Origin of the sequence: Streptomyces sp. NPDC000404 (genome assembly GCF_040300365.1) — a bacterium.
GTDB lineage: Bacteria > Actinomycetota > Actinomycetes > Streptomycetales > Streptomycetaceae > Streptomyces > Streptomyces ramulosus.
Genome location: NZ_JBEPDN010000008.1, coordinates 285,186 through 341,542, shown reverse-complemented (window position 1 = coordinate 341,542; position 56,357 = coordinate 285,186). Strand labels below are relative to the sequence as shown.

The 56,357-nt window shown below is 73.6% G+C and carries 48 protein-coding genes, 1 tRNA gene and 1 pseudogene (2 of these 50 cut by a window edge); 27 read left to right on the top strand and 23 right to left on the bottom strand.

The features are described from left to right. The 3 genes in view from ABT345_RS18135 to meaB are tightly spaced (at most 7 nt apart) and all read left to right on the top strand, a layout consistent with a single transcriptional unit that may run on beyond the window. Positions 1-1,487, top strand: the 3' portion of a protein-coding gene (locus ABT345_RS18135; RefSeq protein ID WP_345076658.1) for a methylmalonyl-CoA mutase family protein. 403 nt of this gene lie to the left of the window's left edge; the window shows 1,487 of its 1,890 coding nt (coding positions 404-1,890); its start codon lies off the left edge, out of view; its stop codon occupies positions 1,485-1,487. Further along, positions 1,487-3,703, top strand: a complete 2,217-nt coding sequence (gene scpA / locus ABT345_RS18130) for a methylmalonyl-CoA mutase (RefSeq protein WP_345076661.1) — start codon at positions 1,487-1,489, stop codon at positions 3,701-3,703. The genes ABT345_RS18135 and scpA overlap by 1 nt, the downstream gene beginning before the upstream one ends. 7 nt (positions 3,704-3,710) lie before the next feature. Further along, positions 3,711-4,709, top strand: a complete 999-nt coding sequence (gene meaB / locus ABT345_RS18125) for a methylmalonyl Co-A mutase-associated GTPase MeaB (protein ID WP_345076664.1) — start codon at positions 3,711-3,713, stop codon at positions 4,707-4,709. Positions 4,710-4,845: 136 nt separating this feature from the next. Here the strand turns inward: meaB and ABT345_RS18120 are convergent, their stop codons facing one another. Next, complete coding sequence (locus ABT345_RS18120) at positions 4,846-5,358, bottom strand: ATP-binding protein (protein ID WP_345076667.1); 513 nt, start codon at positions 5,356-5,358, stop codon at positions 4,846-4,848. A gap of 196 nt (positions 5,359-5,554) precedes the next feature. Between ABT345_RS18120 and ABT345_RS18115 the strand changes: the two genes are divergently transcribed. Next, positions 5,555-5,794: a DUF397 domain-containing protein gene (locus tag ABT345_RS18115; RefSeq protein ID WP_345076670.1), complete on the top strand. Its 240-nt coding sequence runs from the start codon at positions 5,555-5,557 to the stop codon at positions 5,792-5,794. Positions 5,795-5,888: 94 nt separating this feature from the next. After that, positions 5,889-6,797 carry a Sco1979 family transcriptional regulator gene (locus ABT345_RS18110; protein ID WP_345076673.1) on the top strand — a complete coding sequence of 303 codons (909 nt, stop codon included), beginning with the start codon at positions 5,889-5,891 and terminating at the stop codon, positions 6,795-6,797. 72 nt (positions 6,798-6,869) lie between these two features. Here ABT345_RS18110 and ABT345_RS18105 read toward each other — a convergent pair whose 3' ends face one another. Next, complete coding sequence (locus ABT345_RS18105; protein ID WP_345076675.1) at positions 6,870-7,685, bottom strand: SAM-dependent methyltransferase; 816 nt, start codon at positions 7,683-7,685, stop codon at positions 6,870-6,872. A 512-nt stretch (positions 7,686-8,197) separates the two neighbouring features. Continuing rightward, complete coding sequence (locus tag ABT345_RS18100; protein ID WP_345076678.1) at positions 8,198-8,659, bottom strand: SCP2 sterol-binding domain-containing protein; 462 nt, start codon at positions 8,657-8,659, stop codon at positions 8,198-8,200. Between the two features lie 187 nt (positions 8,660-8,846). Here ABT345_RS18100 and ABT345_RS18095 point away from each other — a divergent pair, with 187 nt between their 5' ends. After that, positions 8,847-9,713, top strand: coding sequence for a class I SAM-dependent methyltransferase (locus ABT345_RS18095; RefSeq protein WP_345077231.1), 867 nt, complete (start codon positions 8,847-8,849; stop codon positions 9,711-9,713). A gap of 58 nt (positions 9,714-9,771) precedes the next feature. Here the strand turns inward: ABT345_RS18095 and ABT345_RS18090 are convergent, their stop codons facing one another. Further along, on the bottom strand, positions 9,772-10,257 hold the full coding sequence (locus ABT345_RS18090; RefSeq protein WP_345076681.1) for a DUF6314 family protein: 486 nt from the start codon (positions 10,255-10,257) through the stop codon (positions 9,772-9,774). A 375-nt stretch (positions 10,258-10,632) separates the two neighbouring features. Between ABT345_RS18090 and ABT345_RS18085 the strand changes: the two genes are divergently transcribed. Beyond that, on the top strand, positions 10,633-12,102 hold the full coding sequence (locus tag ABT345_RS18085; RefSeq protein WP_345076684.1) for an aldehyde dehydrogenase family protein: 1,470 nt from the start codon (positions 10,633-10,635) through the stop codon (positions 12,100-12,102). Next, complete coding sequence (locus tag ABT345_RS18080) at positions 12,090-13,640, top strand: APC family permease (protein WP_386461223.1); 1,551 nt, start codon at positions 12,090-12,092, stop codon at positions 13,638-13,640. Before ABT345_RS18085 ends, ABT345_RS18080 begins: the two co-directional genes overlap by 13 nt. Positions 13,641-13,745: 105 nt before the next feature. Here the strand turns inward: ABT345_RS18080 and ABT345_RS18075 are convergent, their stop codons facing one another. The 5 genes from ABT345_RS18075 to ABT345_RS18055 form a co-directional block, all read right to left on the bottom strand. Beyond that, a complete protein-coding gene (locus ABT345_RS18075) occupies positions 13,746-14,510 on the bottom strand; it encodes an alpha/beta hydrolase family protein (RefSeq protein ID WP_345076690.1) in 765 nt (254 codons plus the stop codon). Between the two features lie 272 nt (positions 14,511-14,782). Next, on the bottom strand, positions 14,783-16,033 hold the full coding sequence (locus ABT345_RS18070) for a cysteine desulfurase (protein ID WP_345076693.1): 1,251 nt from the start codon (positions 16,031-16,033) through the stop codon (positions 14,783-14,785). 405 nt (positions 16,034-16,438) lie between these two features. Then, entirely contained in the window at positions 16,439-17,035 is a 597-nt protein-coding gene (locus ABT345_RS18065; protein ID WP_345076696.1) for a CGNR zinc finger domain-containing protein, read from the bottom strand. A 112-nt stretch (positions 17,036-17,147) separates the two neighbouring features. Next, complete coding sequence (locus ABT345_RS18060; RefSeq protein ID WP_345077234.1) at positions 17,148-18,032, bottom strand: aminoglycoside phosphotransferase family protein; 885 nt, start codon at positions 18,030-18,032, stop codon at positions 17,148-17,150. A gap of 101 nt (positions 18,033-18,133) precedes the next feature. Then, the gene (locus ABT345_RS18055; protein WP_345076699.1) at positions 18,134-19,306 is read right to left on the bottom strand and encodes an MFS transporter; all 1,173 of its coding nucleotides are present in this window, start codon (positions 19,304-19,306) and stop codon (positions 18,134-18,136) included. Between the two features lie 142 nt (positions 19,307-19,448). Here ABT345_RS18055 and ABT345_RS18050 point away from each other — a divergent pair, with 142 nt between their 5' ends. After that, complete coding sequence (locus ABT345_RS18050) at positions 19,449-19,781, top strand: ArsR/SmtB family transcription factor (RefSeq protein WP_345076702.1); 333 nt, start codon at positions 19,449-19,451, stop codon at positions 19,779-19,781. Between the two features lie 294 nt (positions 19,782-20,075). Further along, positions 20,076-20,327 carry a hypothetical protein gene (locus ABT345_RS18045; RefSeq protein ID WP_425584405.1) on the top strand — a complete coding sequence of 84 codons (252 nt, stop codon included), beginning with the start codon at positions 20,076-20,078 and terminating at the stop codon, positions 20,325-20,327. 213 nt (positions 20,328-20,540) lie between these two features. On the opposite strand, the gene ABT345_RS18040 is transcribed toward ABT345_RS18045, so the two are convergent. The 3 genes from ABT345_RS18040 to ABT345_RS18030 form a co-directional block, all read right to left on the bottom strand. Further along, on the bottom strand, positions 20,541-21,197 hold the full coding sequence (locus ABT345_RS18040) for a hypothetical protein (RefSeq protein ID WP_345076708.1): 657 nt from the start codon (positions 21,195-21,197) through the stop codon (positions 20,541-20,543). Beyond that, positions 21,197-21,742, bottom strand: a complete 546-nt coding sequence (locus ABT345_RS18035) for an RNA polymerase sigma factor (RefSeq protein WP_345076711.1) — start codon at positions 21,740-21,742, stop codon at positions 21,197-21,199. Before ABT345_RS18035 ends, ABT345_RS18040 begins: the two co-directional genes overlap by 1 nt. Positions 21,743-22,739: 997 nt before the next feature. Continuing rightward, positions 22,740-22,824: transfer RNA gene (locus ABT345_RS18030), tRNA-Leu, on the bottom strand. Positions 22,825-23,220: 396 nt separating this feature from the next. On the opposite strand from ABT345_RS18030, the gene ABT345_RS18025 reads away from it, so the two are divergent. From ABT345_RS18025 to ABT345_RS18010, 4 genes are all read left to right on the top strand, one after another. Further along, positions 23,221-24,903: a thiamine pyrophosphate-binding protein gene (locus ABT345_RS18025; protein ID WP_345076714.1), complete on the top strand. Its 1,683-nt coding sequence runs from the start codon at positions 23,221-23,223 to the stop codon at positions 24,901-24,903. A gap of 12 nt (positions 24,904-24,915) precedes the next feature. Beyond that, complete coding sequence (gene frc / locus ABT345_RS18020; RefSeq protein ID WP_345076717.1) at positions 24,916-26,145, top strand: formyl-CoA transferase; 1,230 nt, start codon at positions 24,916-24,918, stop codon at positions 26,143-26,145. Beyond that, positions 26,145-28,304 carry an acetate--CoA ligase family protein gene (locus ABT345_RS18015; RefSeq protein WP_345076720.1) on the top strand — a complete coding sequence of 720 codons (2,160 nt, stop codon included), beginning with the start codon at positions 26,145-26,147 and terminating at the stop codon, positions 28,302-28,304. The genes frc and ABT345_RS18015 overlap by 1 nt, the downstream gene beginning before the upstream one ends. Positions 28,305-28,379: 75 nt before the next feature. Continuing rightward, positions 28,380-29,840, top strand: a complete 1,461-nt coding sequence (locus tag ABT345_RS18010; protein ID WP_345076723.1) for an OFA family MFS transporter — start codon at positions 28,380-28,382, stop codon at positions 29,838-29,840. 54 nt (positions 29,841-29,894) lie between these two features. Here ABT345_RS18010 and ABT345_RS18005 read toward each other — a convergent pair whose 3' ends face one another. Further along, complete coding sequence (locus tag ABT345_RS18005) at positions 29,895-30,263, bottom strand: chorismate mutase (protein ID WP_345076726.1); 369 nt, start codon at positions 30,261-30,263, stop codon at positions 29,895-29,897. A 163-nt stretch (positions 30,264-30,426) separates the two neighbouring features. Further along, complete coding sequence (locus tag ABT345_RS18000; RefSeq protein ID WP_345076729.1) at positions 30,427-31,128, bottom strand: GntR family transcriptional regulator; 702 nt, start codon at positions 31,126-31,128, stop codon at positions 30,427-30,429. Positions 31,129-31,300: 172 nt separating this feature from the next. On the opposite strand from ABT345_RS18000, the gene fdhD reads away from it, so the two are divergent. Continuing rightward, on the top strand, positions 31,301-32,155 hold the full coding sequence (gene fdhD / locus ABT345_RS17995) for a formate dehydrogenase accessory sulfurtransferase FdhD (RefSeq protein ID WP_345076732.1): 855 nt from the start codon (positions 31,301-31,303) through the stop codon (positions 32,153-32,155). Positions 32,156-32,168: 13 nt separating this feature from the next. Here the strand turns inward: fdhD and ABT345_RS17990 are convergent, their stop codons facing one another. Beyond that, positions 32,169-32,639 (bottom strand): MarR family winged helix-turn-helix transcriptional regulator, encoded by a 471-nt coding sequence (locus ABT345_RS17990; protein ID WP_345076735.1) that lies wholly within the window; start codon positions 32,637-32,639, stop codon positions 32,169-32,171. Between the two features lie 108 nt (positions 32,640-32,747). Here ABT345_RS17990 and ABT345_RS17985 point away from each other — a divergent pair, with 108 nt between their 5' ends. Both ABT345_RS17985 and ABT345_RS17980 read left to right on the top strand, forming a co-directional pair. Next, positions 32,748-33,692, top strand: coding sequence for a quinone oxidoreductase family protein (locus tag ABT345_RS17985; RefSeq protein WP_345076738.1), 945 nt, complete (start codon positions 32,748-32,750; stop codon positions 33,690-33,692). A gap of 197 nt (positions 33,693-33,889) precedes the next feature. Further along, positions 33,890-35,821 (top strand): exo-alpha-sialidase, encoded by a 1,932-nt coding sequence (locus ABT345_RS17980; RefSeq protein ID WP_345076741.1) that lies wholly within the window; start codon positions 33,890-33,892, stop codon positions 35,819-35,821. Between the two features lie 27 nt (positions 35,822-35,848). Here ABT345_RS17980 and ABT345_RS17975 read toward each other — a convergent pair whose 3' ends face one another. Further along, on the bottom strand, positions 35,849-36,925 hold the full coding sequence (locus tag ABT345_RS17975; protein WP_345076744.1) for a bile acid:sodium symporter family protein: 1,077 nt from the start codon (positions 36,923-36,925) through the stop codon (positions 35,849-35,851). Between the two features lie 211 nt (positions 36,926-37,136). On the opposite strand from ABT345_RS17975, the gene ABT345_RS17970 reads away from it, so the two are divergent. From ABT345_RS17970 to ABT345_RS17960, 3 genes are all read left to right on the top strand, one after another. Continuing rightward, entirely contained in the window at positions 37,137-38,000 is an 864-nt protein-coding gene (locus ABT345_RS17970; protein ID WP_345076747.1) for a LysR family transcriptional regulator, read from the top strand. A gap of 271 nt (positions 38,001-38,271) precedes the next feature. Continuing rightward, positions 38,272-40,098, top strand: a complete 1,827-nt coding sequence (locus ABT345_RS17965) for an AMP-dependent synthetase/ligase (RefSeq protein WP_345076750.1) — start codon at positions 38,272-38,274, stop codon at positions 40,096-40,098. Between the two features lie 119 nt (positions 40,099-40,217). Beyond that, positions 40,218-41,051, top strand: a complete 834-nt coding sequence (locus ABT345_RS17960) for an aldo/keto reductase (RefSeq protein WP_345076752.1) — start codon at positions 40,218-40,220, stop codon at positions 41,049-41,051. A 66-nt stretch (positions 41,052-41,117) separates the two neighbouring features. On the opposite strand, the gene ABT345_RS17955 is transcribed toward ABT345_RS17960, so the two are convergent. The 3 genes from ABT345_RS17955 to ABT345_RS17945 all read right to left on the bottom strand — a co-directional run bounded on the left by ABT345_RS17955 (position 41,118) and on the right by ABT345_RS17945 (position 44,036). Further along, on the bottom strand, positions 41,118-41,882 hold the full coding sequence (locus tag ABT345_RS17955; protein ID WP_345076755.1) for a DUF2637 domain-containing protein: 765 nt from the start codon (positions 41,880-41,882) through the stop codon (positions 41,118-41,120). Positions 41,883-42,474: 592 nt separating this feature from the next. Further along, positions 42,475-42,924 (bottom strand): hypothetical protein, encoded by a 450-nt coding sequence (locus ABT345_RS17950; RefSeq protein WP_345076758.1) that lies wholly within the window; start codon positions 42,922-42,924, stop codon positions 42,475-42,477. A gap of 137 nt (positions 42,925-43,061) precedes the next feature. After that, the gene (locus tag ABT345_RS17945; RefSeq protein ID WP_345076761.1) at positions 43,062-44,036 is read right to left on the bottom strand and encodes a class I SAM-dependent methyltransferase; all 975 of its coding nucleotides are present in this window, start codon (positions 44,034-44,036) and stop codon (positions 43,062-43,064) included. Positions 44,037-44,193: 157 nt separating this feature from the next. Between ABT345_RS17945 and ABT345_RS17940 the strand changes: the two genes are divergently transcribed. From ABT345_RS17940 to ABT345_RS17925, 4 genes and pseudogenes are all read left to right on the top strand, one after another. Next, positions 44,194-45,243 (top strand): DUF1266 domain-containing protein, encoded by a 1,050-nt coding sequence (locus ABT345_RS17940; protein WP_345076764.1) that lies wholly within the window; start codon positions 44,194-44,196, stop codon positions 45,241-45,243. 281 nt (positions 45,244-45,524) lie between these two features. Then, the gene (locus ABT345_RS17935; protein ID WP_345076767.1) at positions 45,525-46,361 is read left to right on the top strand and encodes an endo alpha-1,4 polygalactosaminidase; all 837 of its coding nucleotides are present in this window, start codon (positions 45,525-45,527) and stop codon (positions 46,359-46,361) included. 313 nt (positions 46,362-46,674) lie between these two features. Next, a complete protein-coding gene (locus ABT345_RS17930; RefSeq protein ID WP_345076770.1) occupies positions 46,675-47,205 on the top strand; it encodes a DUF6286 domain-containing protein in 531 nt (176 codons plus the stop codon). 128 nt (positions 47,206-47,333) lie between these two features. Continuing rightward, positions 47,334-48,206 (top strand): annotated as a pseudogene (locus tag ABT345_RS17925) (YihY/virulence factor BrkB family protein); the annotation flags it as partial. 349 nt (positions 48,207-48,555) lie between these two features. Here the strand turns inward: ABT345_RS17925 and ABT345_RS17920 are convergent. Both ABT345_RS17920 and ABT345_RS17915 read right to left on the bottom strand, forming a co-directional pair. Beyond that, positions 48,556-48,864 carry a 4a-hydroxytetrahydrobiopterin dehydratase gene (locus tag ABT345_RS17920; RefSeq protein WP_345076776.1) on the bottom strand — a complete coding sequence of 103 codons (309 nt, stop codon included), beginning with the start codon at positions 48,862-48,864 and terminating at the stop codon, positions 48,556-48,558. 132 nt (positions 48,865-48,996) lie between these two features. Beyond that, positions 48,997-50,409 (bottom strand): amino acid permease, encoded by a 1,413-nt coding sequence (locus ABT345_RS17915; protein ID WP_386461186.1) that lies wholly within the window; start codon positions 50,407-50,409, stop codon positions 48,997-48,999. Positions 50,410-50,818: 409 nt separating this feature from the next. Between ABT345_RS17915 and ABT345_RS17910 the strand changes: the two genes are divergently transcribed. After that, entirely contained in the window at positions 50,819-51,589 is a 771-nt protein-coding gene (locus tag ABT345_RS17910) for a DUF1326 domain-containing protein (protein ID WP_345076779.1), read from the top strand. Between the two features lie 25 nt (positions 51,590-51,614). Here the strand turns inward: ABT345_RS17910 and ABT345_RS17905 are convergent, their stop codons facing one another. Next, on the bottom strand, positions 51,615-53,681 hold the full coding sequence (locus ABT345_RS17905; RefSeq protein WP_345076782.1) for a phage holin family protein: 2,067 nt from the start codon (positions 53,679-53,681) through the stop codon (positions 51,615-51,617). A gap of 235 nt (positions 53,682-53,916) precedes the next feature. On the opposite strand from ABT345_RS17905, the gene ABT345_RS17900 reads away from it, so the two are divergent. Together ABT345_RS17900 and ABT345_RS17895 are read left to right on the top strand one after the other, a co-directional pair. Then, positions 53,917-54,708 (top strand): MBL fold metallo-hydrolase, encoded by a 792-nt coding sequence (locus ABT345_RS17900; RefSeq protein WP_345076785.1) that lies wholly within the window; start codon positions 53,917-53,919, stop codon positions 54,706-54,708. Continuing rightward, positions 54,705-55,334, top strand: coding sequence for a DedA family protein (locus ABT345_RS17895; RefSeq protein WP_345076788.1), 630 nt, complete (start codon positions 54,705-54,707; stop codon positions 55,332-55,334). Before ABT345_RS17900 ends, ABT345_RS17895 begins: the two co-directional genes overlap by 4 nt. A 7-nt stretch (positions 55,335-55,341) precedes the next feature. Here ABT345_RS17895 and ABT345_RS17890 read toward each other — a convergent pair whose 3' ends face one another. Next, positions 55,342-56,357, bottom strand: the 3' portion of a protein-coding gene (locus ABT345_RS17890) for an MBL fold metallo-hydrolase (protein ID WP_345076791.1). Its footprint extends 88 nt past the window's final position; 1,016 of the gene's 1,104 nt are visible here — the last part of the coding sequence; the start codon falls outside the window, past its right edge — the gene reads right to left on this strand; it ends in the stop codon at positions 55,342-55,344.

Sequence of the window (56,357 nt, the reverse complement as noted above, 5' to 3'; positions counted from 1 at the left end):
GCGCGCTGCCGCGGGCCCTGGTCGGCGTCCATCTGGACCTCGCCGCCGTCGCGCTGGACGCGGGCGAGGAGTTCGCCGCGGCCGCCGAGGAGCTGTTCGCCCTGGCGGCCGACGGCGGCGTGGCCCCCGCCACCCTGACCGGCACGCTCGGCGCCGACCCGCTGGCGCTCCTCGCCCGCGGCGGCGACCGCGCCGCGCTCGACGGCCATCTGACGGCCGCCGCGACGCTGGCCGAGCGGTGCGCCGCGGAGGCACCCGGGCTGCGGGCGCTGACCGTCGACGCGCTGCCGTACCACGAGGCTGGCGGCTCGGCCGCCGAGGAGCTGGGGTGCTCCCTGGCCACCGGCGTCGCCTACCTGCGGGCGCTGACCGCCGCGGGCCTGGACATCGACACCGCCTGCGGCCAACTGGAGTTCCGCTACGCCGCCGGCGCCGACCAGTTCCTGACCATCGCCACGCTGCGCGCCGCGCGCCGCCTGTGGGCGCGGGTCGCCGAGGTGTGCGGCGCCTCGCCCGGGGCCCGGGCGCAGCGGCAGCACGCGGTGACGTCGCCGGTGATGATGACCCGCCGCGACCCGTGGGTGAACATGCTGCGCACCACCGTCGCCGGGCTGTCGGCCGGGGTCGGCGGCGCGGACGCGGTGACGGTGCTGCCGTTCGACGCGGCGCTCGGCCTGCCGGACGCGTTCGCCCGCCGGATCGCCCGCAACACCCAGGCGGTGCTGCTGGAGGAGTCGCATCTGTCGAAGGTGATCGACCCGGCCGGCGGCTCCTGGTACGTCGAGGAGCTGACGGACGAGCTGGCGCGCGCCGCCTGGGCGTGGTTCCAGGAGATCGAGGGCGCGGGCGGTCAGGCCGCGGCCCTCGGCTCCGGGCTGATCGCCGGCCGGCTCGCCGCCACCTGGGAGCGCCGCTCCCGTGATCTGGCGACCCGCCGCGAACCGATCACCGGCGTCAGCGAGTTCCCGTATCTGGCGGAGGCCCCGGTGCGCCGCGAGGCCGCGCCGGCCCGGTCCGGCGGCGGGCTGCCGCGGGTGCGGCGCGACGATGCGTACGAGGCGCTGCGGGCCAGGTCGGACGCGCATCTGGCGGCCACCGGCGCCCGTCCGAAGGTGTTCCTGGCGGCGCTGGGTCCGGCCGCCGCGCACACCGCGCGGGTGACGTTCGCCGCCAACCTCTTCCAGGCGGGCGGCGTCGAGACGGTGCACGAGCCCGCGTCGGTGAACGCGGGGACGGCGGCCGCGGCCTTCGCGGCGAGCGGCGCGCGGATCGCGTGCCTGTGCGGCAGCGACGCGCTCTACGCGGAGCAGGCGGCCGAGGTCGCGGCGGCGCTGAAGGCGGCCGGTGCGGTGCGGGTGTATCTGGCGGGCAAGCCCGGTGAAGGGCGCGAGGAGTTGGAGCAGGCCGGGGTGGACGCGTACGTCTTCACCGGCTGCGACGCGGCCGGGGTCCTCGCCTCGGCCCTTGATGTCATGGAGGTGGCGTGATGGCCGGGGCACAGCGGACGGGCATCCCGGATTTCAGCGGGGTGCCGCTGGACGGCGCGGCGGACGGCGCGGATCCGGCGCGGTGGGCCGAGGCCGTCGAGAAGGCCACCGGCGCGAGCGTCGCGGACCTGACGTGGGAGACGCCCGAGGGCATCGGCGTGAAGCCGCTCTACACGGACGCCGATCTCGACGGTGTGGACTTCCTGCGGACGTACCCGGGCATCACGCCGTATCTGCGCGGCCCGTACCCGACGATGTACGTCAACCAGCCGTGGACCATCCGGCAGTACGCCGGCTTTTCCACCGCCGAGGAGTCCAACGCCTTCTACCGGCGCAACCTCGCGGCCGGTCAGAAGGGCCTGTCGGTCGCCTTCGACCTGCCGACACACCGCGGCTATGACAGCGATCATCCGCGGGTGACGGGTGACGTCGGCATGGCGGGGGTGGCGATCGACTCGATCTACGACATGCGCCAGCTCTTCGAGGGCATTCCGCTCGACAAGATGACGGTGTCGATGACGATGAACGGCGCGGTGCTGCCCGTTCTCGCGCTCTACATCGTGGCCGCCGAGGAGCAGGGCGTACCGCCCGAGAAGCTGGCCGGGACCATTCAGAACGACATCCTCAAGGAGTTCATGGTCCGCAACACCTACATCTATCCGCCGCAGCCGTCGATGCGGATCATCTCCGACATCTTCGCGTACACCTCGCAGAAGATGCCGCGGTACAACTCCATCTCGATCTCCGGGTACCACATCCAGGAGGCGGGTGCGACGGCCGATCTGGAGCTGGCGTACACGCTCGCCGACGGCGTGGAGTATCTGCGGGCGGGCATGGCGGCGGGGATGGACGTGGACGCCTTCGCGCCGCGGCTCTCCTTCTTCTGGGCGATCGGCATGAACTTCTTCATGGAGATCGCCAAGCTGCGGGCCGCGCGGCTGCTGTGGGCCAAGCTGGTGCAGCAGTTCGAGCCGAAGAACCCCAAGTCGCTGTCGCTGCGCACCCATTCGCAGACGTCGGGCTGGTCGCTGACGGCGCAGGACGTCTTCAACAACGTGACGCGCACGTGTGTGGAGGCGATGGCGGCGACGCAGGGCCACACCCAGTCGCTGCACACCAACGCGCTGGACGAGGCGCTGGCGCTGCCCACCGACTTCTCCGCGCGCATCGCCCGCAACACCCAGCTCTTCCTCCAGCAGGAGTCGGGGACCTGCCGGGTCATCGACCCGTGGGGCGGCAGCGCGTACGTGGAGAAGCTGACGCAGGATCTGGCGCGGCGGGCGTGGCGGCACATCGAGGAGGTGGAGGCGGCCGGCGGGATGGCGAAGGCGATCGACGCGGGCATCCCCAAGCTCCGGGTGGAGGAGGCGGCGGCCCGTACGCAGGCGCGGATCGACTCCGGGCGGCAGGCGCTGATCGGCGTGAACAAGTACCGGGTGGAGACCGACGAGGAGATCGAGGTCCTCAAGGTCGACAACTCCGCGGTGCGGGCGCAGCAGATCGAGAAGCTGAAGCGGCTGCGGGCCGAGCGGGACGAGGACGCCTGCCGGGCGGCGCTGCGGGCGCTGACGGATGCGGCGCGGTCCGGCCCCGGCGAGGGCCTGGAGGGCAATCTCCTGGCGCTGGCCGTGGACGCGGCGCGCGCGATGGCGACGGTCGGGGAGATCTCCGACGCCCTGGAGGAGGTCTACGGCCGGCACTCCGGGCAGATCCGTACGATCTCCGGTGTGTACCGAGACGAAGCGGGCCCCTCCTCCGGTGTCGGCCGCACCCGGGATCTGGTGGCCGAGTTCGAGCGCGCCGAGGGGCGCCGGCCGCGCATCCTGGTGGCCAAGATGGGCCAGGACGGCCATGACCGCGGCCAGAAGGTGATCGCCACGGCCTTCGCCGACCTGGGCTTCGACGTCGACGTCGGCCCGCTGTTCCAGACCCCGGCCGAGGTGGCGCGGCAGGCGGTGGAGGCCGATGTGCACATCGTCGGCGTCTCGTCGCTGGCGGCCGGTCATCTGACGCTGGTGCCGGCGCTGCGCGAGGCGCTGGCGGCGGAGGGCCGGGAGGACATCACGGTCGTGGTGGGCGGGGTGATCCCCCCGCAGGACGTGCAGACGCTGCGGGACATGGGCGCGGCGGCGGTCTTCCCGCCCGGCACGGTCATCCCGGACGCCGCGTACGACCTGGTCCGGGACCTCGCGCGGGCCCTCGGCCACGAGCTGTGAGGCGCTGATGCCCGCGAGGATCGATGTCGAGCGGTACGCGGAGGGCGTCCGGGCGGGTTCCCGGGCCTGGATCGCGCGGGCCGTGACGCTGGTGGAGTCCAGCCGCGCCGACCACCGCGCGGCGGCCCAGCGGCTGCTCGTCGCGCTGCTGCCGCATGCCGGGGCGGCGCGGCGGGTGGGGATCAGCGGGGTGCCCGGGGTCGGCAAGTCGACGTTCATCGACGCGCTCGGCTCGCGGCTGACGGGCGCCGGGCACCGGGTCGCGGTGCTCGCCGTCGACCCGTCGTCGTCCCGTACCGGCGGTTCCATCCTGGGCGACAAGACCCGGATGGCGCGGCTGGCGACCGACCCGGCGGCGTTCGTGCGGCCCTCCCCCACGTCCGGGACGCTGGGCGGGGTGGCGCGGGCGACCCGGGAGTCGATCATCGTGATGGAGGCGGCGGGGTACGACGTCGTCCTGGTGGAGACGGTGGGTGTCGGGCAGTCCGAGACCACGGTCGCCGACATGGTCGACACGTTCGTCCTGCTGACGCTGGCGCGGACCGGCGATCAGCTGCAGGGCATCAAGAAGGGCGTCCTGGAGCTGGCGGATCTGGTCTCCGTCAACAAGGCCGACGGTCCGCACGAGCGGGACGCCCGTGCGGCGGCCCGGGAGCTGTCCGGCGCGCTGCGGCTGCTGCAGCCGCCGGACGCCGCGTGGACGCCGCCGGTGCTCACCTGCAGCGCCCGGGAGGGCACGGGCCTCGATGAGCTGTGGGAGCGCGTGGAGCAGCACCGCGCGCTGCTGGAGTCGACCGGCGCGCTCACCGAGCGGCGCCGGGCGCAGCAGGTGGAGTGGGTGTGGACGATGGTCCGCGACCAGCTGGTGGACCGGCTGCGCCACGATCCGGAGGTACGGCGGATCGCGCCGGACGTCGAGCGGGAGGTCCGGTCGGGCACGCTCACCGCGACGCTGGCCGCCGAACGCCTCCTGACGGCCTTCGGACTGCCTCCCGAGGAGCACTGAGGAGCACTGAGGAGCGCTGCGCGACGATGCCCGGACGGCCGGCGACCGGCCCGTCCGGGCATCGTCGCGTCCGGGCGGCGTACGGGTGCGCGTCGGGCGTGCCGCGGGAAAGGGGAGTTGCCCGCGCCGTCCGGGGTCAGGGGCGGGGCGAGAGGGTGGCCCAGACGGTCTTTCCGGAGCGGTCCGGCAGTGTCCATCCCCAGGCGTCACTGAGCTGTTCGACGATGCTCAGGCCGCGGCCTGACTCGGCGAGCGGGTCGGGGGTGCCGATGACCGGGGCGCCCTCGCCGCCGTCGGAGACCGCGCACATGACGCCGTCCTCGCGCCGGGTCAGGGCGAGCCAGGCGGGGGTGACGACGGGGCCCGCCACGCGGCCGCAGCCGGCCTCGCCGTGGGCGTTGCGGACGCCGTAGCGCAGGGCGTTGCTGACGAGTTCGGAGACGATGAGGGCGGCGTCGTCGGTGAGGGCGGCACATATCCGCCAGCCGCGGAGCGTGGCGAGGGTGAAGCGCCGGGCGTCGGCGACGGTGCGGGCGGAGGCGCTGAGCGCGCAGGCGGCGAACGAGTCGGGACCGGGCACCCACCAGCCGTCGTCGCGCGGCTCCTTGCGCGGTGTTGCGTACACGGGCACTGCCGGATGTGTCGTCATCACGTCTCCGCGAAGGGGCGCTTCTGGTCTGGGCTGCACTGCTCGGGACAGCTAATATCCTCGTCAGCCGCCCTCTGCTGCAAGTGCATCTGCAATTACATCGGTAAGGACGGCCACGCAGGGGCTTGTTCACGCCACCGTGAATCACGGCCCGGGAACGGTAGGAGGCCGCGCCTCCAGCAAGGGAGCGACAGTGATGGAGACGGTGCCCAACGGCATTCAGTCGACCCGTATCGAGCGGGCCCAGTGGCGCAAGAGCCGCCGCAGCAACCCCAGTGGCAACTGCGTTGAACTGGCGGTTCTTTCGGACGGCGGGGTCGCGGTGCGCAACTCCCGGCACATCGGCGGACCGGCCCTGGTCTATACCCGTGACGAGATCGCCGCGTTCGTCCAGGGCGCCAAGGACGGCGACTTCGACGACCTGATCGGCCGGTGACCGACGCATATGTCGTCCGGATAATCGGTCCGCTGTACGTATCCTTTTCGCAGTGGGACACTTGGCGCTCGCCCAACCACCCAGGGGAGTCAGCATGACCGCCGCGCAGCCGAGCCGCGAACCCTCACTGCGCCACTACCTCGACAATCCGCGCGGCGGCCCGACGGTGCTCCGCATCGTCCTCGGCACCCAGCTCAGACGGTTGCGGGAGGCCTCCGGCGTCTCCCGCGAGGCGGCGGGTGACGCGATCCGCGGCTCCCACGCCAAGATCAGCCGCCTGGAGCTGGGCCGGGTGAGCTGCAAGGAACGGGACATCTCCGATCTGCTGACGCTCTACGGCGTCACCGCCGAGTCGGAGCGCGCCGATTTCCTCGCACTCGCCCGCCGCACCAGCACCCCGGGCTGGTGGCACCGGTACAACGACGTGCTGCCCAGCTGGTTCGAGACGCACATCGGCCTCGAAGAGGCGGCGTCGGTGATCCGGACGTACGAGGTGCAGTTCGTCCCGGGTCTGCTGCAGACGCCGGACTACGCCCGCTCGGTGGCCCGGCTCGGTCATCCGCGGGCGTCGGAGGAGGACATCGAACGGCGGGTGGCGCTGCGCCTGGAGCGCCAGAAGCTGCTGACGGCGCCGCACGCTCCCCGGCTGTGGGCGGTGATAGACGAGGCGTCGCTGCGGCGTCCGCTGGGCAGCCCGCAGGTGATGGCCGATCAGCTGCGTCATCTGCTGGAGATGTCGAAGCTGCCCAACGTCACGCTGCAGATCGCACCGTTCAGCCTCGGCGGACTCGCGGCGGCCGGCGGGCCGATCACGATCCTGCGGTTCCTGGAGCCGGATCTGCCGGACATCGTCTATCTGGAGCAGCTGACCAGCGCGCTCTACCTGGACAAGCGCGACGACGTGGACCACTACCTCGCCGTCATGGACCGGCTGAGCGCCCAGGCCGAGTCGCCGCGCGGTTCGCTGACGCTCCTGGAGGAGCTGCTGCGCGAGATGGGTTGAGCCGCCGGACGGCTCCACACATGAGGGAGGCGGGGCCCGGCGGCCCCGCCTCCCTCATGCCTGCCGGGCAGTTCAGTTCCTGCGCGCCACGCCGCCGTACTCGATCCACTCCATGGTCGTCTGCTTCGGCCCCATGGTGCCGTCCGGCTTCCAGGTGGAGACCTCGACGAGACCGGGCTCCAGGACCTCCAGCCCCTCCAGGAACTCCTCCAGTTCGCTCGCCCGGCGCACCCGGCCCCAGTTCCCCTGGGTGGAGACCCGCATGAACTCCGTGACGAAGTCCCGGGTCGCCTTGTCCTCGCTGACCAGGTGGCAGACCACCAGGAAGCTGCCGGGGCAGAGCCGTTCGGCGACGCGCTCGACCAGCGCCTTGGGGTCGTCCTCGTCCGGTATGCAGTGCAGGACGGAGACGAAGAGGGCGGCGACGGGCTGGTCGAAGTCGATGAGCCGCTTGACCTCGGGCCTGTTGAAGATGCCGTCGGTGTCGCGCATGTCCGCCTGGATCACCGCGGTGCGGTGGTCCTCCTCCAGCAGCGCCCGGCCGTGCGCGAGGACGATCGGGTCGTTGTCGACGTAGACCACCCGGGACTCCGGGTCGACCGCCTGCGCGACCTGGTGGACGTTGTCCTGCGTCGGCAGGCCGGAGCCGTGGTCGATGAACTGGCGGATGCCCTGTTCCTGCGCGAGCCAGCGCACCGCCCGCTGCAGGAAGCGGCGGTTGTTGACGGCCAGCGCCTTGGTGCTGGGCGCGACCTTGTCCAGCTCGTCGCAGGCCTCACGGTCGACGGAGTAGTTGTCCTTGCCTCCCAGGTAATGGTCGTACATCCGGGCCACGCTCGGGATGCTGACATCGACGACAGTGGACAACGGCTGGGGCTCTTGGCTCATGACTAACGTTCCCGTCGTTCGGCACCACCGGCATGGTTCTGCGGCCGCCGTACGAACGGACGGCCGGGCCGGGCTCGCCCCCAACATACCTACGGATGCACGGTTGTTGCAGATGAGGCCAGGGTTTCCTCGCCCGGTACGCCTGCGGGGAGCGGTACTTGGCCTTCCGCCGGCACACCTCGGGGGAATCCGGGCGGAACGGGCGGGGCCGCGCGGGCAAGAGCCCCGCTCAGTGTGGCCGGGAATCGTCCCCCCGTTCGGGGGCGGGCCGCCGCCACGCCACTCGCAGGCGGCGGCCCGTTCCCTGTCCCGGCGTCACCCGTGCCGGGTGCGCCCCGCGGTACGGACCGGCCCCGCGCGGGGGCAACACCTGGTCCGCACCGGCTCGCGGCGCCGCCCGGTCACCCGAAGACCGGCCGCCGCACGAGGGAGCGCGCACCGGGCGCCTACCACTCCCGGCGCGTCCTACACCTGCCGTCCGCGGACGGACGGCGCCCGGCCGGCGCGGCGGGTCATGCCGCGGGGATGTCGAAGTAGCGGTGGAGCCCGGCGGCGAGGGTCAGATCGCCGCCGGCCACGATCTTGCGGGTGAGGAACATCGTCACCGGATTGCCGTTGCCGGACACCAGCTTGAGGAAGGCGGCGTCCCCCATCACCAGGGTCAGCCGGGCGTCGGCGGCCGAGCGGCCCTCGGTGACCGTGCAGCGCCCGTCGGCAATGACGGTCTCGTACACCACCTCGGACTCCCCGGTGATCCGCCAGCGGATCAGCGCCCGCAGCTCCCCGGCGGCCTCGGGGCGGAACTGCTCACCCATCCGCCCGAAGATCTCCCCCAGCACCCGCGAGCGCAGCTCCCCGGTGGCGAACTCGGTGATCTGGCGGGCGCTGAGTCCCTTGACGATCCCGGCGAACTCGGCGGGGGTGATCCCCGCGAAGTCCAGCCCCGCCAATCGGTCCCGGACGTCATCGGCCACGGAAAACTCCCTACCAATCGGTAAAATCCACTGATAAGCGAGGTTACGGGGCCAGAAGCGCGGCAGGCAACAACGTCCCTGGTCACAGCGGGTGGCGCGGGCGGCGGCCGCGGCATCGTCCGCCGTCCGGGAAGCCACTGTCATCCCATGCGCCACACCGGGTAGGCAGTCCCCCATGACCACACAGATGCGCGAGCCGGAGCAGCACGGAACACCGCCGCAGCACGGGCCGACCGTCGCGGACATGGTGCGGGCCAACGAGGCCAACTGGGACGCCCGCACCCCCGTCCACGTCGCCAGCGAGTTCTACGGACTGGACGGCTCCCGCACCGCCGAGGACTGGTTCGCCCCCTTCGAATGGCAGGACCTGGGCGACCTGCGCGGCCGCGACCTCCTCCACCTCCAGTGCCATCTCGGCACCGAAACCGCCGCCTTCGCCGACCGCGGCGCCCGCGCCACCGGCCTCGACTTCTCCGCCGCCGCCCTGACCGAGGCCCGCCGGCTCGCCGCCGCGGGCGGCCGGGACCTCACCTTCGTCCGGTCCGACGTCCACCGCGCGCCCGAGGCCCTCGGCGACCGCCGCTTCGACGTGATCTACACCGGCAAGGGCGCCCTGTGCTACCTCCCCGACCTCACCGCCTGGGCCCAGATCGTCGCCTCGCTGCTGCGCCCGGGCGGCATGCTCTACCTCGTCGAGTTCCACCCACTGCTCGACGCGCTCGGCCCCACCCCCACCCCCGACAACCAGGACCTGCTGCTGCGCCACGACTACCTCGCCGGGCGCGGCCCGCAGCGGAGCGACAGCCCGCACACGTACACCGACGGCCCGGCGCTCACGGAGGCGACGACGAGTTACGAATGGCGGCACGGCCTCGGCGAGGTCGTCACCGCGGTGTCCGCCGCCGGGCTCCGCGTCGATGTGCTGCGGGAGACGGAACAGGCCCCGTGGAAGCGGTTCGACACGATGGTCCCCGGTGACAACGGCTGGTGGCGGCTGCCGCCCGACGAGCCGATCGTCCCGCTGCTCTACGCCCTGCGCGCCACCAAGGGCTGACGCCGTGCCGGGTCCGCGCGGACGGCGTGCGTGCCGGGCATCCGGTGCCGCGCCCGGTCTACCGGCGGCGGTAGACCGAGCGCAGCACCGCCTCCTTGGCCGGTCCCTCGATCCGCCACTCCAGCTCCCAGGTGTCCGGCCCGGTCACGGTGAACGTCCCGGCGTAGCGGTCGGCGGCGCACGGATGGACGGTCTGCCAGCGTCCGGTCCGCAGATCGAGGTCGTGGAAGGGGCGGCCGTCGGCGAACTCCACCGCGGCCGTGCCGTTGGGCCGGGGCCGCAGCCACAGCGTCCGCCCGGCCGGATGCACCGCGTCCGCCCAGGTCAGCTCGCCCTCCTCGACATGCAGCAGCGCACCGTCCACGCCCTCGGGCCGGAACTCCGCGATCCCCCGGAAGCTGCCCTCGGCCCCGGCCCGTACGTCGAGGACGCGCCGTTCGATGCTCCAGCGGCCGGTGAGGTAGGCCGCCACATCGGGCACCGGGCGGCAGGGCAGGTCGGCACGGGGCGAGGCGGGCGGACGGCCGCCGGGTGCGGTGGGCATGGCCCGATTCTCCCCCGACCGCCGCGGCGCCGTTCCCGTACGGGCGGCCGGGTGGGTCCCTTACGGGGAGTGAGCGGCGCCGGGGCCCGGCGTTCCCGGGCGGGAGCGGCGGGCGCGGACGGCCCGCGGGCGGCGCGCCCCGGAATGGACCGGCCGGGTGGCCCGGCACCCTTACGGGCTGCCGTCGCGACGCTCAGGGGAAAGCCCGGGGTGCCGTGCCGTGCGGAGCGGCACCGCCGCGCCTACGCTCGGTACCGAGATCATCACCCGGGTGCGAATCGCCGGGCCGCGGTCCGCGGCGCCCGCACCCCGGCGGCAGGCGGCGCCCCGCCCGCCGCCGGCCTGGCGCGACAACCGGAGACCGGAGGCATCCCCATGCCGGACCTGTTCATCGGCGGCCGCTGGACCGCAGCGGCCGACGGCCGGCGGCGCGAGATCCGCTGCCCGGCGGACGGCACCCTGGTCGCGACCGTCGACGAAGGCGGCCCCAAGGACGCGGCCGCCGCCGTCGGCGCCGCCCGCAGCGCGTACGACGACGGGCCCTGGCCGCGCACGCCCGCCGCCGAGCGCGGCGCCCTGCTGCTGCGCGTCGCCGACCTGCTGGTGCGCGACACCGACGCGCTGGCCCGCGCCGAATCGCTGGACACCGGCAAGCGGCTGGTCGAGAGCGTCTACGACATGGGCGACATCGCGAACTGCTTCCGCTATTTCGGCAACCTCGCGGCGTCCGGCGGCACCGACCGCGTGGTGGACACCGGGCAGCCGGGGATCGAGAGCATCGTCCGCCATGAGCCGGTCGGCGTCTGCGCCCTGATCACCCCGTGGAACTACCCGCTGCTCCAGACGGCGTGGAAGGTCGCCCCCGCGCTCGCCGCCGGCAACGCCTTCGTCCTGAAGCCCAGCGAGCTGACCCCGCACACCGCGATCCATCTGATGCGGCTGCTGGCGGAGGCCGGGCTGCCGGACGGCGCGGCCAACCTCACCCTGGGCACCGGCCCGCTCGTCGGCGCCCCGCTGACCGAGGATCCCCGGGTCGACCTGGTGTCCTTCACCGGCGGGCTGCTCACCGGCCGCCGGATCATGGCCGCGGCCGCCCCGACCGTCAAGAAGATCGCCCTGGAGCTGGGCGGCAAGAACCCCAACATCGTCTTCTCCGACGCCGCGTTCGACACCGCCGTCGACCACGCCCTGACCGCGGTGTTCCTCCACTCCGGCCAGGTCTGCTCGGCGGGCGCCCGGCTGCTCGTCCAGAACGACCTGCACGACCGGTTCGTCGACGAACTGGTGGCCCGCGCCCGGCGGATCCCGCTCGGCGGCCCGTTCGACGAGCACGCCCGCACCGGCCCGCTGATCTCCGCGGCGCACCGCGACAAGGTCGCGGCGTATGTCGAGGCGGGCCTTGGCGAGGGCGCCGTCCTGCGCTGCGGCGGCGGGCCACCGCAGGACCCGGCGCTGCGCGACGGCTTCTACTACCTGCCGACGGTGCTGGACGAATGCACCCCGGACATGTCGGTGATCCACGACGAGTCCTTCGGCCCGGTGCTGACCGTCGAACGGTTCCGTGACGAGGACGAGGCGGTCCGGCTCGCCAACGACACGGTGTACGGCCTGGCCGGCGCGGTCTGGACGCAGGACGCCGAAAAGGCCCACCGGGTGGCGGCCCGGCTGCGGGCCGGCACCGTCTGGATCAACGACTTCCATCCGTACGTCCCGCAGGCCGAGTGGGGTGGCATGAAGCAGTCCGGTGTCGGACGGGAGCTGGGGCCCGCGGGCCTCGCCGAGTACCAGGAGGCCAAGCACGTGTGGCGGAACACCGCGCCCCGGCCGCAGAGGTGGTTCGAGTGAGCGAGGCGGGCTCGCCGCGCCCCGGCACCCGGGAGGACGGCACGCATGATGACGACGACGCTTCGCTGGCCGAGTTCGGCTACAAACCGGAGCTGAAGCGGACCCTCGGCAACTTCCACACCTTCGCCGCCGGGATCAGCTACATCTCCATCCTCACCGGCACCTTCCAGCTGTTCTACTTCGGCATCACCCACGGCGGACCGGCGTACTGGTGGTCCTGGCCGATGGTGTTCTGCGGCCAGCTGATGGTCGCGCTCTGCTTCTGCGAGCTGGCCGCCCGCTATCCGGTGGCCGGGTCGATCTACAACTGGGCGAAGCGGATGGGCGGCCCGCACGTCGGATGGCTCGGCGGCTGGATGATGCTCACCGCCACCATGGTGTCGCTGGCCGCGGTGGCCCTGGCCTATCAGGTGACGCTGCCGCAGATCTCGTCGTGGTTCCAGTTCATCGGCAACGGCAGCGGCCGGACGGATGCGGCGGCCAACGCCGTGCTGCTGGGCAGCATCCTCATCCTGTTCACCACGCTGGTGAACGCGTTCGGCGTCAAGCTGATGGCGCGCATCAACTCCGCGGGCGTCGCCATCGAGCTGATCGCCGCGATCGTGCTGATCATCCTGCTCGCCGCCCACATCACCCGCGGCCCGTCCGCGGTGACCAAGACCTTCGGTCTGGGCGCCGGCCAGAGCCTCGGCTACTTCGGCGCCTTCCTGACCGCGTCGCTCGCCTCGGCGTACGTCATGTACGGCTTCGACACCGCGTCCTCGCTGGGCGAGGAGTCCAAGGACCCGGGCCGCAACGCCCCGCGCGCCATCCTGCGGGCCCTGACCGCCTCGTTCCTCATCGGCGGTCTGATCCTCCTCTTCGCCCTCCTCGCGGTGCCCGATCTGCACGCCAAGGAACTCTCCGTGGACGGCCTGCAGTACGTGGTCCTCTCCACGCTGGGCTCGACGGTCGGCCAGATCGTGCTGTGGTGCGTGGTCATCGCGATCACCGTCTGCGAACTGGCGGTGCACACCGCGGGCATCCGCCTCGCCTTCGCCATGGCCCGGGACAACAACCTGCCCGCCGCGTCCCTGCTGGCGAAGGTCAGCCCGCGTTTCCAGACCCCGGTGCTGCCCGCGATCATCATCGGGCTGGTGGGCGTCGCGATCTTGCTGATCAACGTCAACCAACCGCAGATCTTCTCGGTGATCACCAGCATCGCGATCATCATGATCTACCTGGCCTATCTGATGGTCACCGTCCCGATGCTGGTCCAACGCCTGCGCGGCCGCTGGACCCCGGCCGAGGGCACCTTCTCCCTGGGCCGCTTCGGCCTTCCCGTCAACATCCTCGCGGTCCTCTGGGGCCTGGCGATGTCCCTCAACCTCGCCTGGCCCCGCGCCGCCGTCTACAACGCGACGGGCCCGCAGCACTGGTATCTGCGCTGGGGCGCCTTCCTCTTCATCGGCATCGTCGCCGGCGGCGGCTTCCTCTACTACTGGTGCGTCCAACGCAAGCGCACGGGGGTGCTGGAGGGACACGCCGCGGGGTCGTGACTCCTGGGGCCGGTCGGATGCGCGGCCGGGCGGGCCGGTTCCCGCATCCGGCCGGGGGCGGGGGCGCCGCCCGGTGGTCACACCGGACGCCGCCCCCGCTCACCGTCAGGCCGCCGGGGCGACCGCCCCGCCGAGATGCCGGACGAAGAACCGGACCGCGCTGTCGGCCTCGAACCGCGGCAGCTCCAGGTGCATGCCCGCGTTGGCGTGCAGCGTCTTCTCCTTCGAGGCGAAGGCGTCGAACAGCGCGAGAGAGGCCTCGCGCGGAATGCGCTCGTCGTCCCACTGGAGGTCGAACTCGATCGGCACGGTGATCCGCTGCGCCGCCTCGATCAGGACATCGGGCCAGGTGCAGACGTAGACCGCGGCCGTGATCCGGGGCTCGACCGCCACCAGCGGCACCCCGATCGCGGTGCCCAGACCGATGCCGACGTAGCCCACCGGGCCGTCGGCGCCGATCTCCGGCAGCCCCTGAAGGGCGTCCAGGGCCGCCCGCCACTCGGGCACGGCGGCCTGGGCCAGGCGGGCGTTGTAGCGGACGACGATCGGGCCTTCCGGCTCGCCCGCCGCCTGCGCCCCGCGCAGCGCGGCGATCTCCCGCTCGTCCTCGGCGCTGCGCGGCCGGTCGCCGTGACCGGGCGCGTCGAGGACGGCGACATGGAAGCCGCCTCCGGTCACGAGGCGCTGGGCGCGGCCCGCCATCGCCGGATGCTTCTTGTGGTGGCCGCCGCCGTGGCCCATCAGGACCAGGGGCGCGCGATCGGCGCCGGAAGCCGGCGACCAGAGGATGCCGGGGACGCCGCCCACGGTGAAGTCGCGTTCGCGTATGCCGTTCGACGACGCGTCGGTGGTGAAGTGCGGAGCATGCATGGTGTGGCCTTTCGGGAGTGCCTGGTGTCGAGGCGCTCCCGGCGACACCTACGTCAATCGCCGGCCGTGACGGAAAGGGGGAGCACCCACGTCGTTACAGCGTTCATGGGTCTCACCTCCTCGGGCGGTGTCACGGTCGGGGACAAGCTAACAGCCCGGCCGCGGCCCTCTCCATTCCTTTTCCCCGCCGCGGCTCGCCGGCTTCGGCAACGGGCGGGCCGTCGCGGCGCGGGTGACGGCCGGGGCGTGCTGCGGCAGGCCCCGGCCGGCCGTCAGCCGAAGAACTTCTGCGCGGCGCGCACCCCGTCGGCGAGCGCTTCGACCTCGTCGGTGGTGTTGTAGACGTAGAAGCTCGCGCGGGTGGTCGCGGGGATCTGGTACCGCTGGACGATGGGGCGGGCGCAGTGATGCCCCACCCGGACCGCCACGCCGTGCTCGTCCAGCACCTGCCCGACGTCGTGCGGATGGATGCCGTCGACCGTGAAGGCCACGGTGGCGCCGCGGTCCCGCAGCTCGGGGGGACCGACGATCCGCACGCCCGGGATCTGGCCCAGCAGCTCCAGCGCCTTGGCGGTCAGCTCGCTCTCGTGCTGCATCACCCGCTCCATGCCCAGCGCGTTGAGGTACTCCACGGCCGCGCCCAGACCGACGGCCTGCGCCGTCATGGGGACCCCGGCCTCGAAGCGCTGCGGCGGCGGCAGATAGGTCGAGTGTTCCATCGTGACGATCTCGATCATCGAGCCGCCGGTCAGGAAGGGCGGCAGGTCCGCCAGCAGCTCCTGCCGGCCCCACAGCACGCCGATCCCGCTGGGACCGAGCATCTTGTGACCGGAGAAGGCCAGGAAGTCGACGCCCAGCCGGGAGACGTCGACGGGCCGGTGCGGTACCGACTGCGCGGCGTCCACCAGCACCAACGCGCCGACCTGATGGGCGCGTTCGGCGATCAGCCCCACGGGGTTGAGCGTCCCGAGGACATTGGACTGGTGGGTGAGCGCGACCAGGGCGGTGTCGTCGGTGAGGAGGTCGTCGATCGTTTCGAGATCGAGCCGCCCGTCGTCCGTCAGCGGGAACCACTCCAGCTTCGCCCCCGTGCGCCGCGCCAGCTCCTGCCAGGGGACGAGGTTGGCGTGGTGCTCCATCTCGGTCACCACGATCTTGTCGCCGGCCTTGATCCGGCCGCCGTTGCCGAGCGCATACGCGACGAGGTTGATCCCCTCGGTGGCGTTCTTGGTGAAGACCACCTCGTCCTCGCGTGCGCCGATGAAGGCGGCGATGGACTCCCGGGCCGCCTCGTACGCCTCGGTCGCCTCCTCGGCCAGCTGATGGGCGCCCCGGTGGACCGCGGCGTTGTGCTGGAGGTAGAAGTCGCGTTCGGCGTCCAGCACCTGAAGCGGCTTCTGCGTCGTCGCCGCGGAATCGAGGTAGACCAGCTGCGAGCCGCTGCGCAGCACGCGCTGAAGGATCGGAAAGTCCAGCCGGATCTTCTCGGTGTCGAGGCGACCGGCGCTTGGCAAGGTACTCACTCACACATCCCTTCGTGGCACTTGTCTCACGATGGTAAGGGGAATTCTCCGTGAGAAATGACGCGGGCCGCGGTGCGCGGCGAGGGCAAGGGCGGCGAGGAGCGGCAGATACGGGTGCCCCAAAAACCCTTATGGGCATAGGGCGTTGACGCATCGAGGACAGACAGAGCCAGCTGCCTGGCACCGATGATGCGCCAGGAGAACGGGGGCACTCCCCCACGGGCTGTTCCCGTCAGAAGATCTACGCACTCACCGGGCCCGGACCACGTCCCGCACGGCCTCCGCATCGCCGCCCCCACGGCCGACGCGCCCCACGCACTCCGCCCCTCGATCCTCGCACACATGATCAACTGCTGCCGGTACAAGTCGAGATGGGCGACAGGAGGGACTCTCCGCAGGTCCCAGCTACCGGCCGCCGCCACCGCGCCCGGCGTAGTGGCGGGCGGCCCGGACACGGTTGCCGCACCGGTCCGAGCACCAGCGCCGGGCCGCATGCGACCGGATGAACAGCCGGACGCAACCGCGTGCACCGCAGCGGGAGAGCTTGCCCGCCTCGCCTCCGGTCAGCAGGTCGACGCCGTCCTCGGCCAGCCGCGACAGCGCGGCGCCGACGCCTCCCGCACCGGACCGGCGCTCCGCCGCCACCAGGCCGGCGCCCTCGACCCAGCGGACCGTACGCACCCCGGGAGCCCGGGCCAGCGCGGCATTGACCGACTCCAGCACCCGTGAGCCCGGGGTCGTCCCGTCGATGCGCGCCTCGAAGAGCGCGCGCAGCGTCTCCCGCAGGGCGTGCAGCTGTGTCATCTCCCGGGCGCCGACGGCGACTTCGGGAGCGATCAGCTCACGGCCGGTCAGCCAGGCATGCGCGGCGGCGGCGTCCGACAGCTCTTCGAAAGGGCCGCTCGGCAGCGCGAACGCCGTGTTGATCAGGGCCAGCGATACATGACTGCCCTCACCGGGGGCCACGGTCCGGGGCGAGGGGCGTCGTCGGGCAGCATCCACCGCCTAACGGTAGCACTCGCAGTTCTCCGTGATTCCGCCCCCGGCGCCCGCACCACGCGGCGCCCCGCTCACCCTTCCTCGACGCCCCGCTCACCGCTCCTCGGCGCCCGGCTCACCCCTCCTCAAGCACCGCCCGGATCACATGCCGGGCGTTGTGCGCCATCGCCGGGTTCGTCCGCCGGTAGTACGGCAGCGCGATCAGCGCCTGCGAGAGCGTCCGGCCCCGGCCGCGGATCCAGGTCGCGTCGTCCACGCCCAGCGCCGCGCGGAAGACGTCCCGCGCGCCGGGCGGCAGCAGATTCCAGGCCGGGAAGAGATCGCAGGCCGGATCGCCCGCCCCCAGGCAGCCGAAGTCGATGACCGAGGTGAGCCTGCCGCCGGTCACCAGCAGGTTCCCCGGCATGAGATCGGCGTGCAGCCACACCGGAGGACCGTCCCCCTCCGGGGCCCGCAGCGCCTCGTCCCACACGGCGAGGGCCGCGTCGCAGTCGACGCCCTCCTGCGGGAGCCCGCGCAACTCCTCGATCGCCCTGCGCGTCTCCGCGTCGAGAGAGGCGAGCGGGCCGCCGCGGTGGGCCGGCGGCGCGCCGGGCAGGGTGATGCCCCGCATCGCCGCCACGAACGCCGCCAGGTCCTCGGCCAGCAGATCCGGTGCGCTGAGCGCCCCCGCCTCGGGGTGCTCCCCCGCGAGCCACCGGTACACCGACCACGGCCACGGATATCCCTCGGCGGGCCGGCCGGCCGCGAGCACCTCGGGGATCGGCACGGGCAACCGGGGCGCGAGCCGCGGCAGCCAGGTCCGCTCCAGCGCCACGTCGCCGACCCCGCCCTGCACCAGCGGGAGCCGTACGACCAGGTCGCCACCCAGCCGGTACATCGCGTTGACCGTGCCGCCGGACGCGAGCCGTGCCACCGTCAGGCCCGCCCACTGCGGGAACTGCCCGGCGATCAGCCGCCGTACGAGGTCGTCGTCGATGGGGTGCATGCCGGGATGCATGGGCGCTGCGCTCATGTCCCCATCCGACCGGCGGACGCGGACGCGGGGCAACCGCTTTTCCGGCAGGCCGCGGCGCACAACGGGCCCGGGCCCGGCCGGGATCAGGTCTGCGGCGCGACGGCCCTCCCCGCACCCCGCCGGATGAGCCTGGTCGCGACGGCGGAGGAGAGCAGGCCGAGCACGAGAAAGCCCAGGCCGAAGAGGCTGAGCCGGTGCGCGCCCAGCAGCGCGATGCCCGCCGCGCCGGTGAGGCCGGACGCGGAGACCGCGAGGTAGGTGGCCGCCGCGTTCAGACCGATGGTCAAGGTGGCGTGCGCCGGGTTGACGGTGATGAGCCGGTGCTGGAGGGGGACGAGCGAGGCCCAGCCGCACACGCCCCACACGAAGACGGCTACCACGGCGGTGGCGAGATGACGGTTGGTCAGCGGCATCAGCGCGAAGTCCACGGCGGCGACGGTCACCGCGGTGGCGATGATCCACCGTGGGTCGGCCTTGTCGGTGAGGCGGCCCGCGCCGAGGTTGCCGACGGTGGCGCCGAGCCCCCAGACGAAGAGCAGCGCGGCCAGCACCGTTCCGCTGCCGCCGGTGGCGCGGTCGTAGGACTCGGCGACGAAGCTGTAGTTGGTGTAGAGGCCGGTGAACACCAGCACGGTGGTCAGCAGGGTGAAGCCGATCCGGGCGTCCTTGAGCGGCGCCATCCGCCGGCGCAGGCCGATCGCGGGCGCCGGGGGCACGGCGGGCAACAGGACGCCGATACCGACGGCCCCGAGCACCGCGAGCACCGCGACGAACCACAGTGTGGCCTGCCAGTTGACCTCGCTGCCGATGACCGTGCCGAGGGGCGCGCCCAGCGCGGTGGCCCCGCTGAGCCCCGCCATCACGACGGCCAGCGCCCGACCACGCTTCTCGGGCGGCACCAGCGAGGCGGCGGTGGCGCTGGCCGTCGGGGTGAACATGGCGGCCCCCAGCCCGGCGACCGCCCGGCTCGCCAGCACCGGCCCGTACGAGGGCAGCACGGCGGTGAGGACGTTGCCGATCGCCAGGACGACGAGGCCGCCCAGGAGCAGCCGCTTGCGCGGCCAGTGTGCGGTGGTCGCGGCCACGACGGGCGACAGCACCGCGTAGGACAGCGCGAAGACGGTGATCAGCAGCCCCGTGGCGGAAATGCTGACGCCGAGCGTCCGGGAGATCTCGGGAAGAATTCCCGCGATGACAAAACTGTCCGTCCCCACCGAAAACGTACCCAGGGTGAGGATCAACAGGCGGCTGTACATGGCCCCTCACTTCCCCTACGAGACCAACTGTTTGATGATCGTCATACTAGGGAGGCCGAACTCCACACTGTCAATACATTGTTTGATGAGAGCCAAACAATGACGCCCGATACAATCGCGCCGACCAGCGGAAGGAGGCCCCGTGGCGCGATACCTCACGGAACCGGACGCGGGCGACGTCAAGTTCACCGAAGTCATGCGCGCACTGGCGGACCCCGTACGGCTGCGCATGCTCGCGGTGCTGGCCGACGGCGAGTACCACCCCTGCTGGCCGGAGGAATTCCTGGTCGGCGTGCACAAGTCGACGCTCTCGCACCACTTCCGCGTACTGCGCGAGGCGGGCATCACCAGGACACGCCTGGAGGGACGCAACTACTTCATCCAACTCCGCAAGGAGGAGGTGGACGCCCGCTTCCCCGGACTGCTGGACGCGGTGCTCAACGGCGCCCGCGAACCGGAGCCGACGGACACCTGACCGCGCCGCCGGAGAACGACCGGCCGCGATCTGCGTGAACACCGCCCGGTAGGCGTCGGGCAGGACGTCTCCCCGGTCTGTCCAGCGGGTCAGTTGCTTCCAGCGATTGCGGTCGGCGAGCGTGTGCTCGACGCTGATGCGCTGCGATGAGTGCTCATGGCAGCCTCTTCAGCTGTTGGCTCGTGCGCTTGTCTGCGATGTCGACGTGCCCACCGACGGATTCCCGTTCGACCGAAGGGCTGAGCCGTGCCGGACCGACCTGAGATTGTCTGCATCTGCGGCTCCACCCGGTTCATGGACGAGATGCGTGCGGCGAACCGTGATCTGACCTTCGCCGGTGTCATCGTCGTCGCGCCGGGCGAAGCAGACGAGTTGATCACCAACGAGCAGAAGGCCGCACTGGGCGCCCTCCACCTGCGCAAGATCGACCTGGCTGACCGGGTTCTGGTCGTCAACCCCGGCGGGTATATCGGCGAGTCCACGAGCAGGGAGATCGCGTATGCCCACGCCACCGGCAAGCCGATCTCGTTCACCGATCCCGTCTGACCGGTAGACGCTTCCTGGTGCGCGCGGGCAACGAGCCTCGGCCGGCCCCGGAACGTGTTGCCAGAGGGGCTTCGAAGTCGTCGGGCACAGCCTTGCGCTTGTCCGCGTGACGCCAGGCCGAAGACGGACGAGCGCGAGCCAGCCGTTGCGGATGAGGGGTCGCCGCAGGACCACTGGCCGGCAAGGCGTCCCCGGCCGGCCAGTGGTCCTCAGTCAGTTCGCGACCAGTCCGTTCGGCAGGAAGTGCCGGTCGACGAACTCCTTGAACGCCTGCTCCAGCGAGCGGGTGTCGGGGTGGGACCGCTCACAGGGCCTGGTCACCGGGGTGGGCAGGTGCGTGGCCCGGTTGAAGCCCATCATCATGGCCGTGGCCCTCCACACCCTCGCTTCCGCCCAGGGGCCGACCGCGGCGTGGTGGACGAACAGCAGGTAGGCGGCGAGTTCGTCGCCGGCACCGGCTGCGAAGCGCCACCAGAAGAGGGCGGCCTCCCAGTTGCGTAGGTAGTACAGCAGACAGGCGAAGGTGCGGGCGCCGACCGGATCGTAGTCATCCCGGAAGGCGTGCAGCGAGGCCAGGGCGTCGCTGTTCAGTACGAGGTCGCAGATCGTGCGCACTTCGGCCAGAGTCTCCGCCGGGGTGACCGCGGACTCCAGAATGGGGGTTGGCCGCCGCCGGCGGCGGCGCGGTGGCGCGGGGCGCACCGGAATGGGGCGTGCCCCGTTGGCGGCCTGACGCCCCACCCGCTCGGGCGGCCGGCTGCCACTGTCGGTGATGCGGGCGACGAGGCGCTGGGTGAACGCCTCCGCATCATGGTCGGCGAACTCGTCGTCGAGGGCTGCGGCTTGCCGTCGGAGCGCTTCTTCGAGCATCACTCGTCCTCTCCGGAATCCTTGAGCATGATGTCCCTCAGGCGCTGCAGCCCCAGGCACGCACTGGCCTTCGCCGAGCCCTTGCTGGTGCCGAGGAATTCGGCAATCTGGTCGTACGACAGCCCGACGAGGTAGTAGAGGCGCACCGAGGCGGCTTGCTGCGGCGCGGCGGCCTCCAGTTCCTCCAAGGCCAGGTCGAGCGCTTCGTAGGCGCCGAGGTCCATGACCTGTGAGCTGTCGGGGCGGTCGGGCGGATCGGCGTAGGTGAGCATGCGGGAGTTGCGTACGGCGCGGCGGTAGAAGTCGATGATGACGCCGTGGAGGATCGTGTGGGCCATCGCCGGGGGGTTGGGGTGCGCCAGGATGCGTTCCCATTTTGCGTACATGCGGCGGCCGGCTTCGAGGACGGCGTCCTCGGCGTCTCGCCGGTCGCGCAGGCGCTGGGCGGCGTACTTCAAGAACGCCTTCTGTTCCTGCTGGAAGAACGCGGTGAAGTCGACCGGCAGTTCGGCGGTGGGAGAGGCCAACGGTGAGTTCTCGTTCATCGCACCTCCCCACAGCAGAAGCACGCCGGCGGTCGCGGCGCGGGCGACACGTCGGGGCGGTGGTGTTCGCAGGCTGAGGCGCAGTGGCAGATCGGCATCTCGAAGGTGCTCACGTAGTGGGGTCGGAGGGGGGTGGCCTGCGAGGTGGTGACGAGGAGTCGGACGAGGGAGTCGAGTCCTGTGGCGATCAACCGATAGGCGCCGACAACGACAAGCGCATACCAGGACCATGAGTGCCGCAAGTGCTCCACGAGTCAAGTCCTCCCTTCCTGAGGGGATGTCCACCCGACGACTGTGACGGGTGGGGCGGAACGGATGTTCCTGCCCTTCTCACCGAAGGGGGTGTCGTCAGGGTTAAGCCACCGTCAGCGGAATGTGATCGATCAAATCCGCAGGCGCTCGACCAGGGGTTTTATGCTATTGCGTGATGAACGCCACACCATTCAAGGGTTTAAAGTTTATTCAGGAGTAACTAGCGTTCGAATCTTCGGCAGTTGATCCGAGCCCCAGGGGACGCCCTGCTCCAACCCGACGCCGAAGACACTCCCGTCCGACCGCCCCCGGGAAACAGCCCGATGCGCACGCAGATCCCCTGCCGTGGCACGGGCACTCCACATCCGCAGCGGTCAACTCCGTCACGACGAAGGCGAGAGCGGGACAGACCGCATGTGGGCGTCAGCCGGAGCGGGAGCGGCCGGCATCGGCCGCGGAGTGGGATTCCGCGGCGTCCGCCCTGCGGCGCGTTCGATGAAGACGGCCTGACCCTCGGGCGGGATCTCACCCAGGATGCGGGCGAACCGGCGCACGATCCGCCACCGCGGCGGGCGTCTCGGAGAGGTGACCACCGGAGCGCACCGACCGACCGCCTCTCGCGCGGCCGACGCGGCCCGTCCCCCTGGCCCGCCCCGGAGATCCGCCGGCCCGCAGGTCACGCGATCGGTCACGCCTCAGCCCGGAAACCCAGAAAGACCCCAGATCAACTGGGGTCTTTCGCCGGTGTCCGAGGGGGGACTTGAACCCCCACGCCCGATAAAGGGCACTAGCACCTCAAGCTAGCGCGTCTGCCATTCCGCCACCCGGACCAGGTGTTGTCTTCGCGGGGTGTTCCCCGCGGCGACATGGACAACAATACCAAGGTTTCGGAGTGCCTTTCACCTGCGTATCTGCTGGACGGATCGGCACGCAGTTGGAGATAAAGGGCAAAGTGAACGCCTACGAGCGGTCGCCCCGTGCGCGCCCGTCGCCCCTGGCGTCCCGCTCACCCGCGGGGACCGGTCGCCGCCCCTGACCGCGGGCTTTCCGTGAGCGCGGTCCACGCATGACCAATCCTTGGCTCGATCGCCACCCCTTGCCCCCTGGACAGCGGACGGGCGATGCGGGATAACGGGTTCATACAGTATTCGTCGACTGTATGCAATCCACATCCGACCACGTCAGGGGTCGTCCGCGGGCGGTCCCACGAAGGGAAGCGATGCCCCATGCCCGAGGACGCGCAGAACCTCATCTCCGGCGGGCACCTGGTTGCGAAGGCGCTCAAGGCGGAGGGTGTGGACGTCGTCTACACGCTCTGCGGCGGGCACATCATCGATATCTACGACGGCTGCGTCGATGAAGGCATCGAGGTCGTCGACGTGCGGCACGAGCAGGTCGCCGCGCACGCCGCCGACGGGTACGCACGGATCACCGGGAAGCCGGGGTGCGCGGTGGTCACCGCGGGGCCCGGGACGACGGATGCGGTCACCGGGGTCGCCAACGCCTTCCGGGCGGAGTCGCCGATGCTGCTGATCGGCGGGCAGGGGGCGAGCACCCAGCACAAGATGGGGTCGCTCCAGGACCTGCCGCACGTCGACATGATGACGCCGATCACCAAGTTCGCCGCGACCGTGCCGGACACCGCGCGCGCCGCCGACATGGTCTCGATGGCGTTCCGCGAGTGCTACCACGGTGCGCCCGGGCCGTCGTTCCTGGAGATTCCGCGGGACGTGCTCGACGCCAAGGTGCCCCGGGAGACGGCGCGGGTGCCGCGGGCCGGGCACTACCGGGCCTCGACACGGTCGCCGGGCGACCCGGACGACGTGCAGAAGCTGGCCGATCTGCTGGTGCGGGCCGAGCGGCCGGCGATCTTGCTGGGCAGCCAGGTCTGGACGACGCGGGCGACCGAGGCTGCGACCTCGCTGGTGCGGGAGCTGAACGTCCCCGCGTACATGAACGGCGCCGGGCGCGGGACGCTGCCGCCCGGGGATCCGCACCACTTCCAGCTCTCGCGGCGGCACGCCTTCTCCCGGGCCGATCTCATCGTCATCGTCGGCACCCCGTTCGACTTCCGGATGGGATACGGCAAGCGGCTGTCGCCGGACGCCACCGTCGTGCAGATCGATCTGGACTACCGCACCGTCGGCAAGAACCGCGATGTGGATCTGGGGATCGTCGGCGATGCGGGGCTGGTGCTCGCCGCCGTCGCCGAGGCCGCGTCCGGGCAGCCGGCGGGCGGCTCCGTGCGGCGCAAGGAGTGGCTGGAGGAGCTGCGCGCGGTGGAGCGGGCCGCTCTGGAGAAGCGGCTGCCGCAGCTGCGGTCGGACGCGCACCCGATCCACCCGTACCGCCTGGTCAGCGAGATCAACGAGTTTCTGACCGAGGACTCGGTCTACATCGGGGACGGCGGCGACATCGTCACCTTCTCCGGGCAGGTGGTGCAGCCGAAGGCGCCCGGTCACTGGATGGATCCGGGGCCGCTGGGGACGCTCGGCGTCGGGGTGCCGTTCGTGATGGCGGCGAAGCAGGCGCGGCCGGAGAAGGAGGTCGTGGCGCTCTTCGGGGACGGCGCGTTCTCGCTGACCGGGTGGGACTTCGAGACGCTGGTCCGCTTCGATCTGCCGTTCGTCGGGATCGTCGGCAACAACTCCTCGATGAACCAGATCCGATACGGCCAGCGCGCCAAGTACGGCGACGAGCGGGAGCGGGTCGGCAACACCCTCGGCGATGTGCCGTACGACAAGTTCGCGCGGATGCTGGGCGGTTACGGCGAGGAGGTGCGCGATCCGGCGCAGATCCGGCCGGCGCTGGAGCGGGCGCGGGAGAGCGGCAAGCCGTCGCTGATCAATGTGTGGGTGGACCCGGACGCGTATGCCCCCGGAACGATGAACCAGACGATGTACAAGTGAGGTGAACCCGTCGTGACCAAGGCACTTGAGGGCGTTCGCGTCCTCGACATGACGCATGTGCAGTCCGGGCCCTCCGCCACGCAGTTGCTGGCCTGGCTCGGTGCGGACGTGGTCAAGCTGGAGGCGACCGGTGGGGACATCACGCGGCGGCAGCTGCGCGATGTGCCGGACGCCGACTCCCTGTACTTCACGATGCTCAACTGCAACAAGCGGAGCATCACCCTCAACACCAAGAGCCCGCGCGGCAAGGAGCTGCTCACCGAGCTGATCTCCCGCAGCGACGTCCTGGTGGAGAACTTCGGCCCCGGCGCCGTCGACCGGATGGGCTTCCCCTGGGAGCGCATCCAGGAGATCAACCCGCGGCTGGTCTACGCCTCCATCAAGGGCTTCGGCGACGGCCCGTACACCGCGTTCAAGGCGTACGAGGTGGTGGCGCAGGCGATGGGCGGGGCGATGGCGACGACCGGGTTCGAGGACGGGCCGCCGCTGGCGACCGGTGCGCAGATCGGCGACTCGGGGACCGGCGTGCACTGCGTCGCCGGCATCCTCGCCGCGCTCTACCAGCGCGAACGCACCGGCCGCGGCCAGCGCGTGAACGTCGCGATGCAGCACGCGGTGCTGAACCTGTGCCGGGTCAAGCTCCGCGACCAGCAGCGGCTGGCGCACGGCGCGCTGGCCGAGTACCCGAACGAGAGCTTCGGCGACACGGTGCCGCGCAGCGGGAACGCCAGCGGCGGCGGGCAGCCCGGCTGGGCGGTGCGGTGCGCGCCCGGCGGACCCAACGACTACGTGTACGTGATCGTGCAGCCGGTCGGCTGGCGGCCGCTGACCGAGCTGATCGGACGGCCGGAACTGGCGGACGATCCGGAGTGGGCGACCCCGGAGGCGCGGTTGCCGAAGCTGGCGAAGATGTTCCAGCTGATCGAGGAGTGGAGCGCCACGCTGCCCAAGTGGGAGGTGCTGGAGCGGCTCAACGCCCACAACGTCCCGTGCGGTCCGGTGCTCTCGCCGAAGGAGCTGATCGAGGACGCCTCGCTGGTCGCCGACGGGATGGTGGTGAGCGTCGACCACCCCGAGCGCGGCACGTTCACCACCGTCGGCTCGCCGCTGAAGCTGTCCGACTCCCCTGTCGAGATCGACCGTTCGCCACTGCTGGGCGAGCACAACCAGGAGGTGTACGGCGGCGAGTTGGGGCTCGCCGACGAGGAACTGCGGCTGCTCAAGGCGAACGGAGTGATCTGATGGCGGAGCACGAGGAGCACCGGCCGCTCGACGGCCGGGCGGAGATGGTGCGGGCGGTGCTGGCGGCGGCGCGGGCCGAGGGGCGCACCGCGCTGACCGCGCCCGAGGGCCGGCGGGTGGCCGAGGCATACGGCATCGCGACGCCGGCGGAGGGGCTGGCGGAGACCGTGGACGACGCGGTGGCGCTGGCGGACCGGATCGGGTTCCCGGTGGCGTTGAAGATCGTCTCGCCGGACATCGTGCACAAGACGGAGGCGGGCGGGGTGCGGACCGCGCTGGCGTCCGCCGCCGAGGTGCGCGCCGCCTTCTGCGACATCGTGCGGAGCGCGCGGGCACACTCCCCCGGGGCGCGGATCGACGGGGTGCTGGTCCAGGAGATGGTCTCCGGCGGGCAGGAGGTCATCGTCGGGGCGGTGAGCGATCCGACGTTCGGGAAGGTGGTGGCGTTCGGGCTCGGCGGGGTGCTGGTGGAGGCGCTGGGGGACGTCACGTTCCGGCTGGCGCCGGCGGGCGAGGCGGACGCCGCGTCGATGCTGGACTCGATCCGGGCGGCTGAGGTGCTGCGCGGGGTGCGGGGCGCGCCGCCGGTGGACCGTGCGGCGCTGACCGGGCTGATCGTGCGGACGTCCGAACTGGCCGCGGACTTCCCGGAGATCGCGGAGATCGATCTGAACCCGGTGTTCGCGGCGGCGGACGGGGTGCGCGCCGCGGATGTGCGGATCCTGCTGGCGCCGGGCGCGCCGGCCGAGCGGCGGCGGCGTTCGCGGGAGGAGATCCTGACCGCGATGCGGCGGCTGATGCGGCCGCGGTCGGTGGCGGTGATCGGGGCGTCGGCGGAGCCCGGCAAGATCGGGAACTCGGTGATGCGCAACCTCGTCGACGGCGGTTTCCCCGGCGAGATCCATCCGGTGAACCCGAAATCCGACGACATCCTGGGCCGCAAGGCGTACCGCTCGGTGCGGGAGGTGCCCGGTGAGGTCGATGTGGCGGTGTTCGCGATTCCGGCGCCGCTGGTGCCCGCGGCGCTGGAGGAGGCCGGGCGCAAGGGCATCCCGAACGCGGTGCTGATCCCGTCCGGCTTCGCCGAGACCGGGGAGCACGCCCTCCAGGAGCGGCTGGTGGCGATCGGCGAGGAGTACGGCATCCGGCTGCTGGGGCCGAACATCTACGGCTACTACTCCACCTGGCAGGACCTCTGCGCCACCTTCTGCACGCCGTACGACGTGCGCGGCGGCACGGCGCTGACCTCGCAGTCCGGCGGGATCGGGATGGCCATCCTCGGCTTCGCGCGGGCCACCGGCACGGGCGTCTCGGCGATCGTGGGACTCGGCAACAAGGCGGACGTCGACGAGGACGATCTGCTCACCTACTTCGCCGAGGACGAGCACACCGACTGCGTGGCGATGCATCTGGAGGACCTGAAGGACGGCCGGGCGTTCGTGGCGGCGGCGCGGGCGACGGTGCCGCACAAGCCGGTGGTGGTGCTGAAGGCGGGGCGGACCGGCGCGGGCGCGCGGGCCGCCGGTTCCCACACCGGAGCGCTGGCCGGCAACGACGCGGTCTACGACGACATCCTGCGGCAGGCGGGGGTGATCCGGGCGCCGGGTCTCGCGGAGATGCTGGAGTACGCGCGGGCGCTGCCGGTGCTGCCGGCGCCCGCCGGGGACAACGTCGTGGTGATCACCGGCGCGGGCGGCTCGGGCGTGCTGCTGTCGGACGCGATCGTCGACAACGGGCTGCGGCTGATGGACATCCCCGCCGATCTCGACGCGGCGTTCAGGCGGTTCATCCCGCCGTTCGGGGCGGCCGGGAACCCGGTGGACATCACGGGCGGGGAGCCGCCGTCGACGTACGAGGCGACGATCCGGCTGGGCCTGGAGGATCCCCGTATCCATGCGCTGGTGCTCGGCTACTGGCACACCCTCGTCACCCCGCCGATGGTCTTCGCGGAGCTGACGGCGCGCCTGGTGGCGGAGTTCCGGGCGCGCGGGATCGAGAAGCCGGTGGTGGCGTCGCTGGCCGGGGACACCGAGGTCGAGGAGGCGTGCGCGTACCTCTTCGAGCGGGGCGTGGTGGCGTATCCGTACACGACGGAGAAGCCGGTGGCGGTGCTCGGGGCGAAGTACCGCTGGGCGCGGGCCGCGGGGAAGCTGCCGTGAGAGGGGCCACGGGCGCGTGCCCGGAGCGGACAGGAGGGAACTGACGGCACTCATGCGAGGGGCAGGGGACGGACGATGAGCACGGAGACGGACCGGGACGAGGGCAAGAACGAGGACGGCAGGAACGGGGACGACGGCTGTGCGGCCCGGCGGGCCGGGTACCGCAACGTCACGGACGGCAAGGGGCGGGTCTACCGGATCGGCGAGAGCGACCGGGAGCTGCTGGGGCACTCCCGCAAGCTGATGGTGTATCTGCCGTGGATCGCGATGATGGCGATCAGCGTGTCGGAGTACGCGTACGGCTCCGCCGAGGACACGCTCTCGCGGGCGCACGGCTGGTCGCAGAGCGACACCTTCTGGATTCTGAGCGTCTGGGTGTTCTTCCAGGCGGGCATCGCCTTCCCGGCGGGGTGGTTACGGGAGCGGGGGCTGCTCACCGCGCGGTGGGCGATGTACCTCGGTTCGGTGCTGTGCCTGGTGGGCTTCGTGGCGCTGGCGCATCTGGACGACGTGGGGCCGGCGCTCTGCGGTTTCGGCGTGATCGGCGGCCTCGGGTCGGGGCTGATCTACGCGACCTGCATCAACATGGTCGGCAAGTGGTTCCCGGAGCGGCGGGGCGCGAAGACCGGCTTCGTCAACGGCGGCTTCGCCTACGGCGCGCTGCCGTTCATCTTCCTCTTCAACTACGCCTTCGACACCTCCGACTACGACGAGATGCTGGATCTCATCGGGGTGTACGTGCTGGTCGTGGTGGCGGCCTGTGCGTGGTTCTTCCGGGATCCGCCGCCCAACTGGTGGCCGCCGCACGTCGCGCCGCCGACCGCGACGCCGGCGGGCGCGGCGCCGGGGGCCGGCCGGCGCAGCGCGGCGGGTCTGGCGAAGAACCCGCCCGCGGTAGCGCAGTTCACGCCGAAGGAGGCGCTGCGCAGCGGGATGCTGCCGCTGATGTGGCTGTCGGTCGTGCTGACGGCCGGGGTGTCGATCTTCGGGATCTCGTTCCAGGTGGACTACGCGCGGGAGGTCGGCTTCGGGCCGCTGGTGGCGGCGTCGTCGATGGGCGTGATGTCCGTCGTCAACGGCGTCGGGCGGGCCTTCGTGGGATGGCTGTCGGACCTGTGGGGCCGCAGGACCACGCTGGTCGTCGTCATCGTCGTGCTGGGGCTGGCGCAGTTCGGGGTGATCTGGGCGGGGCACGTCCACAGCCAGTGGCTGTTCCTCTGCTTCGCGTTCCTCTCCGGCTTCGGCGGCGGCGCGTTCTACCCGCTGTTCGCGGCGCTGACCCCGGACTACTTCGGGGAGAACTACAACGCCACCAACTACGGCCTGGTCTACAGCGGCAAGCTGATCAGCGGGCTGTTCGGCGGCGGGCTCGGCTCGATGGTGGTGGGCGCCTGGGGGTACGACGGCGCCTACGCGCTGGCCGGCGGGGTCTCGCTGCTGGCGGCGGGGTGCGCGCTGCTGCTGCGGCAGCCGGGCCGGGAGCGGCCGCGGGCGGCGGTGGCCGGGGAGCGGACGGTCAGCCGTGAGCTGATCTGAGGCGCACCGGGTGTGCCGAGGCGGGCGGTGCCGGTCGGGCGCCGCCCGCTTCGGTCATCCGCCGGTGGGGGTGCCCGGTGCCTCGTGGGTGCCCTCGGCGATGGCGCGGTGGTGGCGGACCACCTCGCTGATGATGAAGTTGAGGAACTTCTCGGCGAACGCCGGGTCGAGCCGGGCGTCGGTGGCGAGCTTGCGCAGCCGCTCGATCTGGGCGGCCTCGCGGGCCGGGTCGGCGGGCGGCAGGCTGTGCCGGGCCTTCAACTCGCCGACCTGCTGGGTGCACTTGAACCGTTCGGCGAGCAGGTGCACCAGCGCGGCGTCGAGGTTGTCGATGCTGCTGCGCAGATAGAGCAGCCGCTCCCGGGCCGCCCGGTCGGAGACGGCCGCCGCCTCGCCGGCCTCGGGTGCGCTCTCCTGGCTCATACGTGTCTCGCCATTCGTCATCGGTGGTGCGTGATCGGGTGCAGGTTACCGGTCCGCCGCGGCGCCGGTCAGGGGTGTCTCGGGGAACGGAACGGCCGAGGTGGCCGGAACGGCGCGGCGTGACGGGGTGGATCCGGACGTCCCGGGCCCGGCGGTCCGCCGCTCAGCCGCGCCGTTCGCCCGGTCCGCTCTCCCGGGCCCGCTCGTGGTAGGTCCGGCGGGTGTGTTCGGTGTGGGCGCGCATCACGGCGGTGGCGCGGGCCTCGTCGCGGTCGGCGATGGCGGCGATCAGCTCGCGGTGCTCGATCCAGGACTGCGCGCCGCGCTGCCGGGCGACCGGTGTGTAGTACCAGCGCACCCGGCGGCCGACCTGTGCGGCCAGCTCGGCGAGGACGGCGTTGCCCGCCAGCTCCATCACCTTGGCGTGGAACGCGGCGTTGGCCGCCACCGCGCCGTCCACGTCGTCCTCGCGCACCGCCCGCTCGCCGGTGACGCACAGCTCCTCCAGGGCGGCGATGCCCGGCGTTCCGGTGTGTGCGGCGGCCAGCCGGGCGGCCTCCGCCTCCAGCAGCGTACGGACCGTCAGCAGCTGGTCGGCCTCCTCCTCGGTCGGCTCGTGGACGAACGCGCCCTGGGCGGGCCGCAGATCGACCCAGCCGTCGGTGTTCAGCCGCTGGAGCGCCTCGCGGACCGGCTGCCGGGAGACGCCGAGGTGTCCGGCGAGTTCGCTCTCCACCAGGTGGGCCCCGGGGCGCAGGGCGCGGGTGGTGATGAGTTCGAGCAGCGCCTCGTAGACGCGCTCGCGCAGCGGGCCGGGCCGTTCGAGCTTCGGGACGGCTCCGTGCGGAAGTCCGCTGGACAGCATCGGGTCCCCCTTGGTCTGGTGGCCGGGCGCGGCCCTCGGGGGCGGCGCCGGACGGCCCGCCCATTGGCTATCGTCTACAGTTTACCGAGTACGTTGTCCCGTTGTCCCCGTTCCGTCGCGCCCACCGCCGGCCGGAGCGGGCCGGGGCGCCGCGCGAGGGGTGGAGGCAGACATGGGACGGGTCACCGAACGGCGCCGCGTCATCCGCGTGCGGGACGGCTCCGCGGGGGCCCGGCCGGACACCCTGGTCGTCGAGGAGCCGCTGGAGATCCGGCTGAACGGCAAGGCGCTGGCGATCACCATGCGCACCCCGGGCGACGACTTCGCGCTCGCGGCCGGCTTCCTCGTCAGCGAGGGCGTGCTGGCGTCCGCCGCGGAGCTGGCGAACATCGTCTACTGCGCCGGCGCCACCGACGACGGCGCGAACACCTACAACGTCGTCGACGTCCGCCTCGCCCCCGGCGTCCCGGTGCCGGACATCGGCCTGGAGCGGAACGTCTACACCTCGTCGTCGTGCGGGCTGTGCGGCAAGGCGAGCCTGGAGGCGGTGCGCACCACCGCACGCTGGGCGCCGGACGCCGCCCCCGATCCCGCGGTCCGCCTCACGCCGGAGCTGCTGAGCACCTTCCCGGACCGGCTGCGCGCCGCCCAGCGGGTCTTCGACCGGACGGGCGGGCTGCACGCGGCCGCGCTGTTCCGCCCGGACGGTGAACTGCTGGACGTTCGCGAGGACGTCGGGCGGCACAACGCCGTCGACAAGGTCGTCGGGCGGGCGCTCCAGGACGACCGGCTGCCGCTGTCGTCGTGCGTGCTGATGGTCTCCGGCCGGGCCTCCTTCGAGCTGGCGCAGAAGGCGGTGATGGCGGGCATCCCGGTGCTGGCCGCTGTCTCCGCCCCGTCGTCGCTGGCCGTGGACCTCGCCGCCGAGACGGGCCTGACGCTGGTCGGCTTCCTGCGCGGCAGCTCGATGAACGTCTACGCGGGCGCGCACCGCCTCGGTCTCGACGAGGCGGACGCCGGGAGCTGAGGCCGGGCGCCGGTCAGCCGCCCGCGGCCGCCTCGCCGGCGCTGCCGGCCGGGCGCACGATCCGGGTGAGCAGCGCGATCAACTGCTCGCGCTCGGCGGGGGTCAGTGCGGCGGTCAGCTCGTCGTTGGCGCGGTCGCCGAGCCGCTGCGTGCGGCGCAGGACGCGCCGCCCCTGCGCGGAGAGCGCGACGGCGTTCTTCCGCCGGTCCGCGGGGTCGGGGGTCCGGGTGACCAGTCCGTCGCGCTGCAGGTCGGTGACGACGGTGACCATGTCCTTCGGGTCGATGCCGACGGTGCGCCCCAACTCCGCCTGGGAGACCGGACCGCTCTCGGCGACGGCCGAGAGCACGGCGTGGTGCACCATCCGCATGCCCTCGGTGGCGAGCGCCTCGGCGACCAGCCGGTGCCCGCGGGCCGCGGCCCGGCCCAGCAGCCAACTCGGCAACACACGGATGCGGCGGGGGGCGTACGGGGCGTCGGCCATGGGTCCACGGTAGCGCCGTCCCATGGGATTCCCCAACGAAATACCGTTGGCCGGCCCAACGAATCCGGGCTACCGTCGGGCGCTCCAACGATCCTTTCGGAGGTGCCCGTGCGCCGCGTTCGCCACGACATCCACGGCGGTCCCGAGGTCCTGCGCATCGAGGAGGCCGAACCACCGGTGCCCGGCCCCGGTGATCTGCTGGTGCGCACGGAGGCGATCGGCGTCACGCTGCCGACGGTGCGCCGGGTGCGCGGCGGCGGTCCGCTGCCCGGGCTCCCCGGTGACGAGGTCGCCGGGGAGGTGGTCGCGCTCGGCCCGGACGCCGGCGACTTCGCCGTCGGCGACCGCATCGTCTCGTTCGGCCACCCGGGCGCGTACGCCGAACTCGCCCTCACCCCGGCCCGGTTCGCCTCCCGCATCCCCGGCGGGGTGGACGCCGCGCAGGCCGTCGCGCTGATCCGGGGCGGGCATGTGGCGCTGGCCGCGCTCGACACCGCGGCGCCCCGGGGCGCGGAGTCGGTGCTGATCACCGCGGCGGCGGGCGCCACCGGGCATCTCGCCGTCCAACTCGCCAAGGCGCGGGGCGTACCGCGGGTGGTGGCCGTCGTCGGGACCGGGCAGAAGGCGGAGTTCGTCCGGGCGCTCGGCGCCGACGAGGCCGTCCTCCACCGTCAGGAGTCCTGGGGCGCGCCGGTCGATGTCGCCCTGGACGGCGCCGGAGGCGACCTGCTGCCGCGGGCGCTCGGCGCGCTGACGCCGGGCGGGCGGCTGATCTTCTTCAGCTCCGGCGGCGGCACGCTCCCGGCGCATGACCTGCTGGCCGGGGCGAAGACCGTCACCGGGATGACGATGCGACACTTCGCCGCCACCCGGCCCGAGCGGTACGCGCAGCACCGCGCACAGCTGTGGGAGTGGGCGTCGTCCGGGCGGCTGCGGGCCGCGATCCACGCCGAACTGCCGCTCTCCGACGCCGCGGCGGCCCACCGCCTGATGGAGGCGCGGGCGAACCTGGGGAAGATCGTGCTCCGGCCGGACGCCGGCGCGGCGCGGTAGCCGGGGGACGGCGCGGTAGCCGGGGGGGGCGGCGCCGGAGCGGACGCGGGCCGGACGGGTGAATTCTGCGGGGTCGCGGGCGAACGGCCGCACACTCCTTGTCGGGGTGTAGCGACGGCAGTACGTTCCGTCACACACGACATGGGACGTGGGATGTCCTGTGGATGACGCCGATGCCTCGAAGGGCAGGCCGGACCATGACGTCACTTCTCCGTGCACCCTCCCGCCCCCTCCGCAGACCCCGGCGGCGCCGCGCCGTCGCCGCCCTCACCGCCCTCGCCGCCCTGGCGCTCACCCTGCTCCCCGCCGCCCCCGCGGGCGCCGCGGGGAGCGGCGCCGCACCGCCCGGCGGATTCGACCAACGGGTCCTGTTCAGCGCGGCCCAGGACCCGGGCTACGCCTGCTTCCGCATCCCCGCGATCGTCCGCTCCGTCCGGGGCACCCTGCTCGCCTTCGCCGAGGGCCGGGCGCACGACTGCGGCGACGCCGGGGACATCGACCTCGTCCTCAAACGCTCCACCGACGGCGGCCGCACATGGGGCCCGCTCCAGATCGTCAACGAGGGCGGCGGCGACACCCACGGCAATCCGGCGCCGGTCGTGGACCGCCGCACCGGCCGCATCGTCCTCGCCGAGACGTACAACAAGGGCCGCACCGACGGCCTCAGTTGCGCGACGCCCTGCGAGCGCACCCCGCACCTCCAGTACAGCGACGACGACGGCGCCACCTGGTCGGCGCCACGCGATCTGACCCGCGCGCTGCGGCCCGCCGGCTGGAACTCCTGGTACGCGACGGGCCCGGTGCACGGCATCCAGCTCGCCCGGGGCCGCCACGCCGGACGGCTCGTCCTGTCGGTCAACGCCGAGAGCTACGCCGGCGGCCGGGTCACCGCCAACCACGCCGCGCTGGTCCACAGCGACGACGGCGGCACCACCTGGCGCGTCGGCGCCGTCGACACCTGGCCGGTCGCCCCCGACGGCACGTTCCGCCAGAAGCCGTCCGAGATGACGCTGCTGGAGCGCGCCGACGGCTCCCTCTACGTCAACGCCCGCGAACAGGACGGCACCGACCTCGGCAACCGCACCGCGGCGGTCAGCCGCGACGGCGGCGCGTCCTTCACCCACCCGTTCCGCACCCTGCCCGGCTTCCTCTCCCCGATGGTGCAGGCGTCGGTGCTGCGGCTGCCCACCGCCGGGGGCGGCAGCCGCACCCTCCTCGCCGCCCCCGCCGACCCGGACCGCCGCCGCACCATGACGATCCGCTCCTCGTACGACGAGGGCCGCACCTGGGAGGAGGCCGACCGGGGCGCCCGCGTCACCGGCGACTGGTCCGGCTACTCCGACCTGGTCGCCCTCTCCCCCGGCCTGACCGGGCTGCTCTACGAGGCGGGCGCCGACGACGCCCGGGACGAGATGCGGTTCGCCCGCTTCACCGACGCCTGGCTCGGACCGCGCCGCGGCCCCGACCCCACCACCCCCGACCGCGCACCCGGCGCCCGCCCGGCCACCGTCCTCGGCGGGGCCCGCACCACCACCGGCGTCTTGGGACAGGCCCTGTCCTTCGACGGCGCCGACGACGCCGTCCAACTCCCCTTCCGCACCTCGCTGCCACTGGGCGACGCGGCGTTCACCTGCGCCCTGTGGTTCCGCTACGACGCGAGCGGCGGTGAGCAGCCGATGCTGTGGCTGGGCGGCTCGGGCAGCAGATCCCCGCAGGTCACGCTGGTCGGGGACCCGGCGCGCGGCCGGATCACGGCGACCTTGACCACCGTTGCGGGCGCCGCGCCGCCGGTCACCACGACGTTGTCGACGGCGGGCGCGTACAACGACGGCCGCTGGCATCTGCTGGCGCTGCGCCGCGGCGGCGGCCGGTTGCTGCTGACGGTGGACGGCGCCGCGGCCACGACCGCACCGGACACCCCGGGGTCGGTCAGCCGCGGCTCGGCCTTCGGCGTCCGCCTCGGCGAACGCCTCGACGGCCGCGCCCACTTCACCGGCGCCCTGGACGAGGCCGTCGTCTACCGCCGGGCGCTGTCCGACGCCGACCTGACCGCCCTGCGCACCCGGGGCCGCCCCCCGGCCGGGCCCGTCGTGCTCCGCCTCGGGCTGGACCGGGTGACGGCGCCCTGACGCCGGCGGCCCCGGCACAAGGGGCCGCTACCGGGACTCCCCGGCGCCCACCGGCTCGCCGCCGCGGGCCGGTGCCGGGGAGTCCGCCGGGCCGCCCTCCCCGGGGACGTCCGCCTCGGGGGCATCCGCCTCGGCCGCCGCCGCGAACCGCTTCGCCAGCACCGCGCAGACCATCAGCTGCATCTGGTGGAAGAGCATCAGCGGCAGCACCGCGAGCCCCGCCTGGGCGCCGAAGAGGACGCTGGCCATGGGCAACCCGGCGGCCAGGCTCTTCTTCGAACCGGCGAAGGTGATGGCGATCCGGTCGGCCCGCCCGAAGCCCAGCTTGCGGGAGCCGTACCAGGTCACGGTCAGCATCACCGCGAGCAGCAGCCCGAGGACGCCCAGCAGGATCAGCAGGCGCAGCGGCGAGACCTGGTGCCAGATCCCGGCGGTCACCCCGGCGCTGAAGGCGCTGTAGACGACCAGCAGGATCGAGCCGCGGTCCACCAGGCCGAGAACCTTCTTGTGCCGGGTGAGGAATCCGCCGATCCAGCGGCGCAGCACCTGGCCGGCCAGGAACGGCAGCAGCAGCTGGCAGACGATCGAGACCAGCGCGCCGCCCGAGACGCCGGGCCCCTCGCCGTCCAGCACGAGCGCGGCGAGCAGCGGGGTGACGACGATGCCGACGAGGCTGGAGAACGATCCGGCGCAGATCGCCGCCGCGACGTTGCCGCGCGCGATGGAGGTGAACGCGATGGACGACTGGATCGTCGACGGCACCAGGCACAGGAACAGCACGCCGGTGTACAGCCCGCCCGGCAGGACGTACGGCACCAGGCCGCGGGCGGCCAGGCCGAGCAGCGGGAAGAGCGCGAACGTGCAGGCCAGGACGGTCAGATGGAGTCGCCAGTGACGGAGTCCGGCCATCGCCTCGGCGGTCGAGAGGCGGGCTCCGTAGAGGAAGAAGAGGAAGGAGACGGCACCGGTGGCGGCGCCGTCGGCGACGGTGGCGGCGGAGCCGGTGGCCGGGAGGAGCGCGGCCAGTCCGACGGTGGCGAGGAGCGCCAGGATGTATCCGTCCACGGGGAGCCAGGAGGGGAGGGCGAGGGCAGGGCGGCGCATGATCTCACTTCGGTCGACGGTGTGCGGATGGCGGCATGGACGGTGCCCTCTCCAGAGTGCCGGTCCCCACGGATATCGGGAACCCCGTTCGCCGCGCTCACTGTGATGCCGGAACGTGATTACCATGGCCGCACACCGGCCCGTTTTGGCCACGCCGCTTCCCCGGCCGCGGTCCCTCGGTGGCCGGACCGCCGCCCACCCGAGGTGCCCCGTGTTCGATCCCGCGCAGCTGCGTACGTTCCTCACCGTCGCGCAGACCCTGAGCTTCACCCAGGCCGCGCACCGTCTGGGGCTGCGGCAGTCGACCGTCAGCCAGCACGTGCGGAAGCTGGAGGAGGCGGCCGGGCGGCGGCTGTTCGCGCGGGACACCCACGGCGTGGAGCTGACCGAGGACGGCGAGGCGATGCTCGGCTTCGCCCGCACGATCTGGGAGGCGAACGAGCGGGCCGCCGGGTTCTTCACCGGCACCCGGCTGCGCGGGCGGCTGCGGTTCGGCGCGTCCGAGGACTTCGTTTTGACGCGGCTGCCGGAGATCTTGGAGGGCTTCCGGCACGCCCACCCCGAGGTCGATCTGGAGCTGACCGTCGAACTCTCCGGAACCCTCCATGAACTGCTGGCGGCCGGCCGGCTCGACCTCGTCCTGGCCAAGCGGCGACCGGAGGGGCCCGCGGGCCGTCTGGTGTGGCGGGACCGGCTGGTGTGGGTGGGCAGCGACCGGCTGCGGCTCGATCCGCACCGCCCGGTGCCGCTGGTGGTCTTCCCGCCGCCCGCGGTCACCCGCGCCCGGGCGCTGGAGCGCCTGGAGGAGGACGGCCGGGCCTGGCGCATCACCTGTACCAGCGGGAGCCTCAACGGGCTGGTCGCCGCCGCCCGCGCCGGGCTCGGGGTGATGGCGCACACCCTCGGCATGATCCCGCCGGGCCTGGTGCGGATGGCGCCGCGGACCGGGCTGCCGGAGCTGGGCGGGGTGGACTTCGTCCTGCTGCACGGGCGGCGCGCCACCGCCGCCCGCGGTCCCGCGGAGGCGCTGGCCGACGCGGTCCTGGCCGGCGGCGACCGGCTCCAGCTGCCGTGACGACCTGCGGTTCCCGGCGCGGGACGCCGTCCGGGACGACCCGCCGGTTCACCCTTCCGGTGCAGAGATTTGGTGCAGATACGGTCCCCAGGTCGTGATCGTTCCGTCGGTGGATGACCGGTGCATGTCCACTCTTCCGAGGAGTGGTCCGTTTCCTCCGGATGACCCGCGGGCGCCGGGCACCGTCCGGAACCCGGGAAGGCCCTCCCGCAGAGCGAAACCGTGGGGTACGGTCGCGGCCGTGTGAGGAGTACCACAAGGAGCTGGGTCATTGCGCGAGTTCACCGTGGAGCCGCTGGCTACCGGGCCCCGGGTCGGTGGGCTGGCGGACACCGTTTTCGACCGTGCCGCACGCGAACCGGACCGGGCCGCGCTCGCCCGTAAGGACGCCGAGGGGCGCTGGAGCGACATCAGTGCCGGGCAGTTCCGGGACGAGGTCATGGCGCTGGCCAAGGGCCTGCTCGCCCAGGGCGTCCGCTTCGGTGACCGGGTCGGGATCATGTCCCGCACCCGCTACGAGTGGACCGTCTTCGACTTCGCCGTCTGGTCGATCGGCGGCCAGTCCGTGCCGCTGTACCCGACCTCCTCCGCCGAGCAGGTCTTCTGGATGCTGCACAACGCGGGCGTGACGGCGTGTCTGGTGGAGCACGAGGACCATGCGATGACCGTCGGCTCGGTCATCGGCCGGCTGCCGCAGCTGCGCCGCCTGTGGCAGCTCGACCGGGACCCGGTGGCCGAACTGACCGCGGCGGGCGCGCATCTCGACGACGACGTGGTGCACCGGCACCGGATGGCGGTCACCCCCGACGCCATCGCCACCGTCATCTACACCTCGGGCACCACCGGCCGTCCCAAGGGCTGCGTCCTGACCCACGCCAACTTCATGGCCGAGGCGGACAACGTCCTGGAGCGCTACGACGCGGCGTTCCACTCCCGCCCCGGCGACGAGGCGTCCACCCTGCTCTTCCTGCCGCTGTCGCACGTCTTCGGCCGGATGGTCGAGGTCGCCGCGCTGCGCGGCAAGGTCAAACTGGCCCACCAGCCGGAGCTGAGCGCCCGCGCCCTCCTGCCCGACCTGCGCAGCTTCCGGCCGACCTTCGTCCTCGCGGTGCCGTACGTCTTCGAGAAGGTCTTCGCGGCGGCGCGGCGGCAGGCGGAGGCCGAGGGGCGGGAGGGGCCGTTCGACAAGGCCGTCGACGTCGCGGTCCGGTACGCCGAGGCCATGGAGCACAAGGCGTTCGGCACCGGCCCCGGCCCCGGCGCGGCCCTGCGGATGCAGCACCAGTTCTTCGACAAGGTGGTCTACAGCAAGGTCCGCGAGGCGCTGGGCGGCCGGGTGCGGCACGCGATGTCCGGCGGCTCCCGGATGGAGCGCCGCCTCGGCCTCTTCTTCGCCGGCGCGGGGGTGCGGATCTTCGAGGGGTACGGCCTGACGGAGTCCACCGCCGCCGCGACCGCCAACCCGCCCGAGCGGACCCGCTTCGGCACGGTCGGCACGCCCATCCCCGGCACCACCGTCCATGTCGCGGACGACGGCGAGATCTGGCTGCGCGGCGGTCAGGTCTTCCAGGGGTACCTGGACGATCCGCAGGGCTCCGGCGCCGTGCTGCACAACGGCTGGTTCGCCACCGGCGACCTCGGCGCCTTCGACGAGGACGGCTATCTGACGATCACCGGCCGCAAGAAGGAGGTGCTCGTCACCTCCGGCGGCAAGACGCTCTCGCCGGTGGTCCTGGAGGACCGGGTCCGGGCGCATCCGCTGGTCGCGCAGTGCCTCGTCGTCGGCAACGACCGGCCGTTCGTCGCCGCGCTGGTGACGCTGGACCCGGAGGCCGTCACCCACTGGCTGACGATGCGCGGCAAACCGGACATGCGCCCCACGGAGCTGGTGCGCGACCCGGATCTGGAGTCGGAGATCCGGCGGGCCGTGGTCGCCGCGAACACCCTGGTGTCACAGGCCGAGTCGATCCGTACGTTCCGGATACTGGCCCATCAGTTCAGCGAGGACCAGGGGCTGCTGACGCCGTCGCTGAAGCTGAAGCGGAAGGCGATCGAGGCGGCGTACGCGACCGAGGTGGAGGCGCTGTACCGGAGCTGAGCGGGTGCGTGCGCCGGCCGGGTGGACCAGGGTGTTTTCTCCTCGTGCACGGGAATGCGGAGCGGCCGGTGAGCGTTGTCGTCGGTGGACATGCACGACGACGTAAGGATCGATTCCCCGTGAGCCAGGTCCCGACCATCACGCTCAACAACGGCGTCACGATGCCGCAGCTCGGCTTCGGCGTCTGGCAGGTGCCGGACGACGAGGCGACCGCCGCCGTCGGCCACGCCCTGGAGGCCGGCTACCGCAGCATCGACACCGCCGCGATCTACGGCAACGAAGAGGGCACCGGCCGGGCGCTCGCCGCCTCCGGCATCCCCCGCGGCGAACTCTTCGTCACCACCAAGCTCTGGAACGCCGAGCAGGGCTACGACTCCACCCTGCGCGCCTTCGACGCCTCCCTGGACAAGCTCGGCCTGGAGTACGTCGACCTCTACCTGATCCACTGGCCGCTGCCGGCCAGGGACACCTACGTCGACACCTACCGCGCCTTCGAGAAGATCCACGCGGAGGGCCGCGCCCGCGCCATCGGCGTCTCCAACTTCCTCCCCGCGCACCTGGAGCGGCTGATCGGCGAGACCTCGATCGTCCCGGCGGTCAACCAGATCGAGCTGCACCCGTACTTCCCGCAGGACGCCTCGCGCGCGGCGCACGCCCGGCACTCCATCGCGACCGAGGCGTGGTCGCCGCTGGGCCAGGGCAAGGACCTGCTGGCGGAGCCGGTGCTCGCCGAGATCGCGGCCAAGCACGGGGTGACGCCCGCCCAGGTGGTGCTGCGCTGGCACCTCCAGCTCGGCAACGTCGTCATCCCGAAGTCGGTGACGCCGGCGCGGATCGCCGCCAACATCGACGTCTTCGGCTTCGCGCTGGACGACGCCGACCTCAAGGCCGTCGCCGCGCTCGACAACGGCACCCGGCTCGGCCCGGACCCGGCGACGTTCGACGTCGTCTGAGTCCGGCACGCAGCGCGCCGCCGCCCCGTTCGGCCGGGGCGGCGGCGCGCTGCCGTGAGGGCGGGCCTACGGCCGGGGGCTCGGCGGTTTGCGGTGATGGCCGCTGCCGGGTTCCTCCGCCGGGGCGGGGCGCGGCGGCGCGGGAGGTTCGATCTGGCGCACCAGTTGGTGCAGCGAGAGCAGCGCGGTGATCGGCGGCAGCCCGGCGACGCTGATCGCGGAGAGCGTCAGCGGGGCGTGCGCCACGCACAGCACGACGGCGAGCCCGGAGAAGAGAATCACCACGCACCACGAGTGCGCGACCCGGCGGCCGTTGGCCGAGGCGCGCAGGATGGCGATCGACGCCACCGTCCAGGGGCCGTAGATCAGCAGCGGCCACAGGTCGGCGAGGCCGCCGGAGGCGCCCTGGGAGGCGAGAGCGCGCAGCGGTGCGTAGCAGACCATGGCACCCAGCACGCTGATCATCACCGCGGTGAGCGCGGCGACGGCGGAGCTGATCCGCCGCGCCCAGCGGCGCAGCCGGACGGCGCCGGCGCGGTGGACGCCGGGCCGGTGCTGCCGGGTGCGGGCATGGCTGACGACGGGTCCGGTGGGTGGTGGCGCCGGATATCCGTCCCCCGCGTGCGGGTCCTGGGGCGCCGGGCCGTCGGTCTCCCACACCGGGACGTTCGCCCACGCGACCGCGTCGAACCCGTAGGGGTCCGGCTGCGGCGCGAACAGCGGGACGCCCACCTGGGGGTCGGTGTCCCGGACCGCACGGGTGAAGGTGCCCTGGCTCGGCACGAATTCGTCGGTCTGCTGCGCCGGGATGTAGGTCTGGGTCTCGTGCACGTCATGTCTTTCGGGAGAAGGCCCGGCCGGGAAGCGCGTGCGCCGCGGGCCCGCCCGCGGCGCAGCCGCCGGGGCGGGCCCGCGGTCGCGGGGCCCGGTCGGGTGAGGGACGTGGTCGCAGGGGGACGTTCACGCGCGGTGTGCGGCGCCGGGCCGCCCGGGGGCCGCGGCGGCGGACACCGGAGGGCGGGCCGGGGCCGCGGGGCGGCGCTCGCGTATGCGCCGGGCCCGGACGGGCGTACGGCGGGCGGGCGGTGGCCCCGCGCAGGCACCGCGGCGGCCGGCGGGACGGTGTCCGGGCGGCCCGCCCGGTCCCTCGGCTCGGCGCACGGCGGGGCCACCCGGCCGCGCACGGTCACTGGCGCGTGCTGACGTCACGCCCGGTCCAACGAACAAACCGGCCAGTCGTACATGCTGCATTCGAGTGATGCGGAGACACCCGGAATCGCGAACGGGTTCGGCCGGTCGGCCCAGGGTCCGCCGTGTCGCACGCCGTTCGCCGGGAGGGCGGGGCGGGCATCCGGGCGGACGGCACCGGCCCGCCCCACCGGCCGGGCGGCCGGTGGGGCTCCGCGCCGCGGTGCCGGGTGGTTCAGCGGCGGCAGCGGCGGCGTCTGCGGCAGCAGCCCCAGCGTGCGCCGGAGCCGAGCAGGCCCAGGCCGATGCCGAGCATCCAGGTGTCCTTGGCGAGCGGGATGCCGTTCTGGGTGGGGCGCAGGCTGCCCGGCTCGCGCATCCCGGGGGTGCGGAGGTAGAGGCCGACGAGCCCGGCGGAGAACCCGGTCAGCGCGGCGCCGGCGAGGCGGCTCGGCACGACCGGGGCGAGCAGGGCGCTGCCGATGGCCACCTCCGACCAGGCCAGCAGCCGGACGAAGACGCGTGGTTCGAGCTTGTCCAGGAACGGGTACGCGGTGCAGGCCATGCCGTGGATCCCGGCGGCGGTCTCCTCGTCCGCCTTCAGCTTGCCCAGGCCGGAGTTGAGGATGAACGCGCCGGTGGCGAGGCGCGGGGCGACGTCACGCGGTTCGGGCGCCAGATGCATCGGAGCCTCCCTGGCTCGGGTCGTCGGCCCCCCGACCGAGCTTAACCAGGGGCCCCCGGCGCTGCCATGTCACCGGCGGCGGGCCCCGGCGGGCCGGGACGGCGCGGACCCGCCGGGCGGGGCGCCCGGGCCGGTGGCTACCGGGCGCGGGCCGCGTGCACGGTCTGGGCGGCGAGCAGGAAGACATCGGGGCGGCGGGCGAGACCGGCCGGGTCGTCCGGGTCGAGGAGGCGGGTGACGGCGGCCAGGTCGTCGGGGGCGATCTCGTCGCCGAACGCCTCGACGGCGCGGGTCAGCCCGGCGGCGACGTACGCCCGGCCGCCGGCGGGGAGCGGGGCGGGCAGGTCGACGAGGAAGGTGCGGCTGCGCGGGGTGTCCAGGCCCGCTTCGGTGAGGAAGGCGGGCCAGTCCTCGACGGTGTCCTCGGCGCCGGGCAGCCCGGCCCGCATCCGCGCGAACCACTCCTCGTTCAGCGCGTCCAGCCGCGCCTGGAGGCCGGGACGGCCGAAACCGATGTCGCGGGGCAGGAAACGCTGCGGCAGGCCGCCCTCGGAGAGGGCCAGGACGCCGCCGGGGCGCAGGTGGCGGGCGAGCGTGGCGACGGCGCGCCGCTGGTCGCCGACGTGGTGCAGGGTCCGGCTGGACCAGATGAGGTCGGCGTCGCCGACCGGCCCGGTCGGGTGGGCGCCGCCGTCGGGGGCCGCTTCGCCGTCGAGACCGTCGGGGAGTTCGGCGCGGTGGGTGGTGACGCGGTCGGCGAGGCCGCGGGCGGCGGCGCGGGCGCGGGTGCGGTCCAGCAGCGCGGGCGTCGGGTCGACCGCGACGACCTCCGCCTCCGGGAAGGCGGCGGCCAGCAGGCAGGTGGCGACGCCGGGACCGCTGCCGACGTCCAGGATGCGGCGGACGGGGGCGGCGGTGCGGCCCTGCGGGGCGAGGAGGGTGCGCAGCCAGGCGGCGGCCTGCTCGAAGACGGCCGAGTGCAGTTCGGCGCCGCTCTCCAGGAGCGGGCCCATCACCTCCCAGTCCATGTCGGCGCCGCCGTGGTGGTGTCCGGGGGCGTGCCCGCCGTGGCCGTGCGCGGGGGTGTGCGGGCGGGCGTCGTCATGGCTCATGGGGTGAGCCTGGACCGCTCACCGGCCGGTGGGCAAGCTTCCTTGCCGGTTCGGCAAGGCGGCGGTGTTCCGTAAGAGCGGTGATCCGTAAGAGCGGTGATCCGTAAGAGACGCCCTGGTGACGGCGGGTCGGGGCGGGCGCCGTAGGGTCGGGCGGATGGGTACTCCGGTGTGGATGCCGCCGACGGAAACCGAGCGGCGGCTGTGTGAGGCGACGGCGCGTGGTGACGGGGCGGGGCAGGTCGCGGCCCTGGCGGGCGAGGATCTCTATCTGGTGGCGCCGCAGCCGGGGCAGGATCCGCTGCCGGTCTACGACGACCCGGTGGCCGGCGGGAAGTGCCTGCCGGTGCTGACCCGGGGGATGCTGCCGCCGTGGCAGCCGCAGCAGTTCTTCGACCGGGTCTCGGTCGAGGAGTTGGCGCAGGACTGGCCGAACGACCGGTGGCGGCTGGCGGTCAACCCGGGGACGCCGGCGGCCGCGTATCTCGTGGCGACGCCCGCGCACCGGGCATCCTGGCTGCAGGCCCGCACCCATTTCGGCGTCCGCCCCGGCGGGCTGCTCAGCACGCTCGCGACGGGGCCGCTGCACGGGCCGCTGGCGCAGGGGCTGGCTTGCGGGGCGCCGCTGGCGGTGCATCACAGCGTGCCGTGGAACGAGTTGGGCACCGTCTTCCTCGACCACGCGTCGGACGCGCAGACGCTGCGTGAGCAGTGGTCGGTGACGGATCCGGCGTCCTGGGCCGAGCGGCTGGAGCAGCTGCTCGGCGGCGGTTTCCTGCCCGCGGAGACCGAGGCGGCGCTCCGCGCCCGCCAAGGCGGCGACACGGCGGAGCAGGACGCCGCCGCGGTACCGGAGTTGGTGACGCGGTACGAGGAGCGGTTCCGCACCGACGGGCTGCTGCCGGCGGACGGGCGCGTGGCGTCGGTGCTGGCGCTGGATCTCGCCCATGCGGTGAACCTCGTCCGCTGGGGCCTGGGGGCGCGGCTGTGCGCCCCGCCGCAGGCCGAGCAGGCGGTGCAGCGGGCCGGTGCGCTGGCCCGGGAGGCGTACGACTCGTGGGAGGGGTACGCGGCCGGGTACGCGCTGGGCCGGATGCTCGCCTTCGACAACGGCTGGTTCGGCGCCCCGTACGCGGAGGCGCTGCATGTGCACCGGGTGCTCACCCAGGATCCGGCGTCGCCGTGGCGGGGGCTGGCCTTCGCCTGAACCGGACGCCGGGTGCGGGACGGCGGACCGTGCCGCGCTCCCGGCTGCGGCCGGTCCGGACGGCCGACCGCGCGCCCGGGGCGGGCGGTTGGCGGCGGGCGCGCCGGGGCCGTGAGCCGCCGGACGGCAGGGGGCGCGCGGGAGGCGGGCACACTCCGGTGCGTACGCTTTCGGGAGCCCTTCCGAGCGCACAGACCGCGCGCGCTCCCGGTCCCCGGACCGGTTCCGGGGCGAACCGACCGAAAGCTGATGCCGTCGTGCGCCGCCCGTTCCGCCGATCCGTGCCGCTCCTCGCCCTGTGGTGCGCGGTGACCGCCGTCGCCGGCTGCTCCCCCGCCGCCGGCGGCCCGCCCGACGCCCGGCCCCCGGCCGCGTCCGCCGCGCCGGGAAAGGTGCGGCTGCCGCCCGCCGACGCCGTCTTCGACTACCAGTTGGGCGGCGCGTACCCGCCGCGGGACGACGTACGGGTCGTCTCCCGCGACCGCACCGCGAAGCCGGTGAGGGGCCGTTACACCATCTGCTACGTCAACGCGTTCCAGACGCAGCCCGGTGCGGCGGTCGGCTGGTGGCGGCGTCACCACCCGGACCTGCTGCTGCACGAGGACGGCGACGACGGTCCGCTGGTGATCGACGAGGACTGGGACGAACCGCTGCTGGACGTGGCCACACCGGCGAAGCGCACGGCCGCCGCCGAGGTCGTCGGCGGCTGGATCGACGGCTGCGCCGCGGCGGGCTTCGACGCAGTGGAGGCGGACAACCTCGACTCGTACGAACGCTCCGGCGGGCGGCTCGACGCCGACGACGCGGCGGCGTTCGCCCGGCTGCTGGCGCAGCGGGCCCACGCACGGGGCCTGGCCTTCGCGCAGAAGAACACCGCCGATCTGCTGGGCGAGCGGTCCCGGATCGGCTTCGACTTCGCGGTGACCGAGGAGTGCGCCCGCTACCGGGAGTGCGATCGTTATCTGTCCGCCTACGACGGCCGGGTCTTCGACATCGAGTACCGCACCCGGGACTTCACCACCGGCTGCCGCCGCTGGGGCGACGCCCTCTCCCTCACCCTGCGCGACCGCGACGTACGGCCCGCGGGGGAGCACGGTCATGTGTACCGGCACTGCTGACGCCGGACCCCTGGTTCCGGGGCGGCAGCCCCTACTCCGCAGGGGTTCCGGCGCGCGGGGGATGCCGGATGAGGTTGACTTCCTTCGGGCAGTGGGCAGGCGAGAGGGGCGGAGTGCGATGCCGGAAGTGTCCGGTGGGGCGGGCGGGACCGTGGCGCCCGGGACGGGTGCGGTCGCGCCGGCCGTGCGTACCGGCGGGGTCCTTGCAGGATGTGTGTCCGCCGCGGGGCCGGGCCCGATGCGGTATCCGGCGCACGCGGGCCCGGAAGGGTACGCACCGGACGATCCGGGAGCGGAGACGAGGAGGTCGGCGATGGAGCGCGCGGGACGCTGGTGGCGGGCGGTGCTGACGGCGGGTGCCGTGGTGCCGTGCTGTGCGGCGTTGACGGCGGCGGGGCCCGGCCGGCCGCTTTCCGGGCCGTCCGGCCTGGTGGGCGTCCTCGCCGGGTTGCTCGACGGGGCGGTGGCCGCCGTGCGGCTCACGGACGGCTTGCTGGTCGCGGGGGGCGCGGTGGTCGCGCTGCTCGGCGTGGCGATGGTGGTGCTGGCCCTGGTGCCGGGCCGGCTGCGGGAGGGCGCCGGGGCGCGGCTGCTGCCCGGCGCGGACACCGCCCTCGACCGGCGCGGGTTCGGCGCGCTGCTGCGGGACGCCACCCTGCGGGTGCCGGGCATCGCCCGGGCCCGGGTGCGGGTGCGGGGCCGTCGGGCCGTGGTCCGGGCGGTGCTGGTGTTCGGCGATCCGGCCGAGGTGCGGGCCGCGCTCACCGCGGAGCTGCGCGCCCTGCGCGACCGGCTGGGCCTCGTCCGGCCACCGCGCCTGGTGATCCGGATCGCCCCCGCATAGCGGCCGGCGCCGCCACGTTCGACGCACACCCCGATCAGGTAAGGACGGACAGAGATGGCCGGGAGCGGTATCCGCCGTGGGCCGCACCGCAGGGCGCCGGGTGCGCCGCGGCTGCGCGGGAGGTCCGGGTGAGCGCCCCGGCCGCCTCGCGCCGCGGACGGCTGCGGCGCGCGCTGCCGACGGGAGGCCAGTGGCGCACCGCGCTGCGCCGGACGCCGCTGTCGGTGTGGCACGACGACGTGACGGACTGGGCGGCGAGCCTGACGTACTACTCGGTGCTGGCGCTGCTGCCCTCGACGATCGTGACGGTGTCGCTGATCGGGCTCGCCGATCCCCCGGCCACCGAGCAGCTGATCAACCATGTGACCTCGCTGGCGCCGGCCGACTCCGGCCCCACGCTGCGGCGGGCGCTGGTGGGCATGGCGCATCAGCGCACCGCCGCGTGGATGGTGGTCGGCGGTGCGCTGGTCAGCGCCGTCTGGTCGTCGTGCAGCTATCTCGCGGTGTTCCGGCGGGCGCTGCACGCGATGAACCGGACGAAGGACGACCGGCCGCCGTGGCGCAAGGCGCCGCGCATCCTCGCCACCGCGCTGCTGCTGATCGCGCTGCTCATCAGCTCGGCGGTGGCGCTGCTGGTGAGCGGCCCGATCGCGACGGCGCTGGGCCGGACGCTCCATCTGGGCGAGGCCGGTGCGGAGACCTGGAACCTTCTCCAGTGGCCGCTGCTGTTGCTGCTCGCCGTGGTGCTGGTGATGCTCCTGTACCGCTCCGGCCCGCCGCCGTCGCGCGGGGTGCCGCGCGCGGTGCCGGGCGGGGTGGTCGCGGTGCTGATGTGGCTGGTCTCGTCCGCGGCGTTCACGTTCTACGCGTCGTACGTCGGCACCTTCAACCGGCTCTACGGCTCGCTGGCCGGTCCGGTGGTGTTCCTGATCTGGCTGTGGTTCTCCCACCTGTCGCTGCTCTCGGGCGCCCAGTTCAACGTGGAGCTGCGGCGGGCGGGGTGGGACGGCGGGGCGGGGGACGGTGCTTGCGGGGGCGAGGCGGAGCCGGGGCCTGCGGCGGAGCCGGAGCCCGAGACTGAGGCGCAGCCCGCGCCCGAGCCCGAGCCGGGGTCGGAGGCTGTGCCCGAGCCGGGGCCCGTGCCCGAGCCGGAGGCGCAGCCCGCGCCGGAGCCGGGGCCCGGCTCCGTGCCGAAGCCCGCCGCCGAACCGGCTCCGGAGCCCGCCGTGCGGCCGGGCGGCACGGTGCCGCGCCCCGGCCCGGGCGTCACCCGCTCCCCGGGCTGACGGGGCGGGGCGGATCGGGCCGACGGCGCGCCGTCCGCGGCCCGGCCCCGGTGTCCGTGCCGGCTCAGTCGGCCCCGTGGGCCGCGGCTACGGCCTCGATGCGGTGGGCCAGGCCGAAGTCGAGGGCGGTGATCCGGCCGCCGGCGCTGTGGGTGTTCACCGCGACGGCGAGCCGGTTGTAGCCGAGGGTCAGATCGGCGTGGTGGCCCAGTTCCTCCTGGATCTGGGCGATGTGGATGACCATCGCGGCGGCCGGGAAGTGGCCGGCGAAGTGGTAGCCGCGGCGCAGCAGGCCCTCGGAGACCGACCAGCCCGGCAGCTCCCCGAGCCGTGCGGCGATGTCCTGGTCACTGAGCGGTTCCGGCGTGGGCATCCCGTCGCCTCCTCGTCGTCTCCCGGCACGGCCGCTCCGCACCGGACGGGCCGGTACGGGGCGGGCCCGTACCGGACTCCAGCGTGGCATGCGGGGCCGGACGGCCGCCCGGTGGCGGGGCCGGGCGATCGGTCACGGCGCGGGGACGTCCCCCGGCTGCGCCGGTTCGGCCGCGGCGTGCGGGCCGCGTCCCTTGCGGCGCGCCGCCATCCAGGCGTAGACGAGGATTCCGGCGAAGAGGAACAGCACGCCCTGGTAGATCGCGGCGTAGCCGGCCCCGGCGACGAGCCAGAAGGTGAAGCCGAAGGCGACGAGCGCCATGGCCAGGTCGCGGGCGAAGCGGCCGGGGCGGACCCGGTCGCGTTCGCCGATGAGCAGGAAGTAGATCTGCGCGCCGGCGGCGAGGAGGTAGGGGACGGTCGCCGAGAAGGTGGTGATCAGGACCAGGATCTCGAAGACGCCGCCGGAGCCCAGCAGGTAGTTGATCACCGTCAGGCCGCTGGCCAGCACCGCGGCGGCGAGCACGCCGAAGGTCGGCACCCCGCGCCGCTTGGTGAGGAAGGCGCGCGGGAAGAGGCCGTCCTGCGCCGCGGCGTACGGGGACTGGGCGCTCATCAGCGTCCAGCCGTTGAGCGCGCCGACGATCGAGATGACGGCGGCGGCGGCGATCAGGGTGCCGCCCCAGTGGCCGCCGAACATCGCGTTGACCGCGTCCGAGAACGGCGCCTTGGAGTGGATCAGCTTGTCGTGGGGGACGGTGCCGAAGACGGCGACGGTGCCCAGCAGGTAGACCAGGGCGGCGCCGAGGGTGCCGAGGACCGTGGCGCGGCCGACGTTGCGCCCCGGGTCGCGGACCTCGCCCGCGCTCATCGCCGCGGACTCCACGCCGACGTAGCTGTAGAGCAGGATCGCGGCGGCGGCCGACAGTCCGCCGAGGGTGCCGGTGGTGCCTTCGGTGAACGAGCCGAGGTTGCCGGGGTCGAAGAAGAACAGGCCGACGATCGCGATGAACAGCAGCGGGACGAACTTCAGGACCGTGGAGATCATCTGCACGGCGCCGACGTAGCGGGTCCCGGCGAGGTTGGAGAGGGCCGGCAGCCACAGCGCGGCCAGCGCCACGATCAGGTCGGTGCCGCGCCCCGCGTGGCCGGGCAGCAGGACGTGGACGTAGCCGACGGCGGCGACCGCGAGGGCCGCGTTGCTGACCCAGGTGAGGGTCCAGTACGACCAGGCGGACAGGAACCCGGCGAAGTCGCCGAACGCCTCCCGGGCGTAGACGTAGGGCCCGCCGGTGTCCGGGTGGCGGCGGGCCAGCTTGCCGAAGACCAGGGCGAGGGCCAGGGCGCCGAGGGTGAGGACGCCGAAGGCGACGAGGCTGACCGTGCCGTAGGGGGCGACGGACGCGGGGAGCAGGAAGATGCCGCCGCCGATGATGTTGCCCATCACCAGGCAGGTGGCGGTGGCGAGACCGAAGCGGCGGGCCGGCGTGGGTGCGTCGGTGGCCGCACCCGTCCCGGGGTGCCGCTCGTCGGGGCTGGGGTGCATGGAGTGGGTGTCTCTCGTCGTGCCGGGGTGTCCGGTGTGCCGGACTGGTGCACATGGTCACCGGTTCGGGGCACGGCGCAAAATCGCCGCGAATGCTCCCGTCAACCGTTCGCCGGGACGGAGGATCTGCGGCCTGGCGAGCGGCGGACGGAAATCCCGTACGCCCCTCCGAACGGGTGTCTTCGCTGGTCCGAGGCGCGCGGCGGACCGGCCGGCAGCCGTTCGACGACCGCCGCGGCCCTGGCCCGCCCTCGGCCGCTCCTGCTGCAGATTCACGCCGGTTCCCGGGCCGCGCCGCCCGGAAGCGATCGCGTTCCCCGCACCCCCTTGTGTACCCCCCAGGGGTATGCCAATCTAAGGATCACGACATACCCCGAGGGGGTATGCATCGAGGAAAAGGAGTACCGCCATGTGCGGAGGGGTCTGCGGATGCGACACCAAGGCGAGCGCGGCGAGCGGCTCGGCGGGCACGGCGACCGAGGAGCACGGAGTGGTCCGGTCGGTGGTGCGGGCGGTGGACGAGGCGGGGACCGGCCCGGGCCCGGCGCCCACCCGGGACTGGCACCTGCGCGGGGAGTGGTTCGACGTGTGCAGCTGCGGGCTCCCGTGCCCCTGCACCTTCGCCCAGGCGCCCACCCACGGGGACTGCCTGTTCACCCTCGCCTGGCAGGTGCACGAGGGGCACTTCGGCGACACCGATCTGTCCGGGCTCGGCGTGGTGGCCGTCGGCGAGTTCACCGGCAACATGTGGATCGGCGACCCCGACGCCACGATGTCGCTGATGTTCTACCTCGACGCCAAGGCCGACGCCGCCCAGCGCCATGCCCTGGAACGCCTCTTCACCGGCAAGGAGGGCGGCTGGCCCGGCACGTTCGGCTCCCTCATCGGCGACCTGCGCGGCATCGAGTACGCGCCCATCCGGTTCGAGGCGGCGGCCGACCTCGCGTACTGGGAGGCCGAGATCCCCGGCAAGGTCAAGGTCGGCGCCAACGCCCTGACCGGCCCCACCGCCGACCCGGACCGCCGCGTCCAGACCGTCAACGCCCCCGGCGCCGAGGTCGGCCCGGGACAGGTCGCCACCTGGGGCGTCGTCCGCGACGACCACGCCACCGGTTTCAACTTCTCCCATGCCTACCGCGGCGGGTCCAGCAAGCACTTCCCCTTCGACTGGCGTCCCTAGGGGAGCCGGCGCCAAGGTGGTGCGCTCACGCCTCCCCGGCGACGCGGACGCCGCCGTCCGCCGGGGTGGCGGCCGGGCGGGTCCCGGCCGCCTCGCGCAGCCAGCGGCGCAGGACGTGGTGGACCTCGGCGGCGCCGGTCAGCGGCGGGGCGCCGGCGGGGACCGGGGGCGAGAGTTCGGCGGGGGCCAGCAGGAACGGGCGGCTCTGGTCGCCGCCGAGGCCGCCGTGCGAGCCGATCTGCTCCTCGAAGGCGTGCACCTCGCCGGTGGCCGGGTCGTAGGCGGAGTTGACCATGATGTCGGCGACGTGCGGGAAGCCGTCGGTGCGGCGCACCGCGTCGGCGGCGCCCGGGCCGAACGGCGCGAGCGGATCGGCGCCGATGATCCGCCCGGTGTCCAGGTGGTGTTCGGCGCCCGCGGGCCCCAGCACCACCGCACCGTGCTCCGCCGAGCGGACCAGCAGGAAGCCGATGCCGGGGTGGTTGGCGAGGGTGGCGAGCAGCGCCGGGTTGCGGCGGTCCAGCTCCTCGCGGGTGACGCGGCCGGGCATGTCCGGGAAGGACACCAGGCCGAGGTTGCCGGAGGCCAGCACCACCGGCTGGGAGGCGGCGCCGTGGCCGTCGGTGTCCTCGGGCCGCCCCAGCGCGGCGCGCGCCGCCGCCCGCGCCTCGGCGCCGCTGCGGGTCCGGCGCACCCGGCGCGGCACCGGCAGCCCGCACCCGGCGCGGACGAGGTCGCCGAGGCTCAGCCCGTAGCGCTCCAGGAAGGTCTCGCCGGGGCTCTGGCCGTGGTCGGAGAGGAGGACGATGCGGTACGGGCGCGGGGCGTGCCGGGCCGCCTTGGCGATCAGGGCGAGGGCCCGGTCGAGGCTGCGCAGCACCTGGTGGGTGTCGCGGTGGCGGGGTCCGGAGTGGTGGGCGACCTCGTCGTAGGCGACGAGGTCGGCGTAGACGGCGGTGCGTCCGGCGAGGAGGTCGCCGACGATCGCGGCGACGACCACATCGCGTTCGACGACGGTGGCGAAGGCGCGCAGCACGGGGTAGAGGCCGCCGCGGCCGACCCGCGGGGTCTCGCGGCGCAGGCGGCCGCGGAGCGCCTGGACGGTCTCGCGGAGGAGTTCGGCGGCGAAGGAGACGGCGGTGCGGGTGGCGTTGGCCGGGTCGGAGAAGTAGGTGAAGTACCCGGCGCGGGAGCGGGTGTCGCGGCCGCGGCGGGCGGCGACCGACATGACGAGGGCGACCTGCTCGGCGCCGCCGCTGAAGAGGTTGCCGCGGCTGGCGCCGTCGTCGGCGAGCAGCCCGGGGTGGCCGGTGCGGGCCACCGCGCGGCGCTGGAGTTCGGCGGCGCTGCTCGGGCGGTTGCTGACGAGGGTGTGGCCGCTCTCCTTCTCGTACCAGCGGAAGGCGGGCAGGTCGTGGTTGGTGCCGTGCAGGATGCCGAGCTGGCTGGCGCCGGTCTGGCTGGACCAGTCGGTGTGCCAGGGGGTGAGGCGGTGGCCGCCGGCGCGCCAGCCGGCCACCGTCGGCATCAGCGGCCGCTCGCCCTCGGTCGCCTCGCGCAGCAGATCGTGGCCGACGCCGTCGAGCTGGACGAAGAGGGTGCCGGGGGTGCGGGGCGCGGCGGCCCCGGCGCGGCGGGCGCGGCGTCCGGCGAGCCGCACCAGCCGTCTGCGGTACGCCTCGTCGTTGCGGACGGCGAGGAAGGCGGAGGTGGCCGAGGAGGCCGCGGACATCGCGGCGGCGACGATCACCGCGCTCTCCAGGGCGAGGTGGCCGCTGCCCTGCGGGAGCAGGCCGAGGGCAACGAGCAGCAGCGAGCCGTTGAGGACGAAGACCAGCAGGCCCAGGACGAGGGCGGGGACCAGCAGGAACGCGCGGACCAGCAGCGGCCAGACCAGCGCGCCGAGGAGGCCGAAGGCGCCGGCGCCGAGGACGGCGGTCAGGGCGGTGCGGGTGAGGCTGTCGCCGCCGGGCGACTGGAGCCGGAAGTCCGGCAGCACCACGGCGAGCACCAGCAGCGTGAGGCTGGACACGGCCCAGACGGCGAGTACGCGCAACGCGGCGCCGCCGAGGGATCTCCACCGCCCGGTCACGGCCTTCCTCTCTCCCCTGTCCGTTCCCCGGGCCGGCGGCACGGGCATCGCTCCAGCGTGTCATATACGCGCAGGTCCCCGGCCTTGGCCCGGTAACGGGCGGAAAAGACGGAAAGGGATACCTGTACGGGTTTCCGCCGCGTCGGCCCCGGGGCCGGGAGCCCGGCCGGGATGAGGCAGGATCGACGGGCGGCGCACGGGAGTCGGCCCGGCGCCGGGAGTCGGGAGGTCCGCGGTGCCGGTGGAGATCACCTGGTGGGGGCATGCCACCGCGACGATCGAGGACTCCGGGGTGCGGGTGCTCACCGATCCGCTGTTCGCCCGCCGCCTGGCCCATCTGCGGCGCCGCCGCGGCGCCCTGCCGCCGCCCGAGGCCGCCCGCGCCGATCTCGTCGTCGTCTCCCATCTGCACGCCGACCATCTGCACCCCGCCTCCCTCGCCCGGCTCGCGCCCGGCACCCGGGTGGTGGTGCCGCGGGGCGCGCCCGCCGCGGTCCCGGCCCTGCGGCGGGTCGCGCTCGCGTGCGGGCTGCGGCTGACGGAGGTGGCGCCCGGCGAGACGGTCGCGGCAGACCCTTCGGGCACGGTCACCGTCACCGCGGTCCCGGCCGCCCACGACGGACGGCGGCTGCCGTACGGCCCGCACCGCGTACCCGCCCTCGGCTACGTCGTCCAGGGCGCCGCGCGGACGTACTTCGCGGGCGACACCGGGCTGTACGACGCGATGGCGGAGGCGGTCGGGGGGTGCGAGGTGGCGTTGTTGCCGGTCGGCGGCTGGGGGCCGTTCCTGGGGAGCGGGCATCTGGACGCGCGGCGGGCGGCGCGGGCGGCGGCGCTGCTGGGCCCGGCGTGCGCGGTGCCCGTGCACTACGGCACGTACTGGCCGATCGGGCTGGACGCGGTGCGGCCGCACGAGTTCCATGCGCCGGGCCAGGAGTTCGAGCGGCAGGCCGCGCTGCTGGCGCCCGGGGTGCGGGTGTACCGGCCCGCGCACGGCGAACGCGTCCGGCCGGTGGTCGCGCGATGACGCCCCTCGCGGTGCTGGCGACCGCGGCGCCGCCGGAGTCGACGCAGCAGGCGGTGGGCTATCCGTCGCTCTTCCTGCTGGTGGTGCTGGGCTCGCTGGTGCCGGTGGTGCCGACGGGCGCGGTGGTCAGCTCGGCGGCGGCGGTCGCCTTCCACCACAGCTCGCCCCTCGCCCTGCTCGGCGTCTTCGTGGTGGCGTCGGCCGCGGCGTTCCTCGGCGATCTGGGCCTGTACCGGCTGGGCGCCCGCGGGCTGCGCGCCGGGAGCGGTTCGCGGTGGCCCGAGCGGCTGCGCGACCGGGCGGCGCCCGAGCGGCTGGCCCGGGCGCGGGAGCAGCTTCGGACGCACGGGGTGCTGGTGCTGACGGTGTCGCGGCTGGTGCCGGCCGGGCGGATCCCGGTGATGCTGGCGTGTCTGCTCTCGCGGATGCCGCTGCGCACCTTCGCCCGCGGCGATGCGCCCGCCTGCCTGGCCTGGACGGCGACGTACCAGCTCATCGGGGTGGCGGGCGGTTCGCTGTTCGGCAGTCCGTGGCAGGGCGTGGCGGCGGCGGTGGCGCTGACGGTGCTGGTCGGCGCGGTCCCGGCGGTGTGGCGGCGGGCCCGTCAGGCGCACGGCGAGGCGTGAGGCGGCGTCAGGCGCCGGGCAGGACGCGGGAGGCGCCGACCGGGAGGTCCCAGAGGTCCTCGCGGGGGCGCCCGGTGGCCTGCCAGGCGGCGCGGACGCGGTGCAGCGGCTCCATCGGCGGCTCGCCGGAGAGCAGGAACGTCGACCAGTGCATGGGGGCCAGCGCCCGCGCGCCGAGGTCCTGACACGCCCGGACCGCCTCCTCGGGGTCGGTGTGCACCGGCCGCAGCATCCACCGCGGGTCGTACGCGCCGATCGGCAGCAGCGCCACGTCGATGCCCGGGTAGCGGCGGCCGATCTCCTCGAACCAGTGGCCGTAGCCGGTGTCCCCGGCGAAGTACACCCGTCGGCCGTCGGGCGCGGTGAGCAGCCAGCCGCCCCACAGGGTGCGGCAGGTGTCGAGGAGGGTGCGCTTGCTCCAGTGGTGCGCGGGGACGAAGTCGATGCGGACGGGGCCGCCGGGCGCGGGCAGTTCGACCGCCTCCCACCAGTCCAGTTCGGTGACGGCGGTGAAGCCGCGGCGCCGGGCCCAGGGCGCGAGTCCCGCCGGGAGCAGCAGCGGGGTGGTGCGCGGCAGCCGCTTGAGGGTGGGGGCGTCGAGGTGGTCGTAGTGGTTGTGGCTGATGACCACCGCGTCGATCGGCGGCAGGTCCTCCCAGCGGACGCCGACGGGCGTGACCCGGGCGGGGGTACCGAGGATCTTGCGGGACCAGACCGGGTCGGTGAGCACGGTCAGCCCGCCGATGCGGACGATCCAGCTGGCGTGGCCGGCCCAGGTGACGGCGGTGGTGCCGGGCCCGGCGGCGGGCAGCGGGCCGGGGGCGAACGGCAGGTCCTGGATCTGCGCCAGCGTCTGCGGCGAGGGCCGCAGCTTGCCCTCCCGCGCGATCCGGGCCAGCGCCCGGACGCCGGGCAGCGGTGCGGTCAGCCGGTCGGTGAAGTCCCGCGGCCAGGTGCGGCGTTCACCCGGCGGCCGGGGCGGGGTGAGCGGCGGGGCGTCCGGGCGGACGGGCGCGGCGGGGC

Coding starts and splice junctions, on each gene's coding strand:
- scpA (WP_345076661.1), top strand. CDS start 1,487: ATGGCCGGGGCACAGCGGACGGGCATCCCGGATTTCAGCGGGGTGCCG.
- meaB (WP_345076664.1), top strand. CDS start 3,711: ATGCCCGCGAGGATCGATGTCGAGCGGTACGCGGAGGGCGTCCGGGCG.
- ABT345_RS18120 (WP_345076667.1), bottom strand. CDS start 5,358: ATGACGACACATCCGGCAGTGCCCGTGTACGCAACACCGCGCAAGGAG.
- ABT345_RS18115 (WP_345076670.1), top strand. CDS start 5,555: ATGGAGACGGTGCCCAACGGCATTCAGTCGACCCGTATCGAGCGGGCC.
- ABT345_RS18110 (WP_345076673.1), top strand. CDS start 5,889: ATGACCGCCGCGCAGCCGAGCCGCGAACCCTCACTGCGCCACTACCTC.
- ABT345_RS18105 (WP_345076675.1), bottom strand. CDS start 7,685: ATGAGCCAAGAGCCCCAGCCGTTGTCCACTGTCGTCGATGTCAGCATC.
- ABT345_RS18095 (WP_345077231.1), top strand. CDS start 8,847: ATGCGCGAGCCGGAGCAGCACGGAACACCGCCGCAGCACGGGCCGACC.
- ABT345_RS18090 (WP_345076681.1), bottom strand. CDS start 10,257: ATGCCCACCGCACCCGGCGGCCGTCCGCCCGCCTCGCCCCGTGCCGAC.
- ABT345_RS18085 (WP_345076684.1), top strand. CDS start 10,633: ATGCCGGACCTGTTCATCGGCGGCCGCTGGACCGCAGCGGCCGACGGC.
- ABT345_RS18075 (WP_345076690.1), bottom strand. CDS start 14,510: ATGCATGCTCCGCACTTCACCACCGACGCGTCGTCGAACGGCATACGC.
- ABT345_RS18060 (WP_345077234.1), bottom strand. CDS start 18,032: ATGCATCCCGGCATGCACCCCATCGACGACGACCTCGTACGGCGGCTG.
- ABT345_RS18055 (WP_345076699.1), bottom strand. CDS start 19,306: ATGTACAGCCGCCTGTTGATCCTCACCCTGGGTACGTTTTCGGTGGGG.
- ABT345_RS18045 (WP_425584405.1), top strand. CDS start 20,076: ATGGACGAGATGCGTGCGGCGAACCGTGATCTGACCTTCGCCGGTGTC.
- ABT345_RS18040 (WP_345076708.1), bottom strand. CDS start 21,197: ATGCTCGAAGAAGCGCTCCGACGGCAAGCCGCAGCCCTCGACGACGAG.
- ABT345_RS18035 (WP_345076711.1), bottom strand. CDS start 21,742: ATGAACGAGAACTCACCGTTGGCCTCTCCCACCGCCGAACTGCCGGTC.
- ABT345_RS18025 (WP_345076714.1), top strand. CDS start 23,221: ATGCCCGAGGACGCGCAGAACCTCATCTCCGGCGGGCACCTGGTTGCG.
- ABT345_RS18015 (WP_345076720.1), top strand. CDS start 26,145: ATGGCGGAGCACGAGGAGCACCGGCCGCTCGACGGCCGGGCGGAGATG.
- ABT345_RS18010 (WP_345076723.1), top strand. CDS start 28,380: ATGAGCACGGAGACGGACCGGGACGAGGGCAAGAACGAGGACGGCAGG.
- ABT345_RS18005 (WP_345076726.1), bottom strand. CDS start 30,263: ATGAGCCAGGAGAGCGCACCCGAGGCCGGCGAGGCGGCGGCCGTCTCC.
- ABT345_RS18000 (WP_345076729.1), bottom strand. CDS start 31,128: ATGCTGTCCAGCGGACTTCCGCACGGAGCCGTCCCGAAGCTCGAACGG.
- fdhD (WP_345076732.1), top strand. CDS start 31,301: ATGGGACGGGTCACCGAACGGCGCCGCGTCATCCGCGTGCGGGACGGC.
- ABT345_RS17990 (WP_345076735.1), bottom strand. CDS start 32,639: ATGGCCGACGCCCCGTACGCCCCCCGCCGCATCCGTGTGTTGCCGAGT.
- ABT345_RS17980 (WP_345076741.1), top strand. CDS start 33,890: ATGACGTCACTTCTCCGTGCACCCTCCCGCCCCCTCCGCAGACCCCGG.
- ABT345_RS17975 (WP_345076744.1), bottom strand. CDS start 36,925: ATGCGCCGCCCTGCCCTCGCCCTCCCCTCCTGGCTCCCCGTGGACGGA.
- ABT345_RS17950 (WP_345076758.1), bottom strand. CDS start 42,924: ATGCATCTGGCGCCCGAACCGCGTGACGTCGCCCCGCGCCTCGCCACC.
- ABT345_RS17945 (WP_345076761.1), bottom strand. CDS start 44,036: ATGAGCCATGACGACGCCCGCCCGCACACCCCCGCGCACGGCCACGGC.
- ABT345_RS17940 (WP_345076764.1), top strand. CDS start 44,194: ATGGGTACTCCGGTGTGGATGCCGCCGACGGAAACCGAGCGGCGGCTG.
- ABT345_RS17930 (WP_345076770.1), top strand. CDS start 46,675: ATGGAGCGCGCGGGACGCTGGTGGCGGGCGGTGCTGACGGCGGGTGCC.
- ABT345_RS17920 (WP_345076776.1), bottom strand. CDS start 48,864: ATGCCCACGCCGGAACCGCTCAGTGACCAGGACATCGCCGCACGGCTC.
- ABT345_RS17915 (WP_386461186.1), bottom strand. CDS start 50,409: ATGCACCCCAGCCCCGACGAGCGGCACCCCGGGACGGGTGCGGCCACC.
- ABT345_RS17910 (WP_345076779.1), top strand. CDS start 50,819: ATGTGCGGAGGGGTCTGCGGATGCGACACCAAGGCGAGCGCGGCGAGC.
- ABT345_RS17895 (WP_345076788.1), top strand. CDS start 54,705: ATGACGCCCCTCGCGGTGCTGGCGACCGCGGCGCCGCCGGAGTCGACG.